Source organism: Prevotella aurantiaca (assembly GCF_015262605.1).
In the GTDB taxonomy this organism is placed as follows: Bacteria; Bacteroidota; Bacteroidia; order Bacteroidales; family Bacteroidaceae; genus Prevotella; species Prevotella aurantiaca.
In genome coordinates, this window is sequence record NZ_JABZSJ010000014.1 from 1 (window position 1) to 44,628 (window position 44,628).

Annotated in this window: 32 protein-coding genes and 1 tRNA gene; 16 read left to right on the plus strand and 17 right to left on the minus strand. The window is 40.3% G+C overall.

Annotated features, from left to right (window positions below):
• Positions 1–125: 125 nt before the first annotated feature.
• The 4 genes from HXN26_RS04015 to ispE all read right to left on the minus strand — a co-directional run bounded on the left by HXN26_RS04015 (position 126) and on the right by ispE (position 2,520).
• Complete coding sequence (locus HXN26_RS04015) at positions 126–284, minus strand: DUF4295 domain-containing protein (protein WP_014708478.1); 159 nt, start codon at positions 282–284, stop codon at positions 126–128.
• Positions 285–322: 38 nt separating this feature from the next.
• Positions 323–511, minus strand: a complete 189-nt coding sequence (gene rpmG / locus HXN26_RS04020; protein WP_004364424.1) for a 50S ribosomal protein L33 — start codon at positions 509–511, stop codon at positions 323–325.
• A 4-nt stretch (positions 512–515) separates the two neighbouring features.
• A complete protein-coding gene (gene rpmB, locus HXN26_RS04025; protein ID WP_025000860.1) occupies positions 516–779 on the minus strand; it encodes a 50S ribosomal protein L28 in 264 nt (87 codons plus the stop codon).
• Between the two features lie 907 nt (positions 780–1,686).
• Positions 1,687–2,520 (minus strand): 4-(cytidine 5'-diphospho)-2-C-methyl-D-erythritol kinase, encoded by an 834-nt coding sequence (ispE, locus tag HXN26_RS04030; protein ID WP_273158897.1) that lies wholly within the window; start codon positions 2,518–2,520, stop codon positions 1,687–1,689.
• Between the two features lie 133 nt (positions 2,521–2,653).
• Between ispE and dnaB the strand changes: the two genes are divergently transcribed.
• The 3 genes from dnaB to HXN26_RS04045 all read left to right on the plus strand — a co-directional run bounded on the left by dnaB (position 2,654) and on the right by HXN26_RS04045 (position 5,085).
• Positions 2,654–4,174 carry a replicative DNA helicase gene (gene dnaB, locus HXN26_RS04035; protein ID WP_273158899.1) on the plus strand — a complete coding sequence of 507 codons (1,521 nt, stop codon included), beginning with the start codon at positions 2,654–2,656 and terminating at the stop codon, positions 4,172–4,174.
• 61 nt (positions 4,175–4,235) lie between these two features.
• Positions 4,236–4,937 carry a DUF421 domain-containing protein gene (locus tag HXN26_RS04040; protein ID WP_273158902.1) on the plus strand — a complete coding sequence of 234 codons (702 nt, stop codon included), beginning with the start codon at positions 4,236–4,238 and terminating at the stop codon, positions 4,935–4,937.
• 19 nt (positions 4,938–4,956) lie between these two features.
• A complete protein-coding gene (locus HXN26_RS04045; protein WP_273158904.1) occupies positions 4,957–5,085 on the plus strand; it encodes a hypothetical protein in 129 nt (42 codons plus the stop codon).
• Positions 5,086–5,362: 277 nt separating this feature from the next.
• Here the strand turns inward: HXN26_RS04045 and HXN26_RS04050 are convergent, their stop codons facing one another.
• Positions 5,363–5,899 carry a cob(I)yrinic acid a,c-diamide adenosyltransferase gene (locus HXN26_RS04050; RefSeq protein WP_273158906.1) on the minus strand — a complete coding sequence of 179 codons (537 nt, stop codon included), beginning with the start codon at positions 5,897–5,899 and terminating at the stop codon, positions 5,363–5,365.
• A gap of 326 nt (positions 5,900–6,225) precedes the next feature.
• On the opposite strand from HXN26_RS04050, the gene htpG reads away from it, so the two are divergent.
• Together htpG and HXN26_RS04060 are read left to right on the plus strand one after the other, a co-directional pair.
• Positions 6,226–8,283, plus strand: coding sequence for a molecular chaperone HtpG (htpG, locus tag HXN26_RS04055; RefSeq protein WP_273158908.1), 2,058 nt, complete (start codon positions 6,226–6,228; stop codon positions 8,281–8,283).
• 284 nt (positions 8,284–8,567) lie between these two features.
• The gene (locus HXN26_RS04060; RefSeq protein WP_273158910.1) at positions 8,568–9,914 is read left to right on the plus strand and encodes a YihY/virulence factor BrkB family protein; all 1,347 of its coding nucleotides are present in this window, start codon (positions 8,568–8,570) and stop codon (positions 9,912–9,914) included.
• A 494-nt stretch (positions 9,915–10,408) separates the two neighbouring features.
• Here HXN26_RS04060 and lolA1 read toward each other — a convergent pair whose 3' ends face one another.
• Positions 10,409–11,020 (minus strand): outer membrane lipoprotein periplasmic chaperone LolA1, encoded by a 612-nt coding sequence (lolA1, locus tag HXN26_RS04065; RefSeq protein WP_273158912.1) that lies wholly within the window; start codon positions 11,018–11,020, stop codon positions 10,409–10,411.
• A 23-nt stretch (positions 11,021–11,043) separates the two neighbouring features.
• Complete coding sequence (locus tag HXN26_RS04070) at positions 11,044–13,491, minus strand: FtsK/SpoIIIE family DNA translocase (RefSeq protein ID WP_273158913.1); 2,448 nt, start codon at positions 13,489–13,491, stop codon at positions 11,044–11,046.
• A 102-nt stretch (positions 13,492–13,593) separates the two neighbouring features.
• Here HXN26_RS04070 and HXN26_RS04075 point away from each other — a divergent pair, with 102 nt between their 5' ends.
• The 3 genes from HXN26_RS04075 to tilS are packed head-to-tail and all read left to right on the plus strand — an operon-like array spanning position 13,594 to position 16,887.
• Positions 13,594–14,277 carry a 3'-5' exonuclease gene (locus HXN26_RS04075; RefSeq protein WP_025000867.1) on the plus strand — a complete coding sequence of 228 codons (684 nt, stop codon included), beginning with the start codon at positions 13,594–13,596 and terminating at the stop codon, positions 14,275–14,277.
• A gap of 2 nt (positions 14,278–14,279) precedes the next feature.
• A complete protein-coding gene (locus HXN26_RS04080) occupies positions 14,280–15,491 on the plus strand; it encodes a class I SAM-dependent rRNA methyltransferase (RefSeq protein ID WP_273158914.1) in 1,212 nt (403 codons plus the stop codon).
• The gene (gene tilS / locus HXN26_RS04085; RefSeq protein WP_273158916.1) at positions 15,481–16,887 is read left to right on the plus strand and encodes a tRNA lysidine(34) synthetase TilS; all 1,407 of its coding nucleotides are present in this window, start codon (positions 15,481–15,483) and stop codon (positions 16,885–16,887) included. The genes HXN26_RS04080 and tilS overlap by 11 nt, the downstream gene beginning before the upstream one ends.
• A 451-nt stretch (positions 16,888–17,338) precedes the next feature.
• Here the strand turns inward: tilS and HXN26_RS04090 are convergent.
• A tRNA-Arg gene (locus HXN26_RS04090) sits at positions 17,339–17,412 on the minus strand.
• A 392-nt stretch (positions 17,413–17,804) separates the two neighbouring features.
• Between HXN26_RS04090 and HXN26_RS04095 the strand changes: the two genes are divergently transcribed.
• Entirely contained in the window at positions 17,805–18,233 is a 429-nt protein-coding gene (locus HXN26_RS04095; RefSeq protein ID WP_025000869.1) for a hypothetical protein, read from the plus strand.
• Positions 18,234–18,426: 193 nt separating this feature from the next.
• Positions 18,427–19,524: a metallophosphoesterase gene (locus tag HXN26_RS04100; RefSeq protein ID WP_273158918.1), complete on the plus strand. Its 1,098-nt coding sequence runs from the start codon at positions 18,427–18,429 to the stop codon at positions 19,522–19,524.
• Between the two features lie 169 nt (positions 19,525–19,693).
• On the opposite strand, the gene HXN26_RS04105 is transcribed toward HXN26_RS04100, so the two are convergent.
• From HXN26_RS04105 to HXN26_RS04120, 4 genes are all read right to left on the minus strand, one after another.
• Positions 19,694–20,902 (minus strand): L-serine ammonia-lyase, iron-sulfur-dependent, subunit alpha, encoded by a 1,209-nt coding sequence (locus HXN26_RS04105; RefSeq protein WP_273158919.1) that lies wholly within the window; start codon positions 20,900–20,902, stop codon positions 19,694–19,696.
• A gap of 269 nt (positions 20,903–21,171) precedes the next feature.
• Positions 21,172–23,169 carry a transcription termination factor Rho gene (rho, locus tag HXN26_RS04110; RefSeq protein ID WP_273158921.1) on the minus strand — a complete coding sequence of 666 codons (1,998 nt, stop codon included), beginning with the start codon at positions 23,167–23,169 and terminating at the stop codon, positions 21,172–21,174.
• Positions 23,170–23,293: 124 nt separating this feature from the next.
• On the minus strand, positions 23,294–24,337 hold the full coding sequence (locus tag HXN26_RS04115; protein WP_273158922.1) for a DHH family phosphoesterase: 1,044 nt from the start codon (positions 24,335–24,337) through the stop codon (positions 23,294–23,296).
• A 157-nt stretch (positions 24,338–24,494) separates the two neighbouring features.
• A complete protein-coding gene (locus HXN26_RS04120) occupies positions 24,495–25,406 on the minus strand; it encodes a nucleotidyltransferase family protein (RefSeq protein ID WP_273158923.1) in 912 nt (303 codons plus the stop codon).
• Positions 25,407–26,141: 735 nt separating this feature from the next.
• Between HXN26_RS04120 and HXN26_RS04125 the strand changes: the two genes are divergently transcribed.
• Positions 26,142–28,253, plus strand: a complete 2,112-nt coding sequence (locus HXN26_RS04125) for a T9SS C-terminal target domain-containing protein (RefSeq protein WP_273158924.1) — start codon at positions 26,142–26,144, stop codon at positions 28,251–28,253.
• Between the two features lie 595 nt (positions 28,254–28,848).
• On the opposite strand, the gene HXN26_RS04130 is transcribed toward HXN26_RS04125, so the two are convergent.
• The 3 genes from HXN26_RS04130 to HXN26_RS04140 form a co-directional block, all read right to left on the minus strand.
• On the minus strand, positions 28,849–30,210 hold the full coding sequence (locus HXN26_RS04130) for a dipeptidase (RefSeq protein WP_273158925.1): 1,362 nt from the start codon (positions 30,208–30,210) through the stop codon (positions 28,849–28,851).
• 248 nt (positions 30,211–30,458) lie between these two features.
• Positions 30,459–34,889 (minus strand): choice-of-anchor J domain-containing protein, encoded by a 4,431-nt coding sequence (locus HXN26_RS04135; protein WP_273158926.1) that lies wholly within the window; start codon positions 34,887–34,889, stop codon positions 30,459–30,461.
• Between the two features lie 241 nt (positions 34,890–35,130).
• The gene (locus HXN26_RS04140) at positions 35,131–36,024 is read right to left on the minus strand and encodes a hypothetical protein (protein ID WP_273158927.1); all 894 of its coding nucleotides are present in this window, start codon (positions 36,022–36,024) and stop codon (positions 35,131–35,133) included.
• An 801-nt stretch (positions 36,025–36,825) separates the two neighbouring features.
• Here HXN26_RS04140 and rpsA point away from each other — a divergent pair.
• Together rpsA and HXN26_RS04150 are read left to right on the plus strand one after the other, a co-directional pair.
• On the plus strand, positions 36,826–38,601 hold the full coding sequence (rpsA, locus tag HXN26_RS04145; RefSeq protein WP_025000878.1) for a 30S ribosomal protein S1: 1,776 nt from the start codon (positions 36,826–36,828) through the stop codon (positions 38,599–38,601).
• A 171-nt stretch (positions 38,602–38,772) separates the two neighbouring features.
• Positions 38,773–39,702, plus strand: coding sequence for a glucosaminidase domain-containing protein (locus HXN26_RS04150; RefSeq protein ID WP_273158928.1), 930 nt, complete (start codon positions 38,773–38,775; stop codon positions 39,700–39,702).
• A gap of 267 nt (positions 39,703–39,969) precedes the next feature.
• On the opposite strand, the gene HXN26_RS04155 is transcribed toward HXN26_RS04150, so the two are convergent.
• Both HXN26_RS04155 and HXN26_RS04160 read right to left on the minus strand, forming a co-directional pair.
• Positions 39,970–40,359, minus strand: coding sequence for a hypothetical protein (locus HXN26_RS04155; protein WP_273158929.1), 390 nt, complete (start codon positions 40,357–40,359; stop codon positions 39,970–39,972).
• A gap of 17 nt (positions 40,360–40,376) precedes the next feature.
• Positions 40,377–41,504, minus strand: a complete 1,128-nt coding sequence (locus HXN26_RS04160) for a sugar transporter (RefSeq protein ID WP_273158930.1) — start codon at positions 41,502–41,504, stop codon at positions 40,377–40,379.
• 958 nt (positions 41,505–42,462) lie between these two features.
• Between HXN26_RS04160 and HXN26_RS04165 the strand changes: the two genes are divergently transcribed.
• The 3 genes from HXN26_RS04165 to HXN26_RS04175 all read left to right on the plus strand — a co-directional run bounded on the left by HXN26_RS04165 (position 42,463) and on the right by HXN26_RS04175 (position 44,175).
• Positions 42,463–42,618 carry a hypothetical protein gene (locus HXN26_RS04165; protein ID WP_273158931.1) on the plus strand — a complete coding sequence of 52 codons (156 nt, stop codon included), beginning with the start codon at positions 42,463–42,465 and terminating at the stop codon, positions 42,616–42,618.
• Positions 42,615–43,268: a hypothetical protein gene (locus tag HXN26_RS04170; protein WP_273158933.1), complete on the plus strand. Its 654-nt coding sequence runs from the start codon at positions 42,615–42,617 to the stop codon at positions 43,266–43,268. Before HXN26_RS04165 ends, HXN26_RS04170 begins: the two co-directional genes overlap by 4 nt.
• Positions 43,269–43,533: 265 nt before the next feature.
• Entirely contained in the window at positions 43,534–44,175 is a 642-nt protein-coding gene (locus tag HXN26_RS04175) for a hypothetical protein (RefSeq protein WP_112316905.1), read from the plus strand.
• The last annotated feature ends 453 nt before the right edge of the window (positions 44,176–44,628 follow it).

Genomic DNA, 44,628 nt, shown 5'->3' on the forward strand with positions numbered 1-44,628 from the left:
GCCTAAAGGTACAAAAACTTTAGGAAATAGCAAAGCCCTGGCTTGAGAAAGTCGGAGCTTTGTGCATAAAAAAGAGGATGTATCAATTTTGACACACCCTCTCTATACTTTTAAAATATAAGTGCTTAGTTCTTAAAGAAGTCCTTAACAGCTTCATTAGGAACCATCTTTTCATCGAAGATGTAAGCTCCAGTCTTAGGACTCTTTACCATCTTGATTACCTTTGTATATGCGCGACCATCCGTTGATCCTTCATGGAGGGTAGCGACCGCTTTCTTTGCCATAGTCTATTATGCTTTAACTATTTGTTATAAACGTGTGCTTACTTAATCTCCTTGTGAAGAGTCATCTTCTTAAGAATCGGATTGTACTTCTTAAGCTCTAAGCGTTCAGCAGTATTCTTACGATTCTTAGTAGTGATATAACGGCTTGTACCAGGCAGACCGCTACTCTTCATCTCAGTGCATTCAAGTATAACCTGAACTCTGTTACCTTTAGCTTTCTTTGCCATGATATTAGTCTCCTATAACTTTAATATCCTTCCAGTCTACATAACCTTTGGATACGGCTTGCTTCAACGCACGATCTAAGCCTAATTTGTTAATTGTACGAAGACCAGCAGCACTAATCTTCAATGAAATCCAGCAGCTTTCTTCTACATAGTAGAATTTCTTGCTGAAGAGGTTTACGTCAAAACTGCGCTTTGTGCGATGCTTTGAGTGAGACACATTGCAACCAATTTGTGCCTTCTTTCCTGTGATTTGACAAATCTTAGACATTTCTATCTGTAGTTTTGTAATTCGTTAATTGATACCTATTCCAAACAGGTTGCAAAATTACAAAAATATTCTTAACTAACAAAGAAAACTGAAAGATAATCAAAGGAATTAAGTTTTTTTTCGAGTTTTTGCTGAAATCATCGTACATTATGCTTAAAATGGCAAACTGTGAGAAGTTTTTAAATAACATGAAAAAAACTATTTTACCAACATTAAAATATCATCTTAATAAAGTAAAAAAACAGTTTAATATTATTTGAGAATTGTTTAACTGAAATAAGCAATACTTTTTGTTATCATTACAAAAGTATTACGCTTGTAAGAAACAAATATCACTGAGGTTTATTTATTTTTAGATAATGATGGATAAATAGGGGAATGTGTTCATAAAAGTAGAAGTTTATTTTCTGAAGAGTTAGAGATTATTTTAATTAAAGCAATTGTTTTTCAATTAATTAGATTAGCACAGAACAAGCAATTATTCTAAAATGAAAGCATAAAAAAAGCACGACCGACGTCGTGCTAAAGCCTTTATAAAAATCAAAATCTTTTTTGGTTGAGCTTGATTAAGGTTGTCACCTCACGGTGTCAAACCTAAATCTCGCGTCAAACATGTTATCCTAATCCAACAAATCTTATACCTTGAAAAACCTATTGATACCTAAATACTTTTCTTTACTTAAACAACTAATCTTTTATAACCTAAACAATCTATTCTATTTATTATAACCTAAACAATTTTCTTCTTTTGTACTGCAAAGTTATAGAACATTTATGAAACCTCCAAAATATCTGATTATAATTTTTATAATAATTTCAATTAAATGATATACATCAAGTGTTTTGGTGCGTTTTAGTCAATTTTCAGTCCTAAAACCATTCAAATTGCATTACACAAAAGATTTGTTTACAATTGACAAATATAAGTAAACATTTCCTTAAAGACTTCAGGCAGCAGGGTAGGGCGTGTTTGGAAGATGCCGAAAAAGGCACTTCCACTACCAGACATCTGCGCATACATAGCCCCCATGTCGTACAGTTGTTGTTTTATACTGCGTATTTCTGGATATACATTAAATATAGATAGCTCGAAATCGTTGTTAAGGTGTTTGCGCCATTCATCGTTAATGGGTTGCGCTACGATGTCTTTACATATTATAATAGGTGATTGTGGTTTTACGAAAGAGAAAGCTTGAGCCGTAGAAATAGCTACTAGTGGCTTAACGATTAGCAAATATAAGCCTTTAAGATGGGCGCATTGATCGCTCATTGGCGTAAGAACGTCGCCTATTCCAGTAGCAAACGATGGTTCAGCTGTTACGAAGAAGGCACAATCGGCACCCAAACGGGCTGCATAACGTTGTAGAGTAGGAGCGTCAAGGTTCAAATTACAAAGTTCGTTGAGTACTCTAAGGGTGTAAGTAGCGTCCGACGAGCCACCTCCCAGACCCGCTTGAGAAGGAATATTCTTCTCTAAACCGAAGTCAACGTGCGGCAAACAATAGTCAGAAGCGAGCAATTTGTACGCCTTCACGATTAGATTATCGTCTAAATTACCCTCTATGGCATTGCCACTGAGCGAAAGCGAGCACGTACAATCGGCTCCTTCGCCAACAAACGCTTCGAGTTTATCGGTCAGCGGTACAGGATAGAATACCGTTTCAAGGTCGTGATAGCCGTCATTACGCTTGCGTACCACATTCAAACCTAAGTTTATCTTACAATTAGGAAATACTATCATTTTTCTTTCGTTTTTGTTTTGTAGCGGAAGGCAAATTGTTTAATGCTTTCAGTTAAAAGCTTTTGCAAAGATAGAAAATCATTATGGATAACTTGCGATAGTTTCCAAATTTTTGATTACTTTTGTAGCTGTTATGCCAGAAAAGAATAGTAATAACGCAAAAAGTACACGTAGACGCTCTGCCGCGCCTATTGATACATCGTTTGGGCACTTGCAACCCCAGGCATTAGATATTGAAAAGGTAGTTCTCGGTGCATTGATGATAGACAGCGATGCCTTTACTGTTGTGTCAGAGATGATCCGTCCGGATACGTTTTATGACCCACGACACCAGAAAATATATGGTGCCATACAGTCATTGAACCTCCACGAGAAGCCAGTAGACATTATGACGGTGGCCGAGGAGCTGAAACGCAGTGGCGAATTAGAAGAAGTGGGCGGACCAGCCTACATCGTTGAGCTTAGTTCGCACGTTGCATCGTCGGCTCATATTGAATATCATGGGCGCATATTAGCTCAGAAATACCTTGCACGCCAGCTTATTCAGTTTGCCTCTATGGTAGAAACTGCGGCCTTTGACGAGACTGTTGATGTGGACGAACTCATGCAACGAGCTGAAGGAAGCCTATTTGAACTCTCCCAAAAGAACATGGCGCAAGAGTATACGCAGATAGATCCCATCGTAAAACAAGCGCACGAGATGTTGCTAAAGGCTGCAAACAATAAGGATAGTGGCGGCTTAACAGGTATCTCAACGGGCTTTACGCAATTAGATAAGATAACTGCGGGCTGGCAACCGTCCGACCTTGTCATTATAGCGGGCCGTCCTGCCATGGGTAAAACCTCGTTTGCGCTGAGCCTTGCAAAGAATATTGCTATTGATAGTCGTGTGCCTGTTGCTTTCTTCTCGCTTGAAATGAACAACGTTCAGCTCGTAAACCGCTTGCTGTCTAACGTTTGTTCCATCTCAGGAAGTAAGATATTGAGCGGTCAGTTAGACCCTGCCGATTGGGAACGCTTCGATAATAACCTCCGCAAAATGGATGGAGCGCCCATCTATGTAGACGATACGCCCGGCTTGTCGGTCTTTGAATTGCGTACAAAAGCACGCCGTTTAGTGCGCGAACATGGTATAAAGGTGCTCATGGTGGACTACCTTCAGCTGATGAATGCGAACGGAATGCGTTTCAGTAGCCGTCAGGAAGAAGTCTCAACCATAAGTCGTTCGCTCAAAGGATTAGCTAAAGAGCTGAACATTCCTGTGCTGGCACTATCCCAGCTCAACCGTACCGTAGAGCAACGCGATGGTATAGAAGGTAAAAGACCGCAATTAAGCGACTTGCGTGAATCGGGTGCCATCGAGCAAGATGCCGACTTGGTGCTCTTCGTACATCGTCCCGAATATTATCGAATCTTTCAAGACGAGAAGGGAAACGACCTCCATGGCAAGGCGCAAATCATTATTGCCAAGCACCGTAAAGGCGCAACCGACGATGTTTTGCTATCGTTCCGTGGCGAATACACACGCTTTGCCAATCCCGACGAGGACAGTTTTATGCCTGCAGGCTTACCAAACGATTTCGGTGGCGAAATTATTGGCAGCAAAATGAACGACGACCCGCTGCCACCGCCTGACGACAGACCGCCGTTTTAACCTCGTTGCAAAGATGCAACTTCTATATTTATAATGGTATAATAAATAAAATACAAAACAAATGATATATTTAGTTCAGCCTTACATAGATATTGCCCTGAAACTTATCACAGGTATGATAGGCATATTGGTATTTCTGCGCATAACAGGAAAGGCGCAGTTGGCACAGATTACACCGCTCGACACCGTGAGTGCTTTCGTGATAGGTGCTTTGGTCGGTGGTGTTTTGTACAATCCAGATATGTCTATGTGGCATATTTTATTTGCTTTGGCAGTGTGGACAGCGTTCAACATGCTCATTCGCTTTGCTATGCGGTCGGCTCGTTTGCGCCATTTCATAAAAGGAGAGAGCGTGCTTCTTGTAAAAGATGGTGTTATAAACTTCAAGAATTTCAAGCGAAACAGTCTTGAAATGGAACAGTTCCGCTTGCTATTACGCCAGAAAGGAATCTTCTCTATGTTCGATGTTGAAGACGTATTGTTCGAGGCTAATGGTTCTGTTACTGTTTTATCACCAGGTAACAGGTCAGCATCTTTCTTGCTTGTGAACAATGGAGAGATTGTCGAAACCACCTTAAAACAATGCGATCGTTCTTCGGCCTGGGTGCTTCGCAATATCAAACGCAATGGTTTCGAAGCTCCTTCACAATTATTTTGCATGGAGTGGACACCTAACAAAGGTTTCTATTTCGTTACATACGCTGGCGATGTGAAACGTGGCGAAGAAGATGTTGCAGTAGATGATAGCGGAGATATTGTATAAATAGTTTTTCTTTTAAATTGTGGAAATAACGAAAAGTCCACGCCATGATGATATTTTCTCATGGCGTGGACTTTTCTTTTTTTCTTTGTTTATATCATTCTCTGGTGGTGGAGAAGCTATTTTCTATATTTATCATAACCATTATTAGTTTTTAAAAGTAGTGGTTTTGAATTGCAGAAATCATTTAAACATTTTTCACAAATAAGACTATTACATAACTAATTGATTATGAACGTTTTGCAAAAGGGGTTGTTTTGCGTTGTAAAAGTGCCTATATTGCAACGCAAAACAGGCACTTTTGCAAATCAATAATGCCGTTATTACTTTTTAACAATATCGTAATCGTAAAACAACATTGTTTTTATCGTGTTGTATTGGGTATTGTTTAGGAAAAACAAACAGCTATTATGGAGCAATTTTCCGACTTATCTGTCGATGCCATCGCGCGACAAAAGTCCTTTGTTGGCATAGTAATGCTTTACTTCTTGCATATCTGTTACAAGGTCTGCATAGTCGATAAGCTGTTGCGGAGCGTAACGTCCAGTAAGCACAACTTCGGTATTCGAAGCACGATTGTCCAGCGCTTCTATCAGTTTTTCCAAACTAATAAGTTCCATGTGCAGAGCTATTGTAACCTCATCGAACATTACAATGTCCCAATCTCCAGACTTTAAGTACTGCGAACACATGCGTAATCCTTCTTCAGCCTGACGTTTATCCTCTTCATCAGGCACACGAAGCAACATGCAACCTTTGCCAAATTGCTCTACAGATATATTATCAAAGTGTTCAGCAATGTGAGTTTCATTGTACTTTATCGACTTCATAAATTGTCCGATAAATACTTTTTTGCCTGCCATGCAAGCTCTTATGGCCAATCCAAAGGCCGCAGTAGTTTTGCCTTTTCCATTGCCCGTGTAGACATGAACCTGTCCACGACTTACCATTTGTTTTGCGCTCATGTGGTCAACGAATAGTTATTTTATGATGAGAATTAATTTCTTACACATTATTATATATAGTAGCTGCTCATGACTGCTATATTTTTAGTTAGTTCATAATCGGTTTTTGCTATGTCTAATTCGCTACAAAAGTATAAAATTAAATAGAATTAAGCAAACAATAGTATAACTATTTAAATAAAATATAACGATCTTAAAAAGCTAAAGAAGGGGCATATACCAAGATAACCTAGCTATTTCTTGATGTCAAAGTAGGTTTTAAACACTTTGGCACACTATTTGTAAATTTATCAGCAGACAGAAATTAACAAATAAAACATATAATTATGCAAAAAGGAAAAATAGGAGTAACAACAGAGAACATCTTCCCTGTCATCAAGAAATTTCTCTATTCAGACCACGAAATCTTCCTTCGTGAAATGGTTTCTAATGCTGTTGATGCAACACAAAAGTTGCGCACACTCGCTACAACTGGCGATTTCAAAGGCGAAACAAACGACCTTAAGGTTTCGGTTAGCCTTGATGAAAAGGCAGGAACACTTACCATAAGCGACAACGGTATCGGTATGACAGCCGAAGAAATAGACAAATACATCAACCAGATAGCCTTTTCGGGCGTTACAGACTTCTTAGACAAATACAAAGATAAGGCAGAAGCAATCATCGGACACTTCGGTCTCGGTTTCTACTCGGCCTTTATGGTGTCTAAAAAGGTAGAAATTATCACGAAAAGCTACCGCGATGGCGCGCAAGCGGTTAAGTGGAGCTGTGACGGAAGCCCTGAATTCGAGCTGGAAGAAGCCAAAAAGGAAGGTCGTGGTACCGATATTGTACTCTATATCGACGACGATTGCAAAGAGTTTTTGGAGAAACAGAAGATTGAAAGCTTGCTAAACAAGTATTGCAAGTTTATGTCTGTACCTGTCGTTTTCGGCAAACGAACAGAATGGAAAGACGGAAAGAACGTTGAAACTGACGAAGATAACGTTATAAACAGCGTTGAACCATTGTGGGCAAAGGCTCCATCAGGACTGAAAGACGAAGACTATAAGAGCTTCTACCGCACGCTTTTCCCAATGAACGATGAACCTTTGTTCTGGATTCACCTTAATGTTGATTATCCATTCAACCTCACTGGTATTCTCTACTTCCCACGTGTGAAGAACAATATCGAGCTTCAGCGTAACAAAATACAGCTCTATTGTAACCAAGTATTCGTTACCGACCAGGTGGAAGGCATTGTTCCAGAGTTCCTTACCCTACTCCACGGCGTCATAGACTCGCCAGATATACCGCTGAACGTGAGCCGTAGCTACTTACAAAGCGATGCTAACGTGAAGAAAATATCTACGTATATCACCAAGAAAGTGGCTGATCGACTGAACGGAATATTCAAAGAGAACCGCAAAGAGTACGAAGAAAAGTGGAACGATCTAAAGCTTTTCGTTAACTACGGAATGCTTTCTCAGCCAGATTTCTACGATCGTGCAAAAGATTTCTCGCTCTTTACCGATGTAGATGGCAAGAACTTTACATACGAAGAGTATCGCACACTCATCAAAGACAACCAGACTGACAAGGACGGAATGCTTATTTATCTTTACGCAACCGACAAAGACGAACAGTATTCGTACATCGAAGCTGCACGTGCAAAGGGCTATTCGGTTGTATTAGCAGATGGACAGTTGGACGTTCCTGCTGTTTCAATGCTTGAACAGAAGTTCGAAAAGTCGCGTTTTGTACGTGTAGACTCTGACGTAATCGATCGTATTATTGCGAAAGAGAAGGCGGATAACGAGCAGAAACTTGCAGAAAACGATACCGATTTGCTCACTCAGGCATTCCAATCACAGATGCCTAAGATAGAGAAAGCCGAGTTTATGGTAGCTATCGAGGCTTTGGGAGAAACCGCACAGCCTGTTATGGCAACGCAAAACGAGTACATGCGTCGTATGAAAGAGATGAGCCAATACCAACAAGGCATGGCTTTCTACGGACAAATGCCTGATACTTACACCATTGTATTGAACTCTGATCACGCAATTGTAAAGCGAATACTCGAAGAAGGCAATGCTGAAACTGCCGAAAAGCTAAAGCCTATCCTCAGCGAAATTAAGGGATTGCAGGCTCGCGAAACCATTTTGCGCCAGGAACAAGGTAAGAAAAAGGCGGAAGAAATTACACAAGAAGAGAAAGATGACCTCAAGAATACAGAGGAATCGCTCAGTAAACAGCGTGCCGAAAAGAACGATATTATTGCAAACTATGCCAAAGGCAACGATGCAATACATCAGCTTATCGACCTCGCACTCTTGCAAAATGGTATGCTAAAAGGTGCTGCACTCGACAAATTTATCAAACGTTCGGTAGACTTGATAAAGTAAACTGTTGAGATAAAGCAGTTATAAAAACCAATATATGAGCATAACTATGATTTTCGTAATCGTTGCTTTGATCGTAGCTATCTTATGTATTTACTTCATATTTAGCTAATTCAATTATAACTAACTTTACGAAACGATGTGTAACAGCATTTAAAAGCTAATTTATAAATTTGATAGATAGCTGATCGTAATATCTATATAAAAAGGTGAAATCGTTGCTGATTTCACCTTTTTTTATTAAGTTTGCACTATAAGTTCTACTTTTTTATGAAAAAGAAACGACAATGAAGTTTGACATAAACAGCATAAAATACTTCTTAACCACAGGAATGTGGTTGAAAACAGAGCATGGGTCGAAGCGTAGAAATATAGTTATTCAACAGCTGCAGAAGCTCTATCTCGCCATAAAATTCTTCCTTGAACGCGACCATATAGCCGCTACAACACAGCTATCATTCTCTACTCTCATGGCAATTGTACCTATTGCAGCCATGATTTTCGCTATTGCGAACGGCTTTGGCTTTGGTAAATTCATCGAAAAACTATTCCGTGAGATGCTGTCAGCGCAACCTGAGGCTGCCAATTGGCTGCTTACACTCACCCAATCTTATCTTCTTCATGCCAAAACCGGACTCTTTATCGGTATCGGACTGGTGATTATGCTTTACAGTGTGTTCTCTTTGATAAGGACAGTAGAGTATGCTTTCGACAGTATTTGGCAGGTTAAGGGCGCAAGACCCATTGGTCGGGTCATCATAGACTATACTGCTATGATGTTTCTTTTACCCATTGGCATTATCATATTGTCGGGTCTGAGCATCTATTTCTATAGTTTCGTAGAGAATTTAAACGGTCTTCGCTTCCTCGGAACCATTGCAAGCTTCTCTCTTCGCTATCTTGTGCCGTGGATAATCCTTACGCTTATGTTCATTGTGCTGTATGTTTTCATGCCCAATGCAAAGGTAAAGATTACCAAAACAATAGGTCCTGCCATGATAGCCAGCTTGGCTATGCTATGTTTACAGGCTGTTTACATTCACGGACAGATATTCCTTACAAGCTATAACGCCATCTATGGTTCGTTTGCAGCGCTTCCTCTGTTCATGTTATGGATACTTGCGTCGTGGTATATCTGCCTTTTTTGCGCTGAACTCAGCTATACCAACCAGAATTTAGAGTATTATGAGTTTATGATAGATGTTGGAGATATATGCCATAACGACCTTATGCTGCTGTGTGCAACGGTATTAAGCCACATCTGTCAGCGCTTTGCAAACGGCGAAAAGCCTCATACGGCAATGCAAATAAAGGTAGCTACTCACATTCCTGTACGTGTTACGGTGGACATTCTTTATAGATTGAAGGAGGTAGAACTTATTTCAGAGAACCAATCTCCTACTACTGAAGAGATAACATACACACCAACACACGACACAAACAACATTACTATAGGTGAAATGATGGCCCGTTTAAATGCATCACCTGTTTCTAAGTTCGCTCATTTAGGCATTTCGCCTAAAAAAGTGTGGAACCGTGACATATATAATAAGGTGCAAAAGATTCATGAGGCTTATCTGAATGAATTGAAATCTATCAATATCAAGGAGCTGATAAACCAGCCAGAAGATTAAAAAACGAACTTGTTTATTTTGCCAAACAGCATTGAGTATCTTATAAAAATAGGATTTTGCAAATGCAAAAACCTTTCTTTATGTAGTAGATAGCTTCGCTTTCTGAATTCGAAAGATGGTTGTAAGCCACCTACCCCACTCTGTTCAACTACCTTATTGTATAAAGGTGAAATTAGAACTGATAAGCTAAAGTTATGCAATTAAAGTGTAAATATTTTTCAGAACCGATTTAATCACGTAACGTTCTAAGTATCAATAGAATACAAAAGAGCCTGTTTTGCATTGCAAAACAGGCTCTTTTGTCGTGCAATATAGGCGCTTTTACTTCACAAAACAATCGCTTTTGCAACGTCATAGCGTTTATATCGTTTTCTACATGTGCTTTCTTTACAAAATGAAAGCGATTATCTTGTTGTTCCTCTTCTATCTATTCCAAGTTCATCTGATACCTCTAAGGGTTCTTGAAAAACTAAAACTGCACCTGAAAGATACTTCTAACGCAAGTCAATAATCTCTGCTGAAGGTGCATCAGAGTGCTTAAATCGGAAGTTAGAATTAGACTGTGATACGGTACGGAAGTTGCTAATGTTTATCGTAACCCACTTTTTACCTTGCAACATCTTTATCTGTTGTGGATAATAAGACTTTGAAATGGTAATATAAAATTCCTGCATGCTACGGGCTGGGTGTATGGCTTGCAAGTGAACAACGTATGTATTGTTGACCGTTTTCATCGACATGCGGTAACCATTCTTGTACATTGAGATGAAAGCGTAAGGGTTCATCGACATGCGTTGGGCTTCGTTAGGCGTCGAAATATTCACTTCGTTTGTGCTTTTCATATACGCCCACTGCGTTTTACCATCGAACCAGATAGTTGTTTCGGGCGTTACGGCCTTGAACTTTTCGCCCTTTAAAGCGATACTACCCGATGCTCTGCCTACCTCTCCACCGGTAATTGTGAAGTTAGCAGCGGCTCCACCACGACGTCCAACAATGGCAGCTGCATTGTCTAACACTTTCTTTGCATCTGCAGTACTCTGTCCAAAAGCACTCACACTCAACAAGAATGATAGAGCTAATAAAATGTTTCGTTGTATTTTCATTGTCTTTTTAACTCCTTTTGCTTTTACTTATGTAATGATGAAAGTAATGATTCAAGACTCATTTCATCGCCAATCAGCACTTCACGAGGTTTAGAACCCTGTGCTGTACCTACAATACCAGCCTTCTCCATCTGGTCCATTAGACGACCAGCGCGGTTGTATCCGATGGCAAAGCGGCGTTGTATCATACTCGTAGAACCTTGTTGGTTCAACACTATAGCACGTGCCGCATCTTCAAAGAGCGGATCAAGGTTCTCATCAAGGGCTCCGCCAGCTATTCCTCCTTCCTCTACTGCAGGTTCAGGTATTGATAATGGCGCTACAGGACCAGGCTGTGTGGCGATGAACTTAGAGATATCTTCCACCTCTGGCGTATCTACGAAGGCGCATTGCACACGCGTTGGCTCGCCACCATTGAGGTAAAGCATGTCTCCTCGTCCCACAAGTTGCTGCGCTCCGGGGCGGTCCAGAATGATACGAGAGTCCATCATGGCACCTACACGGAATGCTATACGGCCAGGGAAGTTGGCCTTTATGTTACCTGTAATAATTGAAGTTGTTGGTCGTTGGGTTGCAATAATCATGTGAATACCAATCGCACGCGCCAGCTGAGCAATACGAGTAATTGGCATTTCAATCTCTTTTCCAGCGGTAAGAATAAGGTCTCCGAACTCGTCAATGATTACAACGATGTACGGCATAAACTCATGTCCTTCCTCAGGGTTAAGCTGATGGTTCAAGAACTTCTTATTATATTCCTTTATATTGCGCGCTCCTGCAGCCTTCAACATATCGTAACGATTGTCCATCAGTACACAAAGACCTTTCAAAGTCTTTACAACCTTCTGCACATCAGTGATGATTGGCTCGTCTTCGTTCTCCTCTACTGCTGCCATAAAAGGCTTAGCGATGGGCGAATATATACTAAATTCAACCTTCTTAGGGTCAACAAGCACTATCTTAAGGTCGTTCGGATGCTTCTTATAAAGCAAAGATGTAATGATAGCGTTAAGTCCTACCGACTTACCTTGACCTGTTGCACCAGCCACGAGTAAGTGTGGTATCTTTGCTAAGTCCACCATATACACATCGTTTGTAATGGTTTTACCCAACGCTATTGGCAATTCCATCGTGCTTTCCTGGAACTTTCGTGAGTTCAAAATAGAGAACATAGACACGATAGAAGGCTTTGCGTTTGGTACTTCAATACCTATTGTACCCTTACCAGGCATCGGTGCGATGATACGAATACCGATAGCAGCCAAGCTTAGGGCGATATCGTCTTCCAAATTCTTAATTTTTGAGATGCGAACACCTTGTGCAGGGGTAATTTCATAGAGGGTAATGGTAGGTCCAACCGTAGCTCTAATGCTGCGAATTTGTACTCCAAAGTCGTTCAACACCTTTATAATACGGTTCTTATTGGCCTCTAACTCTTCCTTATCAACGAAGTTTACGTTATTGTCAGAGTCGTATTGCTTGAGCAAAGTAAGGGTAGGATACTTCCAACGGGTAAAGGGTTCGTGTGGATTAATAGGGGTTGAGAGGTCTGTTGTGCCTGCTACTATCTTGCCTTGTGCCTTCTCTTGCTCTGCAGGAATATCTACCGTCATACCAATTTCGGTATCTAAATCATCTTCAGATTTGCCCATTTTGCTTGCAACACTTTCCTTTTTGGTTGGTTTTATCACTGCTTCGGGCAGATTATCATCAAGGAAATCCACAGTTTGAGGCTCGGTATTTATGAACTTTTCAACCTCTTCTTCCTCTATTTCATCGGTGTTTTCGTCTACTTCCTCCTTAGTATTGTTGTGTCGAACAATGGTAAATTTCACCTTATTACGTAGATATCCCACTGGATTCAGAATCTTTTTAACCACCGTTATAGTCTCTGATGTAAGGTAAGTGAGGAATCCTAACATCGTAACAGCAAGGATTGCGAGCAGTCCAGGCTCTCCAATAATGTTCTCAACGTACTCTACAACGAACCTACCATGGTCGCCTCCAGGGTTGAAAACGTTCTCGCTCATGAGCGGTGTAAGGAATTTTGCAAAGGTAATCGAGCTCCATGCCATTACCAAAACCATTCCAAAGAACCACTTCCATAGGTTTACTTTCTCGTAAGCCTTCATCATTTTCACTCCACAGAGTATGATATATAACGGTATTATGAACGCGGGGATACCGAAACATCGCGATATGAGGTAGTAAGACAATAACGCTCCCACTGAGCCACAATAGTTTTGAAACTCCTTTGCGCTATTTTCAATCTCGCCAGGACGCAATGCTGTAACCAAACTTTGGTCGGCTGCGCCTGTCGAAAAGTAGCTTATGAAGGCAACTAATATGTAAAGTGCAAGACAAAGCAATACGAGTCCGAATACAAAACCTGTCTTATCGTTTATTATATAATGTGCGCCAATAGCCTCACTGAATGTTTTCGGAGTCTTCTCCGTTTTCTTTTTTGCCATTATCAAATGTTTAATTCAAATGCAAAAGTACTAAAAATTTGCCATATAATCGGGCATATTTTCAGAAGATTTTGCTAAATTTGCAAAACGAAACAGACAATGATGATTACAAAATTATATAATAAGGTCGATAAAAAGAGTATTCCCGACTTGCCGCGCGTAACGTTTCAAGGCAAGGTTGTGGTAGTTCTTAACGAAGCAGAAGCCAACAAAGCGGTTGATTTTCTGCTCTCGTCGGACATTCTTGGTATTGATTCTGAAACGCGTCCAGTGTTCAAAAAGGGGCAACATCATAAGGTTGCGCTGCTTCAAGTGAGCACGAGAGACATATGTTTCCTATTCCGTTTAAATCTTATAGGCATGCTTCCATGCATCATTAAACTGCTCGAAGACACCACAGTACTGAAGGTTGGACTGTCTTTGCACGACGATTTCATGATGTTGCACCAGCGTGCTGACTTCAAGATAGGACGTTTTATAGACCTTCAAGATATCGTTAAGGAGTTCGGAATAGACGACCTTAGTTTGCAGAAACTATATGCAAACCTCTTCCATGAACGCATTACGAAGCGCCAACAACTATCGAATTGGGAAGCTCCTATACTAACAGAGAAGCAGAAAATATATGCTGCTACCGACGCGTGGGCATGTATTAAGATTTACGAACGACTGCAAGAACTACAGAAAACACAAGGTTACGAAACCATAACAGTACCCGAACCCGAACCTAAAAATACCGAAAGTATCGATAAAACCGATGCCGAATTCACACAAAAGAACGATTGAACATGTATAAGAAAATAGTTTTAAAGAAAGGAAAAGAAGAGAGTTTGCTACGTAAACACCCATGGGTGTTCTCTGGTGCAATCCTTAAGCTGGACGAAACACTTGAAGAAGGCGAACTCGTTCAGGTCTACACACACAACGGAAACTTCATTGGTGTGGGACATTTCCAAATCGGTTCCATCACCGTTCGTATTCTTTCGTTTAGCGATGTGCCTATTGATGCTGACTTTTGGCAAAGCCGTTTGAAGGCAGCATGGGCTGTACGCGAGGCAATTGGAGTCATTCGCCCAGAGGGAGATGGTGCATCTACAACTGGCGAAACAGTGAATACAACCTATCGTTTGGTACATGGCGAAGGCGATAACCTGCCTGGTTTAATCGTTGATGTGTATGGAACAACTTGCGTTTTGCAGGCGCATTCAGTGGGAATGCACGTCTCTCGCTTTGCAATAGCCGATGCTTTGCGTGCCGTTATGGACGAAAAGATTGACAGTATCTATTATAAGAGCGAGACAACGTTGCCCTTTAAGGCTGAATTAGGACAAGAAAATGGCTTCCTTTATGGTGATACTGATAACAATATTGCCATTGAAAACGGACTAAAGTTCCACATTGATTGGCTCAGAGGACAGAAAACGGGCTTCTTTATCGACCAACGTGAGAACCGCAGCTTGCTCGAATACTATGCAAAAGGACGCTCGGTGCTAAACATGTTTTGCTATACGGGAGGCTTTTCGGTATATGCTATGCGTGGCGGAGCTAAGATGGTGCACTCTGTTGATAGCTCTGCAAAGGCGGTAGAACTAACCAACGAGAATATAGCTTTGAACTTCCCAGGCGACAATCGCCATGCTGCTATATGCGAAGATGCTTTCAAATACCTTGATGATAACGATGGAAAGTACGACCTAATTGTGCTTGATCCACCTGCATTTGCCAAGCATCGCAGTGCATTGAAGAACGGATTGCGTGGCTATACTCGTTTGAATGTAAAAGGTTTCGAACGCATCAAGAAAGGCGGTATATTATTTACATTCAGCTGTTCGCAGGTTGTTACAAAGGAAAACTTCCGCCAAGCTGTGTTTACAGCAGCTGCTCAAGCAGGTAGAAAGGTTAGAATTCTACATCAAATACACCAGCCTGCCGACCACCCAATAAACATTTACCACCTCGAAGGCGAATATTTGAAGGGGTTAGTACTTTATGTTGAATAAGGTAAAGACATACATCGACACCCACAAACTGCTCCGTCCAGATGGTCGTTATATCGTTGGACTATCCGGAGGAGCCGACAGTGTCGCTCTAATACTTATACTTAAGGAATTAGGTTACTGCGTTGAAGCAGCACATTGCAACTTCCATTTGCGTGGCAAAGAGAGCCAACGAGACGAAGATTTCTGCATAAAGCTGTGCGAAAAGAATAATATTAAACTACACCTAATTCACTTTTATACAGCAGAATACGCAGAATTAAATAAAGTAAGTATTGAAATGGCAGCTCGAACACAGCGTTATGACTATTTCGAAACCTTACGACAAGAGATTGATGCCGATGCGATTTGCATTGCACACCATCGTGATGATTCGGTAGAAACTGTACTTCTTAATCTTGTTCGTGGTACTGGCTTACGCGGATTGATGGGTATTCGTCCTCGTAACCAACATATTTTACGCCCCCTCCTAACTTGTTCTAAGTCTGAGATTGAGGACTATTTGTTTGCAAAAGAACAACCTTTTGTAACTGATAGTAGTAATCTCGTAGCTGATGTAAAGCGAAATAAACTTAGATTAGAGGTTGTTCCAACGCTGAAAGAAATCAACCCATCGTTTGATGAGACCATTGTTAGAATGTCGGAAAACATCGGTGAAGCGCAGAAAATCATCAATGCATCTTTAGAAAACGCCTTTCATCGCATTGTAACGGTAGAGAATGGAGAGGTAGACGCTTTGTTGCTACGTCTTCAAGAAGGTATTCCTTCAAAAGATTTGCCTAACCTCCGTATCAATATAGCAGCCCTTAAAGATTATGTTTCTCCTGAATATTTCCTCTTTTATCTTCTCTCTCCCTATGGTTTTACTTCACCACAGATACGAAATATCGCTCTTTCGTCATCATCAGAGAGTGGAAAAGAATATATAACAGATACTTACACGCTTCTATTCGACAGAAAGATGATGCTTCTTTCAAGGCGTGAAAAGACAGTTTCAGCGCCTTTACAACTGTTCCAAATAGGCAAATTTGTCTACTCAGACCAATGTATGATTGAGATAATAGAAGAAGTTGTAGACAATAATTTTACCATTCCTACCACCCCAAACGAGATTGTTGTAGACAAGGCGAAGGTGCATTTTCCACTTGTTTTGCGCCGTACAGCAACGGCAGACCGCTTCCGTCCTTTTGGAATGAAAGGCTCTAAGCTGGTTAGCGACTACCTTACGAACATAAAAGTTGATGCCATCAGCAAGCGCAAACAACTCGTTTTAGTTGATGGTAACAATGAAATCATGTGGTTGGTGAGTCGCCGTTCCAGTGAAACATATCGCATTACAAGAAACACTACGACAGCTTTGCGCATTCGCTTCTTATCGTCTCACACTACCCTTGTTTAGTGTAGAAGGCTTACTTGATAAGAGATTAAAAAGCAATAAAACTGTAAATATTTTTTCAAAGTATGATTGTTGTCTAACAAGCTATATATCAATACTTTGCAATACCCATTGTTTTGCAAGGTAAAAGCGCCTGTTTTGCACGACAAAAGAGCCTATATTGCAACGCAAAACAGACGCTTTTACAATGCGAAACAACTTACCTTGCTTTTCACTTGTGTTTTTCTTTACAATCCAGAACGATTATACGGGCAAACCATACCTATATTAAGGTGGTACAATTTGTTCTTTTGTGGTTGTCTATTCAGTCGTTTACATTAAGAAGCGCTACCCACAAAATAGAACAAAAGACTTTCTTTCGAGCTGCTATTTGATACTTAACACATTGTTTTAACTCCTTTGCGACAAACTTACCAGCAACAAATAAGGGAATACCGAAGTATTCCCTATGCTGTGACTCCGATGGGATTCAAACCCATGACCTCAGGAACCGGAATCCTACGCTCTATTCAGCTAAGCTACGGAGCCATTAAAACAGATTACAGAAGTACTGCTAAATGGGGCAAAAAAGAATATTTTAGCCTGTTAAATGCAGTTATTTCTTATGTGCAAAGATACGGCAAAGTTTGGAATTGGCAAAATTTACATTCTACAAAATGCGGTATAAAGCAGATGTAAAGAAATCATATTATTGAGAAAACCAAGCATTTTAAGGTTCTTAAACAAAGCTTATGAAGTAACCGTTTGTATCATTAGTTTTGTTAAGTAATACTTAATAACTTGATTATCAAGCATTATTTTCGTACCTTTGCAGCCGTTAATATGAAGCCGAGGTTAGGTGCACCGATTCTCATGTACGCCCTACCGCATGACTTACCTATGCTTTTGGCAAGTTTATAGGCTTCGGAAAATTGTATATAATGAGAATCTTGAAATTATTGATAGTAGGGTTTTTAATGACAATGGCAGCTGGTTCTGCAAGTGCAGGAACCGCCGAAAAGATTGAAAATTTTGACTGGCGCCCCGTGATGGACGCTATTATGCATGTAGAAAGTAGAGGAAATGCAAAGGCGGTGAATGGTCCACACGCTGGAATTTTGCAGATTTCGCATCACGTAGTAAACGAATGTAATAACATCTTGAAGAGTAAAGGCAGCAAGAAACGCTATAATTTAGCCGACCGCTTCAGTCCTGCTAAGTCGAGAGAGATGTTTGTTTTGTTCCAATCACGCCATAATGTAGCCAACAATATAGAGAAGGCTATTCGCATGTGGCATGGTGGAATCAACTTCAGCGTAAGCAAAACGCAGAACTATTATAATATGGTGAAGAAGTTTTTAAGGCTCTAAGCAGTCGTTAAGAGGACAATAACAAAAAACTTCGGTGCATTGATAAAATGTAATATCCAATGCTTCGAAGTTTTTTTATAGTAGGTTGTGAAGTGGCAATCAAGACGTTATGGCACACTCTTGTAGGCTGACGATTTCGGCATAATGTTTGTTCGATAAATCTAAAAAGATAAAATATAAGACTGTTTAGGATATGAGTATAATAGGAATAATTGTGTTTCTCCTTGTTTTATTAGGGAGTAGCGGATACATTGGTTGGCATGTTTGGCAGCTGTTGCCGTTAGGATTGGTTGGTAAATGGCTTGTCGTGGGTGCTATGCTGCTGTGTTTCCTTACTATTTTCGCCAATTTTATTTTAGACAAGAGCCCTATGCGCGTGGCAATAGCGATGTATGAGGTGGGCAATTCGTCTATTTTCATCGGCTTATACCTGCTCATGTTCTTCCTTGTTCTCGACTTAGGACGACTTGTTCGCCTTGTTCCGAAATCGTTTTTATACAATAGTTGGGCAGGAACAGCAACTATCTTTGTCGTCATCGTGGGCCTGTTTGTCTATGGTTATCTTAACTATATGCACAAGGAACGTGTAGAATTGACGCTGAATACTGAAAAGAAAATGAAACAAAAGCATCGTGTTGTGATGATGACCGACCTGCATTTGGGCTACCATAATCGGGCTGACGAGTTCAGAAAGTGGGTAGACAAGGTGAACAAAGAGCAACCAGAAGCTATTCTTATCGCAGGCGACATCATCGATAGGAGTATCCGTGCTTTGACAGAACAGGATATGGCAGCAGAGTTTAGAAGGCTAAAAGCACCCGTATATGCTTGTCTTGGCAACCACGAATATTATAGCGGAGAACCTGATGCAAAGCGGTTTTACGAGGAAGCGGGCATTCATTTGCTTATCGACAACTATGCTTTAGTGCCTTTAAAGGGTGGCGATACGCTACTTGTTGTGGGGCGCGATGATCGCACAAATAAGCGTAGAGCACGCTTAAAAAACCTTATGGAGAAGGTGCCGAAGGGTTATTACACCCTACTTTTAGACCATCAGCCTTATCATTTAGAGGAAGCTGAGCAGGCAGGCATTGACTTTCAGCTGTCTGGACACACGCATTATGGACAGGTTTGGCCCATCAGTTGGATTGAAGACCTTATATATGAAAAGGCTTTCGGACCATTGCAAAAGGGTGAGACACAATATTATGTGTCGTCAGGCATTGGTATTTGGGGTGGAAAATTTAGGATTGGTACACGCTCTGAATACGTGGTTGCAGAACTTCAGTAGTGCTTTAGTTCGGCAAACAAACTACAAAGGATTAGGATTAGAATAAGTCTATAAAAAGCAAAAACCATAAAGCAGTGTACAACTTGCTACTTTATGGTTTTTGTTTATATCTGTAAATGGATATGGTATGCCCTCTATTACAATTCAATGTGCATACTAACGATTTGCTTTAACGGTCAAAATCGTGCGCCAAACCGCCTTCGCTGGTTTCTTTATAGAGCGATGGCAGGTCGTGTCCAGTCTGTTTCATCACCCTAACCACCTTGTCAAACGATATATGATGGCGCCCATCGCTGAAGTTCGCATATAGTTGTGCATCGAGCGCGCGGCATGCTGCGAATGCATTTCGCTCTATACAAGGTATTTGAACAAGTCCACACACAGGGTCGCAGGTCATGCCAAGATGGTGTTCCAAGCCCATTTCAGCCGCATATTCAATCTGCGAAGGTGTACCACCGAACAACTGACAAGCGGCTGCAGAAGCCATAGCGCAGGCCACTCCGACCTCGCCTTGACAACCAACTTCGGCTCCAGAGATTGACGCATTCGCCTTTACGACATTGCCAAACAGACCTGCTGTTGCCAAAGCACGTAGTATTTTGCGCTCCGAAAACTGGTGGGCTTTATATAAATGGTATAACACAGCTGGCATAACACCGCACGAACCACAGGTTGGAGCCGTTACAATGGTACCGCCCGAAGCGTTCTCTTCGCTCACCGCAAGGGCATAAGAATATACTAAACCACGTGATTGTAAACTGGTTTTATAGCTCTGTGCCTTGATATAATAGTTGCTTGCTTTGCGTGAAAGTTTTAGCGGACCAGGCAGAACACCGTCGTTTTCCAATCCAGATTCTACGGCTTTGCACATTATCGTCCATACTTCGTGCAGGTATTCCCATATTTCTGCGCCTTCACACTCGTCCACATATTCCCAGAAACCGCGCCCGTTGTCTTCGCACCAGTTCTGAATATCCTTCAAAGTAGATAGCTCATAGACTGGCTTAGTATAGAAATAGTCGTCTTTTCCCTTACCTTCTGAAAGGGCACCACCGCCCACACTGTAGACCACCCACTCGTCTTCAACTTGCTTCGCAGCGTTGAAGGCCTTATAACGCATACCATTTGTGTGGTAAGGCAACACCGTTCCTGGCTGCCATAGTATTTCTACGGGAGCAATTTCCGATAGTACTTCGGTGATGGCTACGTCTGTAAGGTGCCCTTTTCCTGTAGCTGCCAAACTGCCATATAAAGTTACTTCAAAAGCTTTTGCATTTAAATTTCGACGTGCAAATATCTCTGCTGCATGTGCAGGTCCCATGGTATGGCTGCTTGAAGGGCCTTTTCCTATTCTAAAAATCTCTTTTAACGAGTTCATAAATAACAATTAGGTTGTCTTGAAATAATATTGTGGATAAAGCAAAGTTGCGCTATTGTTTTCCGACAAATACCTTTATGTATATGCACAACGGGCACAAGCTACTCTTTCACAGGTGCAAATGTAGTGATTTAATATGGATTTAAGCTACCAAAAGCAATAAAAATGCGTTTATATACGGCTTTCATGGCAATTTAACAACATTAAAAAAAGGCCACTCCTTCACAGGTATGGCCTTTTCGAAAGTATTTAATAAATGATTGATAGGTTTATCCGTTCATTGATAATAAGAACTCATTGTTATCGTGTGTACGTAACATTCTGTCGTGAATAGAGTTCATTGCCTCTATCGGATTCATATCTGCAATGTACTTTCGTAGTATCCACATACGATCGATAGTAGTCTTATCCTGCAACAAATCGTCGCGACGAGTGCTCGAAGCAACAAGATTGACAGATGGGAAGATACGTTTGTTGCTGAGCGAACGGTCGAGTTGCAACTCCATATTACCCGTTCCCTTGAACTCTTCGAAGATAACTTCGTCCATCTTTGAACCTGTATCGATAAGTGCAGTAGCTATAATGGTGAGCGAACCGCCACCTTCTATATTACGTGCAGCACCGAAAAAGCGCTTCGGTTTCTGCAATGCGTTGGCATCAACACCACCCGTTAGCACCTTACCAGAGGCAGGAGCAACGGTGTTATAAGCACGTGCAAGACGAGTAATTGAGTCGAGGAAGATGACAACATCGTGCCCACACTCAACCATTCGTTTCGCTTTTTCAAGAACAATACCTGCAATTTTCACATGACGTTCGGCTGGTTCATCGAACGTTGAAGCTATTACTTCAGCATTAACAGTACGCGCCATGTCTGTAACTTCCTCTGGACGCTCGTCTATAAGAAGCATCATTAGGTAAGCCTCAGGGTGATTTGCTGCAATGGCATTAGCTATATCTTTCATCAAGATAGTCTTACCTGTCTTTGGTTGTGCCACAATGAGAGCACGTTGGCCCTTACCTATTGGTGAGAAAAGATCTACAACGCGTGTTGAAAGGTTTGTTGTGCGTGGGTCACCGCATAGCGTAAACTTCTCATCGGGGAATAAAGGAGTAAGATGTTCGAACGAAACACGGTCTCGAACTTCCGATGGTACACGTCCGTTTATCTTGTCTATGGTTGTAAGAGGGAAGTATTTCTCGCCTTCGCGTGGTGGTCTTACGTGACATTCCACTACATCTCCCGTCTTCAAACCATTTTGTTTGATTTGGTTTGCAGGCACATACACATCGTCTGGAGACGATAAATAGTTGTAATCGCTAGAGCGAAGGAAGCCATAACCGTCTGGCATGACTTCTAGAACACCATTTGCTTTAATGATATCGTTAAAGTCATAGGCTTCAGCAGCGCTTTGTTGAATTGCTGCTTCAGCATAATATGAAGGATGACTTGTTTCGTTCGACATATTAGGACGGTCGAACATATCGTATGAAGGAACCATTCCTTGGTCTTCGATAGGAATATCCAATACGGTGATAAAGTCTGTTCCATCACCTGGATCGCCCGGCCATATACCTTCAGCGACTAAGTTTGCCTCTTCTTCCATATGCTCATTGTGTGCATTTACCTTTGCTTGGAGCTGCTCGATGAGGTTTTCTGTAGCTTCGCCTTCGACGTTTTCTATGTTTTTAGGAGTGAATCCTGCTTCTGGAATAATATCTTCTTGATTATCATTAGTAGGTGTTTCTACTTCTGGAACTTCGGCTACTGGAGCCTCAACAGTTTCTTCTGGTTGTGTTTCAGCAGGTGTTTCCACTATTGGTTCAGCCTCTGGAGCTTCCTCAACCGCAACAGGTTTTGGAGCCTCTTTAGGTTCTTCCTTCTTCTTTCGTCCACGTTTTTTTGGAGCTTCTTCCTTTACTTCAGGTGCTACTTCTTCCTTTTCAGCAGGTTGTTCTTCGGGCATATCCTTAAACAAACCAGGCTGTGTAACACCTTGTGGTTTATTTTTTTGGAGGTCAAAGTTCTCTCCTTCCTTTCCATGAACGGTATAAACTTTATCTGGATCCTTCTTTGTTATCCTCGTACGCTTACGCTTTGTTGCTCCCAAAGGGTGCGATGCGCCAGCATTCATGGCTTGCCTGTCTAATATGGCATAGATAATGGACTCTTTATCGTCGGTCTTTTTAAAATCCGCATCAATGTCCTTTGCGATACTCTCCAATTCGGAAGTATCCTTTTCTAATAATTCTTCTTTACTAAACATAAAGTATTATGTGTGTTATATCGAAATTTTGATTTTGTGGAGGTAAAGGTTTCGGAACCGAAACCCTATGTATTCAAAACATCTGCAAAGTTAAGTTATTTATTTGAATACAACAAATGATTGCCTACTTTTTTTTCAATTCGTCTTGAAAAGCAAGTATTGCCTTCAACGTTATTTGTTCCGCTTCTTCGATAGAGCAATGTAGTTTTCCTCCCGAAGCGTCTGCATGACCTCCTCCATTAAAGAATTCTACTGCCATAGGTTGGCAGTGAAAGCCGTTACCAGAGCGCAAACTGACGAGCACAAGGTTGAGTTTTTCGGTATCTTCGCGCAATGATATGCTTAGTTTTAAGCCTTTAATCTGTTGCGGTATATTGACTACGCCTTCCAAATCACCTTTAATAAAGTGGAAGCGACGCATGTCTTCGCGTGTTACAGTAAAGTAAGCTGCATGCAATTCGTTCACAACTTGCATCTTATTAGCAATGATATGTCCACGCAAACGGAGTGCATTTACGGAGTAATTATGGTATACTCGGTTGTAGATACTGTCTTTATCGATACCTTTAGAGAGCAGTTGTCCGATAACAAAGTATATTTCCGGGCGTGTAGAATTGTATGTAAAGCCGCCCGTATCGGTCATCATGCCACAATAGATGCACTGTGCGCATACTTTCGACATGTCTTCGTAGCCTCCCAACTGGCTGATAATGTAGAACACCATTTCGCTTGTGCTCGACATATTCGGCCTTGATACTGTTATGTCATTATTGGTTTCAGGTTCTAAGTGGTGGTCTATAAGGATTCGTTTTGCCTTACAACCGACAAGAGTTGGCTGCATTGCATCTACACGCATGTACTGATTAAAGTCCATGCAGCATACAAGGTCGGCCTTATCGAAAGCCTCTTGAACACGTTCAGGATTTTTATCGTAGCGCAAAACAGTGTTTGCTCCAGGCAACCACTGCAGAAAATCGGGGAAAGCATCGGGCATACAAACGATTACATCGGTCTTTCCTATCTGGTTAAGATACGATTTCCATGCTAACGAAGCGCCCATAGCGTCTCCATCTGGCGATTTGTGTGCACATATAACGATGTGTTTTGATTCGGCAATAAGCTGCTGAAGCTGTTCCGCTTCAGCTTCGTTTAACAAGTTTGTGTTCATTTGTTTCTGTATTGTTCTTATGTTTTAGCTATTTCGGTACCACTCTGTACCGAAATAGCATATAGGTATTTAGCGTTTAAGGCTGTTGCTGATAAAATGCGGTTGTAGCATTTTGCGATGCTAGATCTACCACAACGTGGCGTTTTCAGTACGTTCCTTAAAACAGCTTTTCAGGATAAACACCCTCAGCCACGAGTGTTTTAATGCGTTCTACTACCCCTTCTCTGTCGGCAGGATAGGTTACTCCAAACCATGTACTGGTGGTATCGAGCACTTCAACGGTAGCTGTTCCGTCGGTGATGAGCTTATTAACCATCAATGGAATGTAGTATTCTGATTTCTTATTCTCTATGTTCTTTGGGTCTGAAAGGAACTCACGGAAGTAAGCTTCGCTATATTCGAAGTAGTCAGGAGTGAATCCCCACACGTTCATAGAGGTTGGTGTGTTGTCCGAAACAGTTGTCCAGCTTCCATCTTCCTCCATATATTGCACCTTATTGTCATGGCGTTCAATCTTCGTACGCTCTACTACAGTAGTCAGATGTCCTTGTTCGTTGGTGCTACATAGACCGCGTGAAACGGTACCATTCTCACTAAGCGTGTTACCAACACGGAATCCTACCATGGCATACTTATTCTTTGAACCTTCTGGAAGGTCAGCAAGGAACTTTCCTATTACCATGAATGCATCTCGATTGTAGAAGTCGTCGCAGTTAATAACGCAGAAAGGCTCGTGCACAACATCCTTTGCCATGAGCACAGCATGGTTGGTTCCCCATGGTTTTTCCCTTCCTTCAGGAACCGAAAAGCCCTCTGGTAGAGCGTCAATGCTTTGGAATACTATCTCAGCAGGTATGTGTCCCTCGTATTTAGCGAGCACTTGCTGGCGGAATTGTTCCTCAAAATCTTTGCGAATGATAAAGACTATCTTTCCAAAACCAGCCTTAATGGCATCGTAGATAGAATAATCCATAATGGTTTCGCCGTTCGGACCGAGCCTGTCTAACTGCTTTAGGCCACCATAACGGCTACCCATGCCAGCTGCAAGAAGTAATAATGTTGGTTTCATATCTTAATATGTGCTTAATGATTTTTATTCTAAGTGATTTTCTTTAGGATTGCAAAGGTATAAAAAAATATTTGAGAACCACATATAAATAAGGTGTAATATAAAATAATATTTTGCAAAATATAAGCCAATGGTGCCTCAACGTTGGTATGAATAGTATGAAAAACTATGTTGAAAAAACATTTTTCGTACCACAAAACTGCAGAATGGAATGTACAAAACAAGTCATCTGTCTACGAAAAGTTACGAAATTCAAAACTGTATATTATTGCATTATATTGCAGAATATATGCAATGAGAAAACAATAGAGCCACTATCGTTTTGCAAAAGCGGTTGTTTTGCACGACAAAAGTGCCTATATTGCAATGCAAAAGAGGCTCTTTTACAATGCAAAACTATGGGTATTATAACGCATTGATAATTAGGTTATTACACAATAGATTTCGTTTAACAATCATACTGCATAATTATGAATATCCTTGTATATAATGAATAAAGCACATCAGCATTTCTATCGCAAAGAGAGAAGAGTGATAAGAAAATGAGAAAAGAAAGCTTATGCAGTGCGAAATGTGAAAAAGAGCAAAAAAATAAATAATTTACAACTTCTCTTTCGTAGTTTTAAAGATTATTCGTAATTTAGCACACGCTTATCATGAAATATGATGTCGAGAACCAAACATACTGATACAACATTTTAAACCAAATACTATTATTCATTACATTTTACATTTATGAAACAAAACTATGCACGGTTAGCCCTCTTGGCAGCCTTAACTATTGCAGCAACTGGAACTGTTTCTGCACAACTAAACAAAAGAACCGAAGTTCAAAACCTTACAAAGAGCGTTCAGCCACAGAAGTTTAATGCTCCAAAAGCAGGGTTTAGTTTTAATCAGAGTATCGCAAACGCACCTGCATTGTCTGCTGCAAAAGCGCCAAACCAGTACGGTGAGGAGCAGCAAGTAATGAAAGAAGACTTCGCAAAGATGACTTCTGGAAGCGAAGCAAACCCAGATGTAAATGCAAATATCCTGAAAGACGAGTTCGAATACCCATGGATGAACACCAAAGACGAGCTTTTTAACAAACCAGGTTGGGGTTCTGGCAATGCTTTCCCAGCAGGTGGAATGGTTTATCTTGCCTCTGGCCCAGAAGACATGGCACACATTAACACTCCAATGCTTAATGTAAAAGCGAATGGCGGTATCGCTTGGATTCGCTTTAAGGCACGTGCTAAGAACGCGGGAGACAACCCACAAGTAATGGTTGAGGCCGCTGAAACATTCAACATGTCGCCAACTTGGTCTATGATGGGTAGCGCAGTGCTTCCTCCTCTAAGTACTGAATGGAAGGAATACTCTATGTTCTTCTACGGTGGTGGCGAATATACACTCTTCAATATCGTGTCTGTTATGGCACCTGTATATATCGACGACGTAGAAATATTTACAGTTAAGCAACACGTTGGCACTCCTCAAGTGCTCCGTCATACTAACTATGAGGGTACAAGCTTCGATGCAAACTGGACCGCAGTAGAGGGTGCTACAGGCTATAAGGTGAATGTTTTCACTCTCGATAAGGAAGGAAAGGCTACTTATCTCTTCCAAGATAAGGCAGTAACTACCAACAAATTCCGTGTAACAGGCGCTGAGTCTGGAGAAACTTACTTCTATAATGTAGCAGCAACCAAGGATAGTTACACTTCTATCCCTTCTGATAAGATTTTCGTTTTCGACCTTGTTGCTCCTGAAATGAAGGAAGTTACCAACTTGAACAAAGACAAATACACTGCTGCTTGGAGCACTGTTCCAACTGCAGAACGCTACAACTACATTGCTTACTACGACCGTAAGGCTGACAAGGCAGGCGAATTTGTAGTTACAGAAGAGAACTTTACTGGTGTAAAAGACGCTCAAGGAAACCTCACAGGCTGGACAATGGAAGATCCTAACCCTGGTTCTTACAGCGAATACTACCTCCCTGAGATGAAGCAAGCGGGCTGGAGAGGAACCAATTATGCGCCTTATACAGACTATATTTGCTTAGATGGCTGGCAGTATTACCACAATCACACTGACGCAGGTCTTATTTCGCCAGAGCTTGATATGTCTAAGGACGGCGGAAAGTTCACTGTTAATGTGAAACTTGCGGGTGCTTCAACAATCGGTGTTGATGAGAAAGGCAACGATTTCACAGCTTATACACAGGCTGCCTTCGCACTCTTCAACTTCAACGAAGCCACTGGCGACTACGAACAGGCTGAGCTTATCTATCCACAAGGCTATCCAAAGGCTGTTAATGATAAGTGGCAGAACTTCACAATCAACTTCACTAAGGGTTCTAAGAAGTCTGTTATTGGTATCTACGCCGTTTATGCTGACGAACACCTCTACCTCGACGACTTGAAGATTACACAGAAATACCAAGCTGGCGAAAGCTTGAACGACCCATTCTGCTACCGTAGATGGCTCCAAGATCCAACAGCTGAAATCACTATTCCTTACTTTGTTGGTAAGTCAGAAGTAACTCATCGCGCTACAGCATACAAGGCTAACAGCGACAAAAACGTAAAGAAGCAATTCGCAGAAAGCAAGTATAGCGAAATGAAGAAGGTGGGTACACCTGATGGCATCAGCAACATCAGTCTTTCTAACGCACTTGTACAGCTTGATGGCAACGATGTTTGTGTAAACAACATCAATGGCGAAAGCGTTCGAATCTATACACTTGACGGCAAACTTGTATATAGTGTAGAAGGTGCAAAGAACTTCCGCGTTTCATTAGCTAAGCACGGTACTTACATCGTTAAGGTAGGTAAGAAGTCTGTTAAACTCGTTTTCTAAACATTAGAACTTCATAAACAAATGGGCGCATCGTTTCTGGTGCGCCCATTTTTCGCTTATAGAACGAACTTCTAATAAAAGACTGGTATCATGTTATCAGGTGTTCGGTTTTCCTTTTCCCACACTATTTTGTCGTCCTCTCTACCCTATTATTTTGTAAAAATAAATACATCGAAAAACAGGAATAGTTGTTTCGCATTGCAAAAGCGGCTGTTTTGCGTTGCAATATAGGCACTTTTGCTGTGCAAAACAGGCTCTTTTAGAGCGCCAAACAATGGGTATTACAACACACTGAAAGTAAGATAGTTACACAAGAGCACTACTTCTGATTTTTCTTTACATATTTTTCGCCTTCTATCAACCTATATACTCAGGTAGAATAGTAAATTTTAGAATAAAGCAAATCGTACTAAAGCTAAAAGGAAACAAAATGTTGGTGAACCAAAAACGATAGCAAAGAAAAAAGAAAACAGCGTTTTAGCGAAAGTAAAACGACAATGAAGTAAAAACAAAACAGCCACAAGGACGATTACCTTGTGGCTGTTTGCTGTTTCAATTGTGTACTGGTGATGCTGTCAAACAGCAACAACGAGGTTTAAAGCTTGTCGTATTCCAAGTGGAAATTGATAACTGCTTCGATGGCTTGCCAGTACATATCGAGTTGAATATTCTCGTTTGGAGAGTGTATTAGGTTCGATTCTAAGCCGAAACCCATAAGCACTGTCTTCACGCCGAGTATCTCTTCGAATGCTGCAATAATAGGTATGCTACCGCCACGACGTGCTGCAATAGGGCGCTTACCGAATGCTTTTTCGAATCCTCTCTCCGCTGCTTTGTATGCAGGGAGGTCGATTGGGCACACATAACCCTGCCCGCCGTGTAGCGATTCGATATTTACCTTCACGGTTTTTGGTGCTACTCGCTTGAAGTAATCGACTACCATCTGACCTATTTTCTTATGATCTTGGTGTGGAACGAGGCGACATGAGAGCTTCGCATAAGCCTTTGAAGGTATCACTGTCTTAGCTCCTTCACCCTGATAGCCGCCCCAGATGCCGCAAACATCGAAGCTTGGGCGGAACCCTGTATGCTCTATTGTGCTGTAACCCTTCTCTCCAAAGAGCTCTTCAACGTCGAGTGACTGCTTGTAAGCCTCCTCATCGAAAGGTATTTGAGCCACCATGGCACGCTCTTCTTGCGATACTTCCTCTACATCATCGTAGAAACCAGGGAACTGAATCTTGCCATCCTTGTCTGTAACATCGGTTATCATCTTGCAAAGAACGTTGATTGGGTTTGCCACCGCACCACCGAAGTGTCCTGAATGTAGGTCGTGGTTAGGGCCAGTAACCTCAATTTGCCAGTAAGCAAGACCACGAAGACCAACTGTTAGCGAAGGAATGTCCTTGGCAATCATACTGGTATCTGACACAAGAATAACGTCGCTCTTCAACAATTCCTTGTGTTTCTCGCAGAAAGCGCCTAAGCTTGGCGAGCCAATTTCCTCTTCTCCTTCGAGTATAAACTTTATATTGTGCTTTAATAAGTTGTTCTTTACAATGTATTCGAAGGCCTTTGCCTGAATGAAAGACTGCCCCTTATCGTCATCAGCACCGCGTGCCCAAAGGCGACCGTCCTTAACTACTGGTTCGAAAGGTTCGGTTTTCCAAAGTTCGAAAGGCTCTGCTGGCATCACATCGTAGTGTCCGTAGATAAGCACAGTCTTTGCATTAGGATCTACTATCTTCTCTCCGTACACCACAGGATTACCGTCTGTAGGCATAACTTCAGCCTTATCGACACCCGACATAAGCAGCAATTCCTTCCAACGCTCGGCACAACGTATCATATCTGCGCCATGCTTTTCGGGCTGAGCGCTCACACTTGGTATGCGAATAAGACTGAACAACTCTTCAAGTATTCGGTCTTGATTTTCCTTAATATACTCTTTAATCATACTTATTTGGTTTAAAGGTTAAATGTTTATTGCTGCAAACTTACATATTTTTAATGTGAATAGCGAAAGAAAAATGCTAAATGTTATTTAACGCAAGGTTTAATCAGTCTTAAATTATGGGCCTCTGACTTTGCTTTTTACACACTTTCCATTTCCGTTATCCTTTGTTTTGAAAAACAAAAGAGGACTTCTCATGGGCATATATGCACAGAGAAGTCCTTATCTTTAAACCGAATTGAAAGGTTATACTAACGCACCACTATTGTTTTACCATTGATAATGTACGCCCCTTTAGGCAGCGAAGTAAGTTTGTGTAAGCCTTTATACACCAGTTTACCATCTATGGTGTAAACGTTGAAAGGCTGTTCAGCATTACCAACTAACGTTCTAATGTCGGTTGTAACGGTTATACTAAGTGGTTCCGACTCGGCTCCGTCAGGGTAAACAGCCGTTACTTTATAGCTATTTGCGCTTCCAGGAGTGAGGTTTTCATCAATGAAAGAAGTCTGAATTGTACGTGCAAGCAGTGTATCGCCGCGATAAATATTGTACGATGCAGGTCCGTTGCTGGCTTCAAAAGTAATGTCGTCCACCATGAAAACAAATACTTGCTTCGCTGGTGTAGTATGTCTTATGGCAAAATAGCGTGTGCCTGCTGGCAGCTTCACACTGATTTCCTTCCATGTTCCAGTTGCTTGTTCATAGGAATCCAACTTCTTAAAGCTTGCAGGTTGGTTATCGGTAGACGTTGTTAGCACCTCGAAGGTTTCCGTTGTATTCTTGTTTCCTTGAACATTATTCACCCAGAAGCTTATCGTTTGTTCCTTTCCTGTAAGCAATTGGCTTATCAACCAGTTGTCGGCAGCGACCATATTGCCCTTCGAATCCAGCTGATACAGCGCCACAGCAGCCTTTTCTCCAGAGTGAGGAGCAAGCTCTCGGTTTCCATTAAAGTAGTCGTTAGGCTTCCAATTCATAAAAGCGAACTGCTCACCTTGGTGCGGATACTTCACTTGAACGCTTACTTGCATGGCAAAACCCTTATCGGCGTCGTACGTAGACCACTTTCCGAAGTCGGTTCCCCAAGCCTCATAGCCTTCAAAATTATCTGTTATAAGTTCTGGAACCGTCTCTGGTTGTTTCCAAGAAAGTTCTATACAGCTTGGTTTATCTGTATTACTGGTGAGATTTGTTGGCGGTAATACATTGGCTTTCTCCAACAATATGTTTGCCAAAGCAATGTTATTATCGGTCTGTAAGTCGTTATTAACAGTCAGTTCGGCCTTAATAGCATGGCGGTCTGATGGGTCCAAAATAGTTGTTGTGTAGCTAATAGGAACTACAACCTCTTGTAACATGGCCAGACTCTGTTTGATATTGGAGTGATAAATCACCTTATCGTTCATCGAAACCTTTAAGGCAGCATTCTCAATCTTATCAATTCCTAAGTTACTCACCTTTATTTTAAGGTTTACTTCTTGTCCTTTCTTCACACGTTCGGGGGCAGATAGTTCGATAGCAGCGTCGCATTGCAATGGGTCGGAAATACTAATATTGTCTAAATAGACCACATCTGAAGACGCACCATCGGCATAAGCCTTTATTATCATAAGGGCATAGTCTTGCGTTACAAGCGCTTCAGGCAGTTCAATCATCTTGTCTACCCACTTACCTATGGTTGTTTCGTTGGCAAAATCATGTATCCATACAGGGTCGGTCAGTGTTCCGTCCTTTTGTTTAAAGGTGATTTCTAACCTTACTGGGGTCTTGTTTGTTGCCTTATAACTGAACGATAGCTTTGGCTGAACGGCCCCTCTCATATCAATTTTACCTGATGTTATAGCAGAAGACCCTTCGGCACGTGGTTTGAAAGAGAGAGAACCGCCATCGTTATCCGCTGCATCTGCATTGGTAACACGCCACAGCACCTTATCGTTAGAACTATTGATGTAGAACAGTTGGTCCTCGAGTGTTGCGCCCTTAAAGCTATTATGATACGGCAAAGCATAAGGAGCGCCGAGAATAGTGCTTATTGTTGCAAAGTCACTGCTTTGTCCTTCGTAGTTAGCAGCTATTGCCCAGTAGCGATAACGTTGCGGTCCTTCCATCGTATTTAGCCCTTTTATAGTGTATTCGGTCTGTCCGTCCTCTACAGTAGTAACCTGATCGCCAAGCTCTCCACCCTCAACGTCGAAGATATCGTAGCTAACTTTGGCTGCTTCAACGACTCCGCCGTGTACACCTTTGGCTGGTTCCCAAGTCAGTTTTACCGATGTTACTTGGTCAATGGCCTTCGCTACGGGTTCAGCAGGAGTATCTTTACCAATAAAGGCTCTGCAAATTGCCTTAGGTCCGTTGCCATTTTCGTTAAAGGCAACGACTATATAGTTGTTTATTCCACGCGATGGTTTTTCGTCGATGAACTTAATTTCAGCACCAGGAGTAGGTTTAACAATGGTCTTTAATACTTGTCCACCATTGCGAACCTCTATTTTTTCTATTTTGTTTAAAGTCTTTCCTTCAACCGTTTTCGCTGGAGCCATAAAGCTAACCGCCGACTTCAACGCACCAGTAGGGTTGGCTACGACACTTAAATTGTCCACTGCTGCAGGCGCATTGTTTGCCGAAACAGGTTCGATACTGATTCCGCCTAAATAGATAAAATATCTTTTTGCTTCAGAAATAGCATGGAATCCGATGTAATAATCGCCATCGGCTGTTGGTGTTATCTGTCCTCCGTATTCCTGATAGTTAGGATTTGTGATTTCGGTAGTAGGCACAACGTCGATTGTCATAGCCTCAGCTGTTGCAGCATTGCCCATCTTTACTTCGAGCTTTTCCTTATATTGAGCTTCTGCGTTGCATGCTAAGAAACTGACATTGTAGGTCTTTCCAGCTTCCAACTTAACGGGAGGACTCATCAACCAGTCGTCTCCTGCATTGTTACGGCTATACGAATAGCGGAAAGCCTTGCCTTTTTCGTTATCGTCTACCCACTTCCATGTGAAGCCATCGTTATTGTTATCGACGATTGTATAGATGTAAGCGTCGCTCTTATTCTTGAAATCGTCGAAGAATGGTACGCTAAATACGTCGCCCGTTACTTGGTATTCGCTTCTCGCAACCTGACTATGCTGGGTTGTATTGATGACTCTTACACCATAAGCATAGCTGGTTCGTGTGCTTTTAGGTAGGGTTTCGCTAAAGGATGTAGCTGTTAAGCCTGACGCAACCTTTACGGTATCGGTGCTTCCGAAGCGATAAACGTCGTAAGAAAGCTGCCCAATGTAAGCTTGATGAAGTCCTTTCGTGGGCGCTTGCCACGCTACTGTAGCCTTACGGCTGTTGTCTATCTTTAAATCAATACGACTTACAGGTAGCGGAACATCGTATCCTACATATCGATTGAGCTTGACTTTCGGACTCTTACCATAGCTATTAGATGTGGTTACAATGAAATGGTTCATGCCTTCGGGTACTTGTATGGCGGCTTGAACGGTTTCTCCAGGTGCGACAGTACCAGAAGCGACTTGCTTATTGTCGGCTGTTACGATATAAGACAATGTGGTTCCGCTCTCAAGTGCTGTTCCATCGAATTGTGTTTCAGGCGCTTTGAACGAGATAGTACCCGATGTAGATGCATCGGTGAATTGAGCTTGCAAGTCGGTTGCAGTATTTGGAGCAGCTGCTGCAGCCTTTGGCATTGGGATAACCATACCTACTACCGTTGCATTTTCCATTGAACAAATCGTTTTTACATGTCCGTCGGTCAGGTCAACGGTGTACAATATACATTCGCCATTGGCTTTCTTGGCTGCCCAATAGAACTCGTTGGTGTTGGGATCTATCTCTCCGCTCTGGTAGAAATGGTTGCCTCCTTTATCTTTTACGGCTACTCCTGTGTTGCCTTTCAATGTTTCTTTACCTGTAGTACGGTCTATTTGGTAAAGGTTTCCATCGTCGGCAACACCATAAGCACGCCCATCGTTGGTGATGCCTAAGGCGAGATAGTTGTGTTCGGCCTTCGAAATGGTTGTACGTGTTAGTGTCTTATAGTCGATAACACCCCACTCTAACGACTTCAAGTCTGACGAATAGAACTGACCAAACACCTCGCCTGTCTTCGGGTCGGTGGCTGTTTCAGTGGCTATAACGCTCCAGTTATTTACTTGAACGGGCTGACTTACCATTGCCCAAGTGTCGGTATTGAAGGCATAATGGAATACACCTATCACACCATAAACCGCATAAGTATCGTCGAAATAGATGCCATGTAGCTCGTCATCTATCAGTCCGCAGCCACCATTAAAGATACCTTTCTTATATATAGCAAGTTCGGTGAAGTTCACAAACGGCATCGGATTAAACGAGTAAATACCCAAAAGGTGGTCTGTTATCACGTTTCCCCAGATGCTTTGCTTCGGGTTTACAGCCAGTTTATAGGTAGTTTGTTTCGGACTTGTTACCATTTTGGTGTTGCTTTCTGTGCTCGGCATCTTGGCCTTAAGCATTGGAAAGCGCTTGGTTACCTCCATTTCAGAGGCGTTAGGTAACTTAGGTGAATGGATTGTTTTAGGACTAATCCGTAGCATTTGTTGCGTTTCTGTTTGCGCCAATGCAGGCGGCAAGACAATGAAAGACAGCATGCCACCTAATAAAAAAGTTAGTTTTGTTTTCATACGATTTAATTCTATGTAATGATTGGTTAGTTATTGTATGTCAGCATAGGTTGTAAGACCTAACGATAATCCTTATTTCTAAGGATTTGCAAATGTAGTTTGCGATTGTATTCTATGTGAATTATCGGTTTTTAGATAGGTTTAAGCTTATTCGATATATCGAAAGTAGCTGGTAATGATGAGGCGATTATGGGGTCAATTCGCAACGATAAAAGGTGCAGCTCTTCGTTATCGCACTCCTTTACAAATAGAATTCCGTATCAGGATATTCCGTTCGAAGTTTCGCTTTTGCTTGGTTTACGAGTTCGATTGTGGGAATTTCCACTTCCTGCGTGTGCCAATTATTAACAGACAAGTTTATTAAAGCGTTGTCGCCAGCATATTCTGCGAGTCCCATTCTATTACGAATGTTCAGCCATAAGAGAATTTCTACGGGATAGATGAAGTAGTCTGACGATGGAAAATCGGGAATATTATTCGCTTTCTCGCTTTCGTCAGATTCTGAAATATGGAATTCTGCTAAGTCATTTACCAAGTTTGATAAAACAACTTCGTCGTTTGTATCCCAGTTTTGAAGAGCTTTCGCATATAAGTTCATATCTTTAGGATAGTTCAAACGACTATAATCTAACTCGATTCTCTGCCATTGGCAGAACAATTCGAGCATAAACCACGGGTGTTTGTAGGCAGAATGACCTCCATGATACTGCTTTCCGTAAAGCATTTCTATTAGAAGATGGCCGTAACGGACAGCCAACGAGTCCCAACCTAAAAGTAAAGACTGTGCAAGATGCTTGATGGCATTGTCGAAAAGTATTGCCCGATGGTATTTTTCGTGGTTCTTACCCAAAAAGAAATACCAGTTATTAGCTTCTATTCCAAGGAGAGTTGATTTGGCTAATAAACTGGAATCGTTCGCAATACCCACATCATCAGACAAGAAAGTATATATATAGTTGTGATGAAACCATGAAGAAAGAAAGTCGAAAGCCATGCCTATGCCTGCTACAGAATCCTCGTTGTTGATATATTTTTCTATATCTTTTAATGGTTCTGTATAGAAATCGGCTTTCTTTTCTAATTGATATTTCTTCTTAGACCTTGTATAGTCTGCTAATATCTGAATTGTTTGCATATCTAATCTATATATATATTGCTTTTTATCGTTCCACCATTTCACTCGGGTTCAGCAACAACTGCCCCACCCTTATGCCGAAAATGTCAGCTTAATGTTAATGACCAATGAGACAAATGTTGTTGAAATAGGTTCATAAACTCTGTTTTTGGTTTTGACAAAAATACAAAATAATCTTAAACAACAATCCATTGTGTCTATCTTTTTACACATTTTAACTGCAGAAGAAAACCAGAAGTTCTTCTCTACAGAAGCATTTTTGTGCGTTACAGTGGGTAGTTTTTAAACTCAAATAGGCAAGTCAGCCAATCTAAGGTATTCTGTGTATTTATACAATCAGAACGCCATCACAAAACAAGAGAGATACTTTGGTTTTCTAAAAGAGGCTGTTTTGCGATGTAATAGTGCCTGTTTTGCAACGTAAAAGAGCCTGTTTTGCAACGCAAAACAATGGGTATTATAATGCGTTGATAACATGGTAGTTACACAATATAGACAGAAACAAACCGCAATCGTATGAATATTCATTAATAGAATATATCGAATGAAAATATGGAATAATCATGCAGGTAGTTGATTCGCCCTATTCTAACAAATTCGGATCAACGAAAATCGTTCAGAAGATAGGGCAAAAGAAAATGGTAAATAAATAGTAAAAAGAACAAAAAAAATTACTGAAACCTGCTTAGGTTCAGATTATTATTAGTAACTTTGCGCCCTTATAGGAGCACATTGTGCTCTTGAGAGAATTATTCACATAAAGTCTAACTTTATTAATTACAAACATTTTTAAAATCATTTATGACAAATTTCGAAAACGTCAATCCATTGTCAGACTTCAACTGGGACGACTTTGAAAACGGTTCTACCGTTGGTGGCGACAAGAACGAGCTTACACAAGCTTATGACAACACCCTTAACAAAATTCAAGAACACCAAGTTGTTGAAGGCGAAGTAACTTCTATCGATAAGAAAGAAGTTATTGTTAACATTGGCTATAAGAGCGACGGTATCATTCCAGCATCTGAATTCCGCTACAACCCAGAGCTTAAAGTAGGCGATAAGGTTGAAGTTTACGTTGAAAACCAGGAAGACAAAGGTGGTCAGCTCATTCTTTCACACAAGAAGGCACGCCTCCAGAAGAGCTGGGAAAATATCAATGAAGCACTCGAAGCAGACGCAGTTATCCAGGGATACATCAAGAGTCGCACTAAGGGCGGTATGATTGTTGATGTATTTGGCATCGAAGCGTTCCTTCCAGGTAGCCAGATTGACGTTCATCCAATACGCGATTACGATGTATTCGTTGGCAAAACAATGGAATTCAAGGTGGTTAAGATAAACCAAGAGTTCCGCAACGTAGTCGTTTCACACAAAGCACTCATCGAAGCAGAGCTCGAAGCACAACGCAAAGAGATTATCTCTCACCTCGAAAAAGGACAAATCCTTGAAGGTGTTGTTAAGAATATCACCTCTTATGGTGTATTCGTTGACCTCGGCGGTGTGGACGGACTCATTCACATTACAGACCTTTCTTGGGGACGTATCAACGACCCACACGAAGTTGTTGAACTCGACCAAAAGGTCAATGTCGTTATTCTCGACTTCGATGAAGATAAGAAGCGCATCGCTCTCGGCTTGAAACAACTTGCTCCACACCCATGGGATGCTCTCGATGCAAACCTTAAGGTGGGCGACCACGTGAAGGGTAAGGTTGTTGTTATGGCTGATTACGGTGCATTCGTAGAAATACAACCAGGCGTAGAAGGCTTGATTCACGTTTCAGAAATGAGCTGGAGCCAACACTTACGTTCTGCTCAAGAATTCATGAAGGCAGGCGATGAGGTTGAAGCAGTAGTACTTACACTCGACCGCGACGAACGTAAGATGTCTCTTGGCATTAAGCAACTAAGAGAAGACCCATGGGAAGCTATCGAAGCTAAGTACCCAGTAGGTTCTAAACACGTGGCTAAAGTCCGCAACTTCACTAACTTCGGTATCTTCGTAGAACTTGAAGAAGGCGTTGATGGACTTATCCATATCTCTGACCTCTCTTGGACTAAGAAGGTAAAACACCCATCTGAATTTACTCAGGCTGGTGCTGATATCGATGTAGTTGTACTCGAAATAGACAAGGAAAATCGTCGCTTGAGTCTCGGTCACAAGCAACTCGAAACTAATCCTTGGGATACTTACGAATCAATCTATACTCCAGGTTCAACACACATTGGTAAGATTACAGAGTCTATGGATAAGGGTGCAGTTATTACTCTCAATGAAGGCGGCGAAGGATTCGCTACTCCTAAACACCTTGTTAAGGAGGACGGCTCACAAGCACAACTTGGTGAGGAACTCCCATTCGTAGTTATCGAGTTCGTTAAAGACACAAAACGCATCATTCTTTCACACTCTCGCACATTCGAAGAAGTAAAAGAAGAGCAGCCACGTCGTCAACGTACAGCTCCTAAGAAGCATGCTGAATCTGCAACACAAATCAATAACGTTGCAGCTGGTACATCTCTCGGAGATCTCGGCGTACTCGCTGACCTCAAGAAGAAGATGGAAGAAAGCAAGTAATTATAGCTAATTACATCTCATCATAACACAGGCTGGACGCTAACAAAGCGCCCAGCCTTTCTTTTTACAGCCCTAAATAAACACACTTTTTCGTAATTTTTAAAACTTTTACCTTTGCCCTTCAACATAAATATCTTATATTTGCAGTTAATTCATTCTTGAACAAACGTCATGAAGCGATACATACTCATTATAATTGCAGCACTCGTTAGTATTGGTACAACTATAGCTGCACCAAAAATCCGTTGGAATCAAGCTTACCAAGACTACTTCAACAAATATAAGAATATAGCAATTAGAGAGATGCAGCGCTATGGTATACCTGCAAGCATCACACTCGCACAAGGTGTTCTCGAAAGTGGTGCTGGCAAAAGTCGACTCGCCACTGTTGCTAATAACCACTTTGGAATTAAGTGTCATGACTGGACTGGACCTTCTATATCACACGATGACGATGAACAAGGTGAATGTTTTAGAGTTTATAGTAGCCCAATTGAAAGCTACGAAGACCATTCAAAATTCTTAAGAGAACGCAAACGATACAGTAGTCTGTTTCAACTTTCAAGAAAGGACTATCGTGGTTGGGCGCACGGACTGAAACGAGCAGGTTATGCCACTAACCCTGTCTATGCGTACAGCCTTATTGATGTTATTGAACTATATCGTCTTTACGAATATGACAACATGGTGCTGGGTAATTCAGATTATGTACAACCCACACCAACTCGTCCACAACAAAACAATGTAGATATGCGCACAAGACAGTTCCGAGCATTCAACGATAACTGTTACTTAACCGCACATGCTGGCGAAACCTATGAACATATTGCCAACGAAATTGGTATAAAAGCTTATAAGTTAGCTAAATACAATGAACGACCAGAAGATGCGCGACTCAGCGAAGGCGAGATTGTATGGCTAAAGAAAAAGCAACATCACGTTCCAGATAACTTTGGCAGACAATACCATATAGCAAAGAGCAACGAAAGTCTCTACGATATTGCACAGCTATACGGAGTACGCTTAAAGAATATGATTAAAGCAAACAAGAAAATTGTAAAACGTGGACTTAAAGAAGGCGATAAAGTAATGTTGCCATAAAGCCAACTTTATCTCCTTCATAGCTGAAGCAGTAGATAAATTATTGCCGTCCGATAAAAATAAACATAAATCTCTGGATTTCTTATCTATCAGTATTGCATCCATTTTACTCATCGAGGGGCTTGATTTTCAGTTTCAAACTGTAAGCATTAAATAATGCACTTATTCTGAAAAGACAAGACCTTTAATAACCGATGATAAGTTTAAGTCTATATTACTAACAGAGATTACCCTCTAAAGTTTTACTGCACGGCAAGAATACATAATCTACTGTAACTTCTTATCTTTCGGAAACTCCTTGTCAACAATCCTCTTGATGATATAGTTACGAATGAGCAAAGGAATACTGAAAATAAAAATCAACGGAATGAATACTGGCACAAGAAGATGTAAGTAGAGATTAGCTTTCCTTGACCTGAATGTTTCACCTTCAAGATGATTACCTATCGGTATAGAACTTACTTCATTTCCAAAAAAATAAAGCCACAGAGAGATAAGGATAATAATAGAACCTATCACGTAGATATTGAAAACTGCCTTCTTAACAATCCTCGGCCGCTCCTTTTCTGGCACGCGTTGCAAAGAACGTACAGACTTAGCTATATTATTCGCACGGGAGAACTTGTCGCCTAAGAGCTTCTTTAACATTTCATTCATAACTTTTAATATTAGCTTCAACTGCCTTGAAGTATAAAATAATAAGGGATTCCAGGATAATTGACATCGTCTCTTTCAAACATCTGTAGTCCTTCAAAGAAAACATTGTCGTCATTAGTAAGCTTGTCGCAGACTTGATTATGAATCTTGTAAATAAGTTCAGATGCTGTAAAACAGCTGCCATTGTCTGCTTGCAATAAAATCTTTTCTTCCCTTGAATCTTCCAGTTCATCGTCCCAAAACTCAAACTGCACCAGGATACGACTACCAATCAGCTTCAGCTCATCAGTCCAAATATTAGGGATATATCTGCCTGAAAGTTCTTCATTATACGCTTGTAAGGCATCTGTAAATAAAGCCAACGATGAATATCTCTTTTGTCTGAAGCTCCACGCAATTCCGCATAACAATTCTAATGGAAATCCTGTATTTTTGTCTATTTCCACAGTCTTGACTGGTTGGGATTCTTCTGACAAGGCATCTATATAGAAACGCCCCGTATCCTTGCCGTACTTCAAAGCCAATTCATAATACGTTATACTAGAATCTTCGCCTATCATATCGTAAATGTGCTTTCGAAGATCAGGCAACAGGCGAAGGTCGTGATAGTTTATTCTATCGTTATAGGCATTATATCCTTGCAACAGCAAAGCACTGGAATAATCTATACTACCCGACTTCGTTCCTCTAATTTTATATTCCTCTTCCTGTTGGCGAGACAATTCCGTCCGAAACTCGAGTTCACCACGTACAAGCGAAACCCCATCATCATTACAAAGGAAAAACTCCGGGAATTCTAAAGCATGGTAATCTACAGCTTCATAAGCATAATACGCCCAATCAAACCCGTTTCTGTTTCTACGGTTAAAGCTGGTTTTGTAGATGAAGCAACCAGGGATAATAAATTCCCGACTATTTAATTCTGGTGTATCGGAAATTTCTTTATATACAGCAACCAGATAACAATCAGAGAAGAAGTTAAGAACACTATTTTTTTCAACGTGCTTCGTAAGTCGCCCGGATATATCTACAAGAATTTTGCCAAAAAAATATTTCTTGTAATAATCATTGTAGACATAAAAAATATCACCTTCTTTTATATCCTTCTTGGCATGGGTTGCGCCTCTGTTTAACTTGATAGCCATAATTCTCTTTATTACTTCATTACGTTTATTTTCTAAATTATCAACACCTCAATATATATCAATGAAATATTGTTCTATGCTGTACGTTGGGAAACAATAGTACTAAAATGCAAAAATAATTATATCTTTTGAGATGACATCATTTTATTTTTAATTTCTATTTGGTAAAACTTAATTCGCATATAATTCATTGCGAAATTGCTTATATAGGCGATTCCGTATTAACTTTTGAAATTCAGTCCATCATGAAACAAATCAAATTGGTAGTGTCCTAAAAGTAAGTGAAATCTATCTTTGTTTTACACTATGTATTACCAGTTTTTGCATTGATAAAAATTCCTGTTATATATTGTTTTTTGTTTCTTCCATAGCAACACTCGTTAAAAGTAAAAATACCGACTTGTTTGATGTCATTGATCTTCTCGCTTTTGTCGTTCTCCTATATTTTAAATGGAGTCTTTCAGTCCTACAACAATAAATACACAAACCAGACTTTACGAAGAATAAATAAAGCTATTTTTTAAAACTAATAAGAAATGAAAAAAATATAATATAAATCTATCAAATTTATAATTATAAATTTAAAATTAGTAATTACAAAATTAATTCCGTCTTCCCAAAGTGTATTTAGGCTTATTTGGCAATAAATGCGCTTAAAATCCTTGTAACTATCTAATAATATTTATATTGTACGTATTCAAACAAAAGTGCACAACTTGACCTCCAATTAAGTTTTGGGTTTTAGTTATAATTATTAATAAAAAAGTATATTTGCACTATGACAACAAAAAGAATTTTTGATAATAAAACAATGAAATATCAGAGTAAATAACTACATTTGCAGTTGTGCACTTTTATTTTACAACGTACAATAAAGACAAAATTATTTCTGTACAAAATTCAAAATCGATAGAACAGGGCGTAAGTAAATTTGGAAATCGAAGGGGGAACTTTTATTATGATATCTAAAGAAGGAGTTAGCTATTCTGGACATGTAAGCATTTATAATGGGAAAGAAGTAGTAGGCGGTAATAGTAATATGCATGTAAGTCAGGCTAAAGTTGTATACCTTTATGTAGCTGATGAAACAAAAAAGAAAGGAAGAAAACAATGAAAAATGTATTTTTTTTATTGCTGATTTTGCAATATTCAGTTTGTGTATATGCACAGAGTGTCTGTGCTCCTAAAATAGAACTTAGGGTGCACTTGAAATCTCTTTTAGAAAAGGATACATTAGCTTATGAACACTTTTTAATGCTTAAAAGAGTTATTTGTAGAGATAATTATAAAGACATTAATGAATTAAGAAGAGGAAACAACAAACAATTTAAACTACAAAATGCAAATAGCTTATGTGATAAGCTACGCGAAAAAGGATATCTGTTTTTTTTCGTGATAGATAAAGATAAATTGCTTAATATAATTACGAGTAAATGTGGGCAAGAGATGATAAATAGCAGGAATAATCTTTCTGATGATTTTTTACTTCTTGACGATAGAAATCTTATTAGTGAGGCAGTTAGTTTCCCAAGCGATTATAATAGGAAAATATTTTTTGATATAATTTCTGATTATGCAAACTATTACTCTTGTTTTGATTACTGGAAGACTGGTGAAAATGATCAAAGAATTATAGAACAGATTTTGAAAAGGTATCCGTACATAACAAAAATATGGTATAAACAAACTCCCATAGAGGATATTGTTTTACCAGGAACAATTGATAATGCGAGTAATACTCCAAATTGGGAGTTATCCCAATAACTACCTGATTCTTAAAGAATGAGCATTAAGATTCAAAATATGATGTCATACACTCTAAAATATGACGTCATAAATAAAAGAGTAAAAAAACGTGGTACGAAAACGCAAGCCACAATAGAGATAGAGAACAGAATGTATAATATTAAAACTACAAGTCTATGGTTGTACGTATTCAAACAAAAGTGCACAACTTGACCTCCAATTAAGTTTTGGGTTTTAGTTATAATTATTAATAAAAAAGTATATTTGCACTATGATAACAAAAATGATATCTTGGAAAGAAAATAAAATAATATCCATACAATTAAGAAATGGTGTCTATGTCTTAGGGCAAATGATAAAGAAGCCTTACCTCATATTCTTTAAAGTGTATAGTAACGATGGTACGTGGAATATAGACACATTATCTGTAGATGATATATTGTTTTGTCATGCAGTAACAAGGCAGTTCCTCAAGTTAAGTCAAATAAAAGATGTAAATGGCATTCATGGTTTAGAAGGCTACGGACAATTATTTAAGTTCTGGATAATTTCAGGTGAGTTCGAAAGAATGACATTTTGGAAAGGAACGAAGAACGAAAGAACATTTATTACAGCAGGATTACATAATTGTTTGTTAGTTGAGAAAGATATACAAGAGGATTCTAAAAATACTCATCTTTCTGGTATTTATAAGAAAGAAATCCGTAAACTAACTGTCAAAGATTATGATTCTGTTAAAGCGTATGAACTAACAACTATAGAAATATACCCGAACTTAAATGAAAGGTTATATTTATGCTATAAATTAAAGAAAAATGTCGATCCAGAGAAAGATATAATGTTCAGACAGCAAATTCCTTTGGAGTATAAAACATATTTAGATATAATATCAGGAGTTGTTCCTTTATCAGATTTAGGATATTAAAGAATTTGATTATTGAAACAGCACACGATAAGCCTGAATTATATAGAACCTTATAAGATTAGTGATAAAGCAAAATTCAATCAACAAAAGATTTTTTGATAATAAAACAATGAAATATCAGAATAAATAACTACATTTGCAGTTGTGCACTTTTGTTTGACAACGTACAATACTCATACTGAATGGTCATGAAATTCTCATTCTATTTTTAATATTTTTATTGTTCTGAATATTTTTTCGTAATTCAATTTGTTGTCTTTATTTACATTACAGTAATATAATCGAACATTACCACAAACATATTTTTTCCAGAATTTACCATTTTCTCTTCCCCAATATATAGAATACTTTTTTTTATGTATTACTTTTGAAGGCTTGTAAGTATCTATGTCAAATTGGGCGTAATGGACATTTGGTAGGCTGAAAGCTCACGGAACGCTTTTATTTACTACC

Coding starts and splice junctions, on each gene's coding strand:
- HXN26_RS04015 (WP_014708478.1), bottom strand. CDS start 284: ATGGCAAAGAAAGCGGTCGCTACCCTCCATGAAGGATCAACGGATGGT.
- rpmG (WP_004364424.1), bottom strand. CDS start 511: ATGGCAAAGAAAGCTAAAGGTAACAGAGTTCAGGTTATACTTGAATGC.
- rpmB (WP_025000860.1), bottom strand. CDS start 779: ATGTCTAAGATTTGTCAAATCACAGGAAAGAAGGCACAAATTGGTTGC.
- ispE (WP_273158897.1), bottom strand. CDS start 2,520: ATGATAGTATTTCCTAATTGTAAGATAAACTTAGGTTTGAATGTGGTA.
- dnaB (WP_273158899.1), top strand. CDS start 2,654: ATGCCAGAAAAGAATAGTAATAACGCAAAAAGTACACGTAGACGCTCT.
- HXN26_RS04040 (WP_273158902.1), top strand. CDS start 4,236: ATGATATATTTAGTTCAGCCTTACATAGATATTGCCCTGAAACTTATC.
- HXN26_RS04050 (WP_273158906.1), bottom strand. CDS start 5,899: ATGAGCGCAAAACAAATGGTAAGTCGTGGACAGGTTCATGTCTACACG.
- htpG (WP_273158908.1), top strand. CDS start 6,226: ATGCAAAAAGGAAAAATAGGAGTAACAACAGAGAACATCTTCCCTGTC.
- HXN26_RS04060 (WP_273158910.1), top strand. CDS start 8,568: ATGAAGTTTGACATAAACAGCATAAAATACTTCTTAACCACAGGAATG.
- lolA1 (WP_273158912.1), bottom strand. CDS start 11,020: ATGAAAATACAACGAAACATTTTATTAGCTCTATCATTCTTGTTGAGT.
- HXN26_RS04070 (WP_273158913.1), bottom strand. CDS start 13,491: ATGGCAAAAAAGAAAACGGAGAAGACTCCGAAAACATTCAGTGAGGCT.
- HXN26_RS04075 (WP_025000867.1), top strand. CDS start 13,594: ATGATTACAAAATTATATAATAAGGTCGATAAAAAGAGTATTCCCGAC.
- HXN26_RS04080 (WP_273158914.1), top strand. CDS start 14,280: ATGTATAAGAAAATAGTTTTAAAGAAAGGAAAAGAAGAGAGTTTGCTA.
- tilS (WP_273158916.1), top strand. CDS start 15,481: ATGTTGAATAAGGTAAAGACATACATCGACACCCACAAACTGCTCCGT.
- HXN26_RS04095 (WP_025000869.1), top strand. CDS start 17,805: ATGAGAATCTTGAAATTATTGATAGTAGGGTTTTTAATGACAATGGCA.
- HXN26_RS04100 (WP_273158918.1), top strand. CDS start 18,427: ATGAGTATAATAGGAATAATTGTGTTTCTCCTTGTTTTATTAGGGAGT.
- HXN26_RS04105 (WP_273158919.1), bottom strand. CDS start 20,902: ATGAACTCGTTAAAAGAGATTTTTAGAATAGGAAAAGGCCCTTCAAGC.
- rho (WP_273158921.1), bottom strand. CDS start 23,169: ATGTTTAGTAAAGAAGAATTATTAGAAAAGGATACTTCCGAATTGGAG.
- HXN26_RS04115 (WP_273158922.1), bottom strand. CDS start 24,337: ATGAACACAAACTTGTTAAACGAAGCTGAAGCGGAACAGCTTCAGCAG.
- HXN26_RS04120 (WP_273158923.1), bottom strand. CDS start 25,406: ATGAAACCAACATTATTACTTCTTGCAGCTGGCATGGGTAGCCGTTAT.
- HXN26_RS04125 (WP_273158924.1), top strand. CDS start 26,142: ATGAAACAAAACTATGCACGGTTAGCCCTCTTGGCAGCCTTAACTATT.
- HXN26_RS04130 (WP_273158925.1), bottom strand. CDS start 30,210: ATGATTAAAGAGTATATTAAGGAAAATCAAGACCGAATACTTGAAGAG.
- HXN26_RS04135 (WP_273158926.1), bottom strand. CDS start 34,889: ATGAAAACAAAACTAACTTTTTTATTAGGTGGCATGCTGTCTTTCATT.
- HXN26_RS04140 (WP_273158927.1), bottom strand. CDS start 36,024: ATGCAAACAATTCAGATATTAGCAGACTATACAAGGTCTAAGAAGAAA.
- rpsA (WP_025000878.1), top strand. CDS start 36,826: ATGACAAATTTCGAAAACGTCAATCCATTGTCAGACTTCAACTGGGAC.
- HXN26_RS04150 (WP_273158928.1), top strand. CDS start 38,773: ATGAAGCGATACATACTCATTATAATTGCAGCACTCGTTAGTATTGGT.
- HXN26_RS04155 (WP_273158929.1), bottom strand. CDS start 40,359: ATGAATGAAATGTTAAAGAAGCTCTTAGGCGACAAGTTCTCCCGTGCG.
- HXN26_RS04160 (WP_273158930.1), bottom strand. CDS start 41,504: ATGGCTATCAAGTTAAACAGAGGCGCAACCCATGCCAAGAAGGATATA.
- HXN26_RS04165 (WP_273158931.1), top strand. CDS start 42,463: ATGATATCTAAAGAAGGAGTTAGCTATTCTGGACATGTAAGCATTTAT.
- HXN26_RS04170 (WP_273158933.1), top strand. CDS start 42,615: ATGAAAAATGTATTTTTTTTATTGCTGATTTTGCAATATTCAGTTTGT.
- HXN26_RS04175 (WP_112316905.1), top strand. CDS start 43,534: ATGATATCTTGGAAAGAAAATAAAATAATATCCATACAATTAAGAAAT.